This is a genomic window from Paraburkholderia sp. CNPSo 3272 (assembly GCF_024206495.1).
Taxonomy (GTDB): domain Bacteria; phylum Pseudomonadota; class Gammaproteobacteria; order Burkholderiales; family Burkholderiaceae; genus Paraburkholderia.
Genome location: NZ_JAMBPQ010000001.1, coordinates 449,935 through 502,739, shown reverse-complemented (window position 1 = coordinate 502,739; position 52,805 = coordinate 449,935). Strand labels below are relative to the sequence as shown.

Genomic DNA, 52,805 nt, shown 5'->3' with positions numbered 1-52,805 from the left:
CGCCCCCCTCATCGCCCGACGCCGCTTCCCCAACCGCTACCGTCCGGGCAGTGACGCCGCAACGCGAGGGGGTCGATCTCGCGGCTCAGTCTCCGCGCGACTCGATCCTGAATTGTGCGCCGGCGTCCTGGCCGAGCGTTTTCACGAGCCACGGCAGCGCCTCTTTCATCGCCGCTTCGAGCGTGTAGGGCGGGTTCAGGATGAACATGCCGCTGCCGTAGAGGCCGAAGCCGTCTTCGGGTGGATTGCTCACCGAGAGCGTGAGGTGCAGCCAGTTCTTGTTCTGCAGGCGCTTGAGTTGCTCCGGGAAGCGCTGCGATTCGGGTCGCGTGACCTGGGGATACCAGACCGCATAGGTGCCGTTCGAGAAGCGCTTGAGGCCTTCCTCGACGCAGGTCAGCGTGCGCGCGTAGTCGCGCTTGTCCTCGAAAGACGGGTCGATCAGCACGAGCGCCCGGCGCGGCGGCGGGGGCAGGAGCGGCTTGATGCCGTCGAAGCCGTCGCCTGCGTAGATCATCACGCGGCGGCCCGCGTCGTGGAAGCGGTGGCGCAGCACGTCGATTTCCGTGCTGTGCAATTCGAACAGCCGCATGCGGTCCTGCTCGCGCATGAGACGCCACGCGAGATAGGGCGAACCGGGGTAGAAGCGCAGTTCGCCGTCGGGGTTCAACGCCGCCACTTCGTCGACGTAGTCCGCCAGCGCCGCAGGCAGGTCGTTGCGGCCCCACAGCTTGCCGATGCCCGTGTCGAACTCGGCGTTCTTCGTCGCGTAGCCTTCGCGCAATGCATAGGCGCCGGCGCCTGCGTGGGTGTCGATATACCAGTACGCCTTATCCTTCTTGCCGAGGTAATGCAGCAGTTGCACGACGACGGCGTGTTTCAGGACATCGGCATGATTGCCGGCGTGGAAGGCGTGACGGTAGCTCAGCATGATGGACGGGACACGAGGTCCGGTGAAAACGGGGAAGATGGCAGCGGCGGCGCGATGACTGCGCCGCCCGCGAGGCCGCGTATTGTACGCCACCGCAATACGTGACCCGCGGTACGCCGTCGGTCCGGCTGCTCCCGTGCGTGAGCCCGCCTCACGGTTTCGGGTGCGCCGCGCCTTGCGGACACGCGCCCTACGTCAGTCGTAAGCGTCGCCGACGATCGCCTCGATCTGCGCCTTGACGTCCGGCGTGATCTTTTCCGCCACGTCGCGCGCCTTCACGTTTTCGCCGATCTGCTCGATGCGCGAGGCCCCGGTGATGACCGTGCTCACGCGCGGATTCTTCAGGATCCAGGCGAGCGCCAGTTGCCCCACCGAACAGTCGAGTTGTTTCGCGAACTCGGCGAGCTTGCCGACGATCTCGTTCTTGTCAGGGTCGGTGACGTTCTTGCGCAGCCAGTCGTAGCCCTGCAGTTCCGCGCGGCTGCCCGACGGCACGCCGCCGCGATACTTGCCGGTGAGCAGACCCGAGGCGAGCGGGCTCCAGGTGGTGAGGCCGAGGCCTATGTCTTCGTAGAGCCGGCGGTATTCGTCTTCCACGCGCGTGCGGTGAAACAGGTTGTATTGCGGCTGCTCCATGACCGGCTTGTGCAGGTGATGGCGCTCCGCGATTTCCCACGCGGTGCGGATTTCGTCGGCGCTCCACTCCGAGGTGCCCCAGTAGAGCGCCTTGCCGCGCGTGATCATGTCGCTCATCGCCCAGACGGTTTCTTCGACCGGCGTGTTCGGGTCGGGACGGTGGCAGAACACGAGATCGACGTAATCGAGCTGCAGCCGCTTGAGCGAGCCGTCGATGGCGTTCATGAGGTATTTGCGGTTGAGCGTGTGGTACTGGTTGGGCGCTTCGTTCAAGCCCCAGTAGAACTTGGTCGAGACCACATAGCTCACGCGTGGCCATGCGAGTTCCTTGAGCGCCTGGCCCATGAGCTCTTCGGACTTGCCGCCGGCGTAGGCCTCGGCGTTGTCGAAGAAGTTGATGCCGGCGTCGCGCGCCGCTGCAAGCGATTCGCGCGCGAGCCTGGCGTCGACCTGGTTGCCGTAGGTGACCCACGAGCCGATGGACAGTTCGCTTACCTGCAGGCCTGAGCGGCCCAGTCGCCGATAGTTCATGAACGCCTCCTTGTGAGCCGATAAAGCTAGCACGACTTGGCCATTGCTGCTGAACGGGCTTGCGCCGCGCGCCGCGCCTTGCAGTGCGGCGAAAATCTCTTTCGCCTGTCGTGCTCGATGCTTCGACGAGGCGCCTTCATGCACAATAGCCTCGTTGGCCGCGACGCAACATCCGGCCGGATGGCATAAGCCATTCGTCAGGTTTGACGGCGCGCGCTCCGCGGTTTCATCCTGTCCTGTCCCGTTCACTCACCTGGAGGTGCCCGATGTCGTCTCTCTCCCTGAACACGAAACTCGATGGCAAGGTGGCAGTCGTCACCGGCGCGGCCAGCGGCATCGGCAAGCAGATCGCCCTCACGCTAGCGCAGGCGGGCGCCGCTGTCGCCATCGCCGATCTGAACCAGAGCGGCGCGGATGCCGTGGCCGAAGAGATCAAGGGCGCAGGCGGCAAGGCGATCGGCGTCGCCATGGACGTCACGAGTGAGGAGGCCGTGAATCAGGGCATCGACCGCGTCGCGGCCGAACTCGGCCCGGTCGACATCCTCATCTCGAACGCCGGCATCCAGATCGTGAACCCCATCGAGAACTACGCGTTCTCCGACTGGAAGAAGATGCAGGCCATCCACGTGGACGGCGCCTTCCTCACCACCAAGGCGGTGCTCAAGCACATGTACAAGGACGACCGCGGCGGCGTCGTCATCTACATGGGTTCGGTGCACTCGCATGAAGCGTCGCCGCTGAAGTCGGCGTATGTCGCGGCCAAGCATGCGCTGCTCGGTCTCGCGCGCGTGCTCGCCAAGGAAGGCGGCAAGCACAACGTGCGCTCGCATGTGGTGTGTCCGGGCTTCGTGCGCACGCCGCTCGTGGAAAAGCAGATCCCCGAACAGGCGAAGGAACTCGGCATCTCCGAGGAAGAAGTGGTCAAGCGCGTGATGCTCGGCGGCACGGTGGACGGCATCTTCACGACCGTCGAGGACGTCGCGCAAACCGTGCTGTTCCTTTCGGCGTTCCCGAGCGCAGCGTTTACGGGCCAGTCTTTCGTGGTGAGCCACGGCTGGTTCATGCAATAACGCAGGCATTGGGCCGGGGAGGCGCGGCAATGGCGCAACGCAAGAAGGGGCAGGTCCAGTCGAGCGCAGTCGACGACGAGGTCGGCGCGCATACCGGCGCACGTATCGGGAAGGCACCGCAGAGGAACGCACCGCAGCCGCATGTTTCGCAGTGTGGCGCGCAAGCGAAAGAATGGGAAACCATCGCGCTCACGCTGCAGGGGGGCGGTGCGCTCGGCGCGTATCAGGCGGGCGTGTACGAAGGGCTAGTCGAGGCCGGCATCGCGCCGAACTGGATTGCGGGTATCTCGATCGGCGCGCTCAATACCGCCATCATCGCGGGCAATGCGCCCGAACATCGCGTGGCGCGGCTGCGCGAGTTCTGGGAGACGATCTGCCAGCCCGCCTTCAGCTTCCCGTTGCCGCCCTTCGTCGAGCATGCGCTTTTCAATGCGAACGCCGCCGTGCGCAAGACCTTCACGGCCATGCAGGCGGTAGGCGCGATCGTGGAAGGCCAGAAGGGCTTCTTCGTGCCGCGCTTTCCGCCGCCGCTGCCCAATGGATCGGGTTTGCCCGAAACGGCCAGCTACTACGACACGAAGCCGCTCAAGGCCACGCTGGAACGCCTGTGCGACTTCGAGCGCATCAACTCGGGCGAAACGCGCGTGTCGGTGGGCGCGGTCAACGTGGGCAGCGGCAACTTCGTCTACTTCGACAACAAGACCACGACCTTGCGTCCCGAGCATTTCATCGCCTCGGGCGCGCTGCCGCCGGGCTTCGCGGCGGTGGAGATCGACGGCGAGTACTACTGGGACGGCGGACTGATGTCGAACACGCCGCTCTATGAAGTGATCCAGACCACGCCGCGGCGCGACACGCTCGCGTTTCAGGTCGATCTCTGGAGCGCGCGCGGGCCGGTGCCCGACAACCTCATCGACGTGCAGGGCCGCGTGAAGGACATTCAGTATTCGAGCCGCACGCGTCTCGTGACCGATATCCTGCAACGCTCGCAGCGTTACCGGCACGTGCTGCGCGAGGTTCTCGACCGCGTCGCGCCCGAGCATCGCAACGACCCGTGGGTCGCGCTGGCGGACGAGCTTTCGTGCTCGAAGAAGTACAACGTGATCCACCTCATCTACCGGCAGAAGGAATACGAGGGGCACTTCAAGGACTACCAGTTCGGCCTCTCGACCATGCACGAGCACTGGGCTAGCGGCTTGCAGGATATCCGCGCCTCGCTCGCGCAGCCGGACTGGCTCGACAAGCCGGACAACGACTCGGGCTTCGTCACGCACGATATCCATCGCGATTCGCGAGGCCACGGCGGCTGACGCTTGCCGGCGGCTTCTCCAAAGCGTTCGTCAAAGAAAAAGGCGTCCGTTCGCAGGAACGGACGCCTTTTTTATCGCGCCAGCAAGCCGCTTCGCAGCGGCCTGTCTTGCTGACGAACGCGCTTATTTCAGCACTTGTGCGACTGCGCTCGCCACGACGTCGAGGTTGCGCGTGTTCAGCGCGGCCACGCAGATGCGGCCCGTGCTCACGGCATAGATGCCGAACTCTTCGCGCAGGCGGTCGACTTGTGCAGCGGTCAGGCCCGAGTACGAGAACATGCCGCGCTGCACGTTGATGAAGTTGAAGTCGCGGTCCACGCCGGCGGCCATGAGGCGCTCGACGAGGCCCGTGCGCATCGCGCGGATGCGGTTGCGCATTTCGCCGAGTTCCGCTTCCCACATGGCGCGCAGGTCGGCCGAGCCGAGCACGGCTGCGACCACGGAGCCGCCGTGCGTCGGCGGGTTCGAGTAGTTCGTGCGGATCACGCGCTTGAGTTGCGAGAGCACGCGCGCCGACTCTTCCTTGCTGGCGGTGAGGATCGACAGCGCGCCCACGCGCTCGCCGTACAGCGAGAACGACTTCGAGAACGACGACGAGACGAACACGTTGAGTTCCGAAGCGGCAAAGAGGCGAACGACTTCGCCGTCTTCCGCGATGCCGTCGCCGAAGCCCTGGTACGCGATGTCGAGGAACGGCACGAGGCCCCGCGACTTCACGACCTCGATGACCTGCTTCCACTGGTCGATTGTGAGGTCCACGCCGGTCGGGTTGTGGCAGCACGCGTGCAGCACGACGACGGTGCCGGCGGCGTAGCCGTTCAGCGCGCTCAGCATGCCTTCGAAGTTCACGCCGTTGGTTTGCGCGTCGTAGTACGGATACGCGATGACTTCAAAACCCGCGCTCTCGAACAGCGCGCGGTGGTTTTCCCAGCTCGGGTCGCTGATCGCGACCTTGGCGCTCGGGTTCACGCGCTTGAGGAAGTCGGCGCCGATCTTGAGCGCGCCCGTGCCGCCCAGCGCCTGCGCCGTGACGACGCGGCCCGCGGCGATCAGCGGCGAGTCGTCGCCGAGCAGCAGCTTTTGCACGGCGGCGTCGTAGGCGCCGAGACCTTCGATCGGCAGATAGCCGCGCGGCAGACCGGCTTCCACGCGGGCCTTTTCTGCTTCGCGCACCGCGCGCAGCAGCGGAATCTTGCCTTCCTCGTTGGTGTACACGCCCACGCCGAGGTTCACCTTGGTCGCGCGCGCATCGGCGTTATAGGCTTCGTTCAGACCCAGGATCGGGTCGCGGGGGGCGAGTTCGACAGCGGAAAAGAGGGACATGATCGTTCGGCAAAAGTGAAGGAAGATCGGTTGGGCCACATGCTGCGCGGGCCACGGAACTCGGTATTGTAGCGAATCCTCAAGCGGGATTTCCGCGGATTTGCCATTCGCCGCGCCGTTTTTAGGGCTGTTTCCGGCACGATTGGCCGATTTCCGGCGCGCCGTTGCGCAGCGTTCAACGGCCGCCGCCCGTCGCCTGCGCGCGCGGCCCTTGCAGCATCGCCCGCCGCACCCCATCTAGCATCCAGGCCCCCCCAAGGTTCACCCAGACCCACCCAGGCTCGCCCCTCGGCAAGATGCGGCGAGACGCTAGAATAGTTGTTTGCTCCGCGCACAGGATGCCCCCATGCCCGACCACACCGTCGCCGACGCGCCCGCGCTCGACGAGTCGAAATTCGTCCAGTACGAAGGTTCGCCGTTCCAGCTCTACCAGCCGTACCTGCCGGCCGGCGACCAGCCTACGGCTATCGAAACGCTCGTGGAAGGCGTGGAAGACGGCCTCTCGTTCCAGACGCTGCTCGGCGTGACGGGCTCGGGCAAGACCTATACGATGGCGAACACCATCGCGCGCCTCGGCCGCCCGACCATCGTGTTCGCGCCGAACAAGACGCTCGCCGCACAGCTCTACGCCGAATTCCGCGAGTTTTTTCCGCGCAACGCTGTCGAGTACTTCGTCTCGTACTACGACTACTACCAGCCGGAAGCCTATGTGCCGCAGCGCGATCTCTTCATCGAGAAGGACTCGTCGATCAACGAGCACATCGAGCAGATGCGTCTTTCGGCCACCAAGAGCCTGATGGAGCGCCGCGACGTGGTGATCGTCGCGACGGTTTCGGCGATCTACGGTATCGGCAATCCGTCCGAATACCACCAGATGATTCTCACGCTGCGCCACGGCGACAAGCTCGGCCAGCGCGACGTCATCGCGCGCCTGATCGCCATGCAATACACGCGCAACGAGCAGGATTTCCAGCGCGGCACCTTCCGCGTGCGCGGCGACACCATCGACATCTTCCCGGCCGAGCACGCCGAAATGGCCGTGCGCGTGGAACTGTTCGACGACGAGGTGGAGACGCTGCAGCTCTTCGATCCGCTCACGGGCCGCGTGCGCCAGAAGATTCCGCGCTTTACGGTGTACCCGTCGTCGCACTACGTGACGCCGCGGGAGACCGTGCTGCGCGCCGTCGAAACCATCAAGTCGGAATTGCGTGAGCGCCTCGAGTTCTTCCATGCGCAAGGCAAGCTCGTGGAGGCGCAGCGCCTCCAGCAGCGCACGCGCTTCGATCTGGAAATGCTTCAGGAGCTGGGCTTCTGCAAGGGCATCGAGAACTACTCGCGGCACTTTTCGGGCGCGCTGCCCGGCGAGCCGCCGCCCACGCTGGTCGACTACCTGCCGACCGACGCCATGATGTTCCTCGACGAATCGCACGTGCTGATCGGCCAGTTCAACGGCATGTACAACGGCGACCGCGCGCGCAAGGAAAATCTCGTCGATTACGGCTTCCGGCTGCCTTCGGCGCTCGATAACCGGCCGCTCAAATTCAACGAGTTCGAGCGCAAGATGCGCCAGGTGGTGTTCGTCTCCGCCACGCCCGCCGATTACGAGAAGAAGGTCACAGGCCAGATCGCCGAGCAGGTCGTGCGGCCAACGGGCCTCGTCGACCCGGTGATCGAAGTGCGGCCCGCATCGACCCAGGTCGACGACGTGCTCGGCGAGATCAACGAGCGCGTGGCCGTGGGCGAGCGCGTGCTCGTCACCACGCTCACCAAGCGCATGGCCGAGCAGCTCACGGAGTTCCTGGCCGACCACGGCGTGAAGGTGCGCTATCTGCACAGCGACATCGACACGGTCGAGCGCGTGGAGATCATCCGCGACCTGCGTCTGGGCACGTTCGACGTGCTGGTGGGCATCAACCTGCTGCGCGAGGGCCTCGACATTCCCGAGGTCTCGCTCGTGGCGATTCTCGACGCCGACAAGGAAGGCTTTCTGCGCGCCGAGCGCTCGCTCATCCAGACGATCGGCCGCGCCGCGCGTAACGTGAACGGCAAGGCGATCCTCTACGGCGACCGCATCACCGACTCGATGCGCCGTGCCATCGACGAAACCGAGCGCCGCCGCGCCAAGCAGATGCACTTCAACGAAGAGCACGGCATCGTGCCGCGCGGCGTCGTGAAGCGCATCAAGGACATCATCGACGGGGTCTACAACGTCGATGAAGCCCGCGCCGAGCTGCGCGAGGAGCAGGAGCGCGCGAAGTTCGAGGATATGTCCGAGAAGCAGATCGCGAAGGAAATCAAGAAGCTCGAGAAGCAGATGATGGACTACGCGAAGAACCTCGAATTCGAGAAGGCCGCGCAGACGCGCGACCAGCTCGCCGTGCTGCGCCGGCGCGTGTTCGGGGCGAACGTCGGCGATCATCCGATCTGACAGGCTTCGAGCAGCCTGTGCGTTCGGGCGGGCAGGGCGGCATGGACGCCGCACTGCGCCAGCCTCGATCGCAGCCTTCCCCTCCATTGGCTTTCGTGTTCTCGCGGCCGCAGCCGTGCTGTAAGGCGCCCTAAGCCTCTGTTAACTAAACGCTGCTAAAACCCTGTTCCACTGAGGCTTTTCCTGGCGCCGAATTTGTCCCTCATCTGCATCGGTGTTAAACTTCGCTATTATTGAGAATTGTTCGCATTAACTTTCTTATGTGCATGCGGCAGGCTCAGTGGGAAGTCACCCCTCATATAAAAACCAGGAGTTTCGATGCGGATTCACACTCTCGTGCGCGGCACTGCCGTCATCGCGGCCGCCACGGCGGCATTTGCCGCCAACGCAGCTGAATACCCGATCGGCAAGCAGGCCATCCAGGGCGGCATGGAAATCGGCGCGGTCTATCTGCAGCCGATCACGATGGAGCCCGAAGGCATGATGCGCAAGGCATCGGATTCCGATATTCACCTCGAATCGGATATCCACGCGGTCAAGAACAACCCGACCGGTTTCGCCGAAGGCGACTGGATGCCGTATCTGCAGGTTCACTACGAACTGACGAAGCCGGGTTCGAGCTACGTGCAAAAGGGCGACCTGATGCCGATGGTCGCGAACGACGGCCCGCACTATGGCGATAACGTGAAGCTGGCCGGTCCCGGCAAGTACCACCTCAAGCTGATCGTGGATGCGCCGATGCAGACGGGCCACATGGCGTTCGGCCGTCACGTCGACAAGGAAACGGGCGTGGGCCCGTGGTTCAAGCCCATCACGCTGGAATACGATTTCCCGTTCGCGGGCATCGGCAAGAAGGGCGGCTACTAAGCCGTCGCGAAGCAGCTCGGGCGGCGGCGCGCATCTCGTGCAGCGCCGCCGCATGAATGGCAGCAAGGAGCAGGTAAAACCAATGACTGGAATGCGGAAGTTTGCGGCGCTCGTACTCAGCGCGTCGTTTGCGGTGTCGCTGGCGGGCGTGGCCACGACGGCGCACGCCGAAGATCTGCCCACGTTCAAGCTCGAAATGGCCGACGGCAAGCTCAACCCCGCGCGCATCGAAGTGCCGGCGGGCAAGCGCATCAAGATCGAGGTGCGCAATACGGGCAAGGGCGCGGCCGAGTTCGAGAGCGTTCAGCTGCGCAAGGAGAAGGTGCTGGCACCGGGCGCGGACTCGTTCGTCGTGATCGCGCCGCTCGATCCGGGCGAGTACAAGTTTTTCGACGATTTCCATCAGCAGGCGCAGGGCGTGATCATCGCCAAATGAGCGTCGCCAAATGGGCATTGAGAAGTAAGGCCGCTGGCGCGTATCGCCGGTAGCGGGAGGTGTTGAATGGGTCAGGTGATGTTCATCGTATGGCGGGAGAGCGTCGAGGCGCTGCTCGTCGTCGGGATTCTTTATGCGTGGCTGAAAAACGGCGACGCGGATGCGCGGCGCGGCGTGCCGTATCTGTGGGGCGGCGTGGCGCTCGGCATTGTTGCCGCCATCGCCCTCGGCGCGGCGCTGGTCGGCTTTACCGAAGTGCTGTCGGGCGACGCACAGGACTACTTCCAGACCGGCATGGTGCTGGTGGCGTGCGTGCTGATCGTGCAGATGGTGTTGTGGATGAAGCAGCACGGCCGCACGCTCAAGCGCGAGATGGAAGAGTCGCTGGAAAAGAGCACGCGCGACGCGAACTGGTGGGGCGTGACGATACTCGTCGCGCTTGCCATCGCGCGTGAGGGCAGCGAGACGGTGATCTTTCTCTACGGCCTCGGCTTCGGCCAGTCGGGCCATGTGGACGCGAGTCAGTACCTCGCGGTGCTGATTGGCCTCGCGCTAGCGTTCCTCACGTTCTATCTGCTGCAACTGGGCGGCAAGGTCTTCTCGTGGCGGCACTTCTTCCGCATCACCGAGATCATGCTGCTGTTCCTCGGCGCGGGCCTGTTCCAGACCGGCGTCGACAAGTTGATCGACAAGGAGATCCTGCCGACCATCGTCGACCAGGTGTGGAACTCCTCGGCGATCCTCGACGACTCGAGCACCTTCGGCTCGCTCGTCGCGACGCTCACGGGCTACCGCGCGCATCCGGCGCTCATGAACCTGATCGCCTATGCCGTGTACTGGCTCGTGGTGTGGTTCCTCGTGCGACGGGCCACCGGCCGGGCGGGCGCGGTTGCGAAGAGGAAGGCAGCATGAGTTGTGCATCCGTTCGCCCGACGCAGGCAACGGGTCGTCCTGGCAAGCTCGCCCAGGCGGGCCAGTGGATGCAACGTAACGGCGCGGCGATCCGCGCCGTGCAGTGGATCGTGGTCGTGGTCTACGCGTGCCTGATTCTCGTACCGGCCGCGATGCCGCTGCCCGGCGACACGGCGCACCTGTGGAACAACCTCACGCTCGCCGCGCAGTTCGTGTTCTGGGGCATCTGGTGGCCGTTCGTGCTGCTCTCGATGGTGATGCTCGGCCGCGTGTGGTGCGGCGTGCTGTGCCCCGAAGGCGCGCTCACCGAGTTCGCGAGCAAGTTCGGCCGCGGCCGCGCGATTCCGCACTGGATGCGCTGGGGCGGCTGGCCTTTCGTGGCCTTCGGCCTCACCACGATCTACGGACAGATGGTGAGCGTCTACCAGTACCCCAAGGCGGTGCTGCTGGTGTTGGGCGGATCGACGCTCGGCGCGATGGTCATCGGCTTTCTATACGGACGCGAGAAGCGCGTCTGGTGCAAGTATCTCTGCCCCGTGAACGGGGTCTTCGCGCTTTTGGCGCGTCTCGCGCCGTTTCGCTACAAGGTCGACGAAGACGCCTGGCGCAACTCCTACACGCACGGCGAACACGGCGGGCATCGCGTGATTCCCGTGAACTGCGCGCCGCTCGTGCCGCTGCGCAACATGAAGGGCGCGGCGCAGTGCCACATGTGCGGTCGCTGCAGCGGCCACCGCGACGCCATCGCGCTCTCGTGGCGCTCGCCTGCGGAAGAAGTGGTCGAACTCGGCGATAGCCAGGCCAGCGCGTGGGATACGGCGCTGATTCTCTACGGTCTGCTCGGCGTGGCGATCGGCGCGTTCCACTGGACCGGCTCGCCGTGGTTCATCGGCATCAAGCAGTGGCTCGCGGGCTGGCTCATCGACCGCGACATCACCTGGCCGCTCGACACCAACGCGCCGTGGTTCCTGCTCACGCATTACCCGGCGCAGAACGACGTGTTCTCGTGGCTCGACGGTGCGATGATCGTCGGCTATATCGTCGCGACGGGGCTCGTCTATGGCACGGTGCTGCTCGCGATCCTCGCGGGCTCGACCGCCGTGCTCGGGCGTTTCGAGATGCGGCGTCTGCATCACTTCGCGCAGTCGCTGATCCCGCTGGCAGGGGCGGGCGTGTTCCTCGGCCTGTCGGCCACGACGCTCTCGCTGCTGCGAGCGGAGCACGTGCCGCTCGACTGGGCGGCCGAGGTGCGCATTGCGATTCTGGTCATCACGAACCTCTGGAGCGGCTGGCTCGCGTGGCGCGTGACAGGGCGCTACAGCTCGCGGTTCTGGCAGCGCGCGCTCGCGCTCGCGGGCTTCGCGCTCGCGCTCGCCGTGGTCGACAGCGCGTGGTGGCTCATGTTCTGGGGCTGGGTGCGCTGAGCACGCTTCGGCGTTTCTTCATCTGCCGCTGATATAGGCGACATACGAGGGATCCGCGCGTCGCGGCACAAGTCTGGGTGTTACTCTCAAAACCGGGTTGGCGATCTCGCCCAGCCCGGTTTTTGACTTTTCGGAGAGACGCATGCGAACGCGAGCAGTACTGACCGACGAAGACGTGATCCGGGTAGCCGACGCAGCCGTCGCGCACGCCCGCTCGAATGAATGGAACGTGACGATCGCTATCGTCGATGATGGCGGCCATCTGCTGTATTTGCGCCGCCTCGACGGCGCGGCGCCCGTCAGCGCGGAGATCGCCGTGGCCAAGGCCCGCACCGCGTCGCTGGGCCGCCGCGAGAGCAAGGTGTACGAGGACGTGATCAAGCAGGGCCGCACGGCGTTCCTCAGTGCGCCGCTCACCGGCATGCTGGAAGGCGGCGTACCCGTGAGCGTGAACGGCGACGTGATTGGCGCGGTGGGGGTCTCGGGCGTGAAGTCCGACCAGGATGCGGCGATCGCGCGTGCCGGCATCACGGCGCTCGGGTTGGAGTAAGCCAATCGACCGCGGCGCCTGGCGACGCCGGAAAAAAACAAAAGCCGCGGACGGATGCCGCGGCGCTTGTTCGGTCGGCTCACGCTTCGCGCGCCGCCCCGTGCTTTGCATGGGACCGGAGCAAGCGCTAAAGCGCTAACTCCGGATCGAGCTTTGCATGGGACCGGAGTAAGCGCTAAAGCGCTAACTCCGGATCGAGCTTTGCATGGGACCGGAGTAAGCGCTAAAGCGCTAACTCCGGATCGACACAGAGGTATGAGAACAAAAAAATGGCGTGGCTTGCTTCGACGGCCGGCCTGAAGCTTGAAGGATGTCTGCACGAAGGGGTCTAGATCTCGCGTGCAAGCCGTCGTTGCTGGCTAATGCCCCAACGCCTCCCGGTGGAGGCGGTCCCCACAATACCCGGTTGAAAACTGCGTTAAACCTATTTCGTCAGGATCAGCTTGCCGAGCCGGGTGGCCCGCAACTGATACGTTTCGCCGTTGTGCATGATGCTCACATGGCTGCGGCCTTGCAGCAGCGCCGCGCTTTCCAGCTTCCTCTCGTCGCTTGCCGCGGCGGCCGCCGGCTCGGCGCTAATGCGCGGCTTGGGCTGGGCGATGGCGGCCTTGGGCCGCGCGCTGGTCAATGTCGAGCTGCCGTTGCGGCGCAAGCTAAGCGTGGAGGTGCGGTTCAGTTCGGTCATGAACGTGACGTCTTTGTCTCGATTCGATGCGTGAATTCTAAATGATAATAGTTCGTATTTGCAACTACGACATATTCATCGAAATCGGACACCGATAGCCTGAGCCGAAGCGGGCACAGCAGCGTGAATCGCACGAATCGGCGCTTGCCGCGCCGCGCAGGGCGGTAGGGCAAGCGCCGGGAGCTTCAATGCAGCGCGTTCGGCGCGCTGCCGTCGCCCTGCACGAACTGCCGGATGAGACGCACGGTGTCGATGTCCGACTCGCGATAGGCCGACTTCACGATCTCGGAAGTCTGCCGGTCGTCCTCGGTATCGGCGGTCGGCAGCGTGGTGCGGTACTCGAAGCGCAGGAAGAGCTGCAACGGATCGGGCTGCTCGATCGTCATCGTGAGCGAGCCGCCCACGTAATCGGCGGTCGCCATGATGTCGTAGCGCACGCTGTCATTGGGCGTGAGCGTGACGCGATCGCGTACCGTGGCGTGGCCATAGTGCAACTCGCGCTCCATCGTGCTCTCGGTGCGCGAGAGGATCGTGCAGCTGTCGAGCCCGATCACGAAGAGCTGCGGCTGCTCGGCGCGCAGCACGAGCCCTTCCCAGAGCTGCTCGCGCGTCATGGCCTCGACGAGCGGGTTTAGCGGATCGTTGATCTGGATGAGGTGTTCGAAATTCAAAGGGGCGCCTTCCTGTGTCTGTGTCCGCGCGCCACTGCTCAAGCGACGGCGAGACCCGTGCGGATCGTGATCGTGTTCGTGAGGACCTTGTGGACCGGGCAGGCGTTGGCGATCTGCAGCAGGCGCTCGCGCTGCTCGTCGGTGAGCGCGCCTTCGAGCACGATCTGGCGGTCGATCTTCGTGCCTTCGCTGCCGGTTTCCATCGTGAGCTTCACGCGTACGCCTTCGAGCGGCCACTCCTTGCGCTGCGCATACATCTTCAGCGTAATAGAGGTGCAGGCGCCAAGGCTCGAGAGCAGGAGCGAGAAGGGCGACGGTCCGCGGTCGCCGCCGCCGAGCGAGGCGGGTTCGTCGGCGATCCAGGTGTGGGTGCCGTCGTCGAACTGGACCTGATAGTTCGTCGAGCCAATGTGTGCGGTGACTGCGGGTTCGGCCATGCGCTCCTCGCGGGCGGGACGGTTAAAGAGGGACGGGCGCGCAACCTGCGCTGCGCGCCCCAGAAACCTTATTGTGACGGAAAGCGGGCAGGCCCGTAGCGATGCTTCGGAAACCCGCCTCCCCGGCGCCGCCCGGTTTCAGTGAGCGATGCGCCCCATGCGCCCGGCCTGATAGTCCAGCACGGCCTGGCGGATCTCCTGCTCCGTATTCATCACGAACGGGCCGTAGCGCACGACCGGCTCGTTCAGCGGCACGCCGCCTATTAGCAGGACGCTGAGCGGCGCGCTCGCGTCGGCCGGGGTAGCGAGCGTGACGGTGTCGCCGTCGCTCGCGAAGGTCACCATCTGCTGGGCATCGATCGCTTGCGCGTCGGGCCCGTACAGACCCGTGCCCGAGAGACCGTACGCAAACACGCGATAGTCGCTCGGCACCGGTTGCTCCACGCGCGCGCCGGGCGCGAGGGTGAAGTGCTGGTAGAGGATGGGCGTGCGCGTTTCGATCGCGGCCTTCACGCCCAGCGCTTCGCCGGCGATCACCTTCACCGAGACTTTGCCGTCCTTGGAGCGGCCCACCGGAATCTGCGCCGTGGGCAGTTCCTGGTAGCGCGGCGCCATCATCTTGTCGCGCGCGGGCAGATTCACCCACAACTGCAGGCCATGCATGCGGCCGCCCGTGCGCGTGAATTCGGGGTCGGGCATCTCGCTGTGGATCACGCCCGCGCCGGCCGTCATCCATTGCACGTCGCCGGGGCGCAGCGTGCCCGAATGGCCCGCCGAGTCCTTGTGGCCGAAGCGGCCTTCCACCATATACGTGACGGTTTCGAAGCCGCGGTGCGGGTGGTCGGGCGCGCCCTTCGCCTCGCCGGGCGCGTAGTCGACGGGGCCCATCTCGTCGAGCAGCAGGAACGGATCGAAGTCCATCAGCTGGCGGGTCGGAAACGGCCGATGGACGATGAATCCGCCACCCTCGGTGGTGCGAACCGCGGGATACACGCGTTCGATCGTACGGGTCGTGGTCATGGATCTCACCTCGAATTGTGGGAATTGCGTTATATGCGAAACAAACCGCTATTATAGGTAGCCAATTTGGCCTGTTTTACGGCCTCATCGCAATGGATTGTCCCATCGCTGGAACGACGACATGAAAATCGATTCGCATAACCTCAACGACCTGATGTACTTTTCGCAGGTGATCGAGCATGGCGGCTTTTCCGCTGCAGAACGCGTGCTTGGCATCTCGAAGTCGCGTCTGTCGCGGCGGGTGAGCGAACTCGAAGCCTCGCTCGGCGTACGCCTGCTGCAGCGCTCCACGCGCAAGCTCGCGCTGACCGAAGCGGGCGAACTTTTCTACCAGCATTGCCGCTCGATGCTCGCCGAGGCGCAGGCTGCGGTGAACGTCGTTCAGTCGCTGCGCTCGTCGCCGCGCGGCACGGTGCGCGTGAGCGTGCCGGTCACGCTTTCGCAGACCATCTTTTCGCAGATCATTCCGGAATTCATGCATCGCTACCCCGAGGTGCGGGTGGTGATGCGCGTGACTAACCGTGTGATCGACCTGTTCGAAGATTCCGTGGATATCGCGCTGCGCGTGCGCTCTGAGCCGCCGCAGAACGCCAATATCGTCGTGCGTCCGTTGTGGCGCACCGAGCAGATGCTGGTGGGCGCGCCGAGCCTGCTCGCGCAGAACGCGCCGCCGCTCACGCCCGAAGACCTCGCGCGCTTCGAAACGCTCGATACGCCCACGGGCGACGGCCGCCACGTGTTCCAGCTCATCGCACCCGACGGCACGCGCCACTCGCACGAACACGAGCCGCGCCTTATCACCGCGGACCTCACGACGATCCGTGAAGCGGCGCTGGAGGGCCTCGGCATCGCTGCCATGCCGGAGATGATGTACGGCGCCGCGCTGCGCTCGGGCAAGCTTTCACCGGTGATGCCGGGCTGGACGCTGCCGGTGCCGCAGCTCTATGCGGTATTTCTCTCGCGCCAGGGCATGGTTCCGGCCGTGCGCGCCTTCGTCGATTATCTCGTCGAAGTGCTCGATGCCGATAAGGGCTTGCAGCAGGAATGTCCGCTCAGAAGCGACATCGCAGCGCAGGGAACCCGGGCAGAAAGGGAGAATCCAGCCAGCGGCAAGGTTGGGCTGTCGCGCACAAAGAGCGCAAGCAGGATTGAAACGGCATGAAGCTTTGCGAACGTGCACCCGCGTGCGCTTGGATGAAACTTGATTTTTCCCGCAGTGCATTTGTGCGCAACGTCCAGCGCCATTTGTTTTTAGGCATTCAAGCGTGAGCGGCCATCGCTACTTTCAATGGCCTAACTCTTGAACGCGCGAAGCGAGAGGAATATATTGAAGTCCTTCTCGCCAAGCACCGGTCTTGAGCGGGAATTGATGGCCGCTATCATAGTGGGCCTTCAGGGCCGAAAGCGCAGTCCGTGTTGCCCACGGCAGTCGCATGTGCCGGCGTGAACCGATCGATTGTCGGGGAGTCGTCGCCACCGCCCGAATGCGCCGCGTGCGCACGAAAAAAGGCCTTCATCTGACGATGAAGGCCTTTTACTTTGTACCGCTCAATTTTGTGCGCTGCGCGTAGTGACGCGATCAGTGATGCGCAGGGTCGGTGACGAAGCCGAGCTTCGTGAGGCCGCCGCTTTGCGCGGCGGACATCACCTGGGCAACGCGTTCGTACTGCACCTTGCGGTCCGCGTTCAGATGCAGTTCCGGTTGCGGCGTTGTTTGCGCCGCCGCTGCGATCTTCTGGTTCAGCGCCGCGTCGTCGACCTGGGTGCCGTCCCACAGCACGGTGCCGTCCGCTTCGATCGAGATGTCGATCTGCGCGGGCTTCGCGTCTTCCTTCTGGCTGCTCGCATGCGGCAGGTCGATCTTCACGGCGTGACGGATCACGGGAATCGTCACCATGAAAACGATCAGGAGAACCAACATGACGTCGACGAGCGGCGTCATGTTGATTTCGTTCATCAGGCCATCGTCGTCGTCGCTTGCAAAGGGGCTCATCGCCATGATGCTTGCCTCCGCTCTTTAGTGGCTGCGCGCAGCGACACGCAGGTTGCTCGTGTTGCCTTCCTTCGCGCCGCCACGTGCGGTCGAGGTGAGGCGCGCGCCCGTCACGAAGAAGGCATGCAGGCCGTGCGCGAAGCGGTTGAGCTTCGTGACGATCGCCTTGTTGGCACGAGTGAGGGCGTTGTAGCCGAGCACGGCGGGAATCGCGACAAAGAGGCCGAAGGCGGTCATGATGAGCGCTTCGCCAACGGGGCCGGCCACGGCGTCGATCGACGTCTGGCCCGTAGCGCCGATCGTAAGCAGTGCGTGATAGATGCCCCACACTGTGCCGAACAGGCCGACGAACGGCGCCGTGCTGCCGATCGAGGCGAGAATGGCGAGGCCGCTTTGCATCTTCGCGACCGATTCGTCCATCGTGTCCTTCAGGCAGCGCGTGACCCAGTCCGACACGTCCATGCGGTCGTGCAGATGCGGCTGCGTCTCGTGATGGTGATCGGCGGCTTCCTGGCCCGACAGCGCCAGCGCGAGGAACGGGTTGTCTTCGCGGGAGCCGCTGCCGAGCTTCTTCACGCCGTCGGCGAGATCGTCGGAGTGCCAGAACTGCTGCTCGGCGTTCTTCGTGAGGCGTTTGAGGCGCGCGACATTCCAGCCCTTCACGACGATCACGCACCACGACAGCACCGACATGAACAACAGCGCTAGCGCAATGCCGCGTGTCACGAAATCCCCTTGCGCCCAGACGTGGGCGATACCGTAGTTCTGCATTCCTGATCCTCTTTATTCAATTCACGAAAGCGTGTGGCTTCAGCCCGTCAATTATTCAGGCTGAACTCGAATGGCTGCGTGTAGGCCGCGCGGACGGCTTCGCCGTCTTCCAGGTACGGCTTGCACGAGCTTTGGCGCATTGCGTCGAGCGCGGCGTCGTCGAGGCGGGCGGAGCCGCTCGTCTTCTTCAGCTCGATGTTCTCGATCTTGCCCGTGAGGCCCACGACGAAGTGCACGAACGCCGTGCCGGTTTCGCCGCGCCGGCGCGAGAGCGTGGGGTAGTCGGGCTGCACGATGCGGCAGTCGAGGTGCGAGACGTTCTTGGGCGCGGAGAGCGCCATGGTCGGCTTCGCGTCGGTGGCCGCAGCGGCTTGCGGTGCCGGCGCGGGCGGCGTGGGAGCCGGTGGCGCAGGCGCGGCGGGCGCGGCCGACTCGATCGCATGCTGCGAGGGCGCTTCGGCCACGGGCAGCGGTGTTGGCTTGGGCTTGGGCTGAACCTTCGGCTTCTCTCGCGTCACGTGCGGGACCGGCTTGGGCTGCGGCGGCGTGGGCGTGGACTGAATCGCAGCGGGGGCGGCGACCGGCTCGGGCTTGAGCAGTTCGGCCATCATCGTCTGCGACTGGAGTGACACGGGCGTCACGGGTTCGCGCTTCATCAGCACGATGGCGACGAGCGCGGCATGCAGCGCGACCACGATCGCGCTCGCGGTGACGACACGTCGATTGAAGCGAACGGAGGGAGACGGCGGCGTGCCAGCGGTGTTTTGGAAAGCCTGCATGTTTAGCGTGGCTGCCATGCGGACGACGGCGCGCAGGCGAACCTACGCGTCGTATCGGGCAGCTTTATTTGCGAAAGATCAACAGCGAGATGCACAACGTCGTTACGAATCCGAGCAGCAATTCCATCACGACCTCCTTTGAGGTTCACGAACGGTAGCTGGCTGGTCGGGAGACGGGCTTGCTGTCGGCGACGATTTGATGTCCGCGGCGCGTGGCGCCCGAGGCGCCTTTGGCTACACGGGCGGACGGGGCGGGCGCGCATCGGTGGCCGGATGCGCGCCATGGCTTCAGGCAGCCTTGCGCTCGTAAAACGTGAGCGGGACCGCGTGGGGGGCCACGGCGGGGTGCGCCGGTTGCGTGACCCCGCAGCGGCTCGCACAGACACCGCTTTGCGCCATCACGTCACGAACGGATTCTTCGCACTTGCCGCAGCAGGTTGCGACGCCGAGCTCGAACTGCAGCTCGTCGAAAGTATCCATGCCTTCCTGGATGGAGGCGCGGATCGTCCGGTCGGAGACGGATTTGCAAACGCAGACAATCATGATGGACCGCAATAGAAAGAGTTAATGCGAATTATTATCATTATGTTTGCTGGGTTTGGCAAGCGACCGGCGGGATTTTTTGTAACATAACCTGATCCCTAGCAGGGGTTTTGCTTTGCGTCAGGAGAAGGCTAGCCCGGGTGGGACGCGCCAAGGCATTTGGCGACCCGGCTGGCGGTTACCCACTGGATGACTTACGTAGGATTGCACTTGCCGCGGGAGGCCGCCAGGCGGCTTCTCACGCACGCCCGGCTGGGCTACGTGGCGCGGTCCGATACATGGAAACGGGGTTGAAACGCGAAGGCCCGGGCGAAACTCGCATCGCGCGCGGTGTGTCGCGCCGGAGCGTCAGGCGGTGTTCGCTTCCAGCGCCCGCGAGCGGCGCGAGGGGATGACCACGCGCTCGACATGGGCGTCGAGACCCAGCAGCGCGGCCGCCAGGTCGCGCAGGTGCGCGCCGTCGCTCGTCGAGCAGAAGCGAATGTTGTCGCCACCCGCGCCGGCGGCGTCGCCGCTCGCGCGCAAGCCGTGCTGGTCCAGCACGCGTTCGAGTTGCCGGGCGATGGCCACGCTCGTGTCGACGAGCGTCATGCGTTCGCCGACGATCGAGCGGATCGCCGTGTCGAGGAACGGGTAGTGCGTGCAGCCGAGCACGAGCGTGTCTGCGCCCGCGTCGAGCATGGGCTCGACGTATGCGCGCAGCAGCGCGAGCAAGTCGGCCGAACCGATGTCACAGCGCTCCACGGCCTCCACGAGGCCATGGCCCGGCTGGCACAGCACGCGCAGGTCGGCTGCGTGGCGCTCCACGAGCGCCTGAAAGCGCGCGCTGCGCAGCGTGACCTGGGTGGCGAGGACGCCCGCCACGCGCGATTTCGAAACCAGCGCCGCCGGTTTGATCCCGGGCTCCACCCCGATGAGCGGGATGGAGAGCCGCTCACGCACGAGCGCGATCGACTGCGCCGTAGCCGTGTTGCAGGCCACCACCAGCGCCTTCGCGCCCTGCGCGACGAGCCATTCGCCGATCGCGAGCGTGCGGTCGGCGATGAAGTCGTCGTCGCGCTGCCCGTAGGGGGCGTAGCGCGAGTCGGCGGCATACACGAGCCGCTCGGCGGGCAGCAGCGCGCGCACGGCGCGCAGCACCGACAGGCCGCCGAGGCCGGAGTCGAAGATGCCGATGGGCGCAGCACTGAAAGAGGCCGGAAGGTTCACGGGAATGGGCGCAAATGGGTTGGGGCGCACCCCCAAGGCGGACGGATGCGCGCGGGCGCGAGGCGCGCGATCAGGATTCTACCGAACCCATGGCGGACTGCTGGTAATTCTGGATGCCGATCTTGCCGATGAGGTCGATCTGCGTTTCGAGCCAGTCGATGTGCTCTTCGGTGTCTTCGAGAATCGTCACGAAAATCTCGCGCGAAACGAAGTCGCGTACCGATTCACAATAAACAATGGCTTCCTTGCAGGTGGACTGGGAAATTTGTTCGAGCTTCAAATCGCACTCGAGAATTTCCTTGGTTTCTTCGCCAATCAGCAGTTTATGCAGGTCCTGGAGGTTCGGAAGACCGTCGAGCATGAAAATACGCTCGATGAGCATATCGGCATGCTTCATTTCGCCGATCGATTCGTCATATTCATGCTTGCCGAGTTTCTCGAGGCCCCAGTGCTTGTACATGCGGGCATGCAGGAAATACTGATTGATAGCCGTGAGCTCGTTCTTGAGCTGCGCGTTCAGATATTCGATGACCTTCTTGTCGCCTTGCATAGTCTTTCCTTTCTTTGTGGGGCGGTGACTGGTTTCCAACAATAAACGCTCAATACACAAAAGCCAAGGCCGATTCCACATCGAATTGCGGTAAATATCGGCGATTTACTCAGTGCTGAGAATTCATCTCAGTATGCCTCGCGTGACGCAAAAAAAACCGGGGCGCGCGGCCCCGGTTTTTAAACAGGCATCAGGCAGGCATTAAACCGTGGCGACCGGAATCTTGCCGATCTTCGCCTGCCATTCGGCGGGGCCGGTCTTGTGAACCGAGGTGCCCGACGAATCGACGGCGACCGTCACCGGCATGTCCTGCACGTCGAACTCGTAGATGGCTTCCATGCCGAGGTCTTCGAACGCGAGGACCTTCGAGCCGCGGATCGCCTTCGACACGAGGTAAGCCGCGCCGCCCACCGCCATCAGGTAAGCCGCCTTGTGCTTCTTGATCGCCTCGATGGCGACCGGGCCGCGCTCGGCCTTGCCGACCATCGAGATGAGGCCCGTTTGCGAGAGCATCAGCTCCGTGAACTTGTCCATGCGCGTCGCCGTGGTGGGGCCTGCCGGGCCGACCACTTCGTCGCGCACCGGATCGACCGGGCCGACGTAGTAAATCACGCGGTTCTTGAAGTCCACCGGGAGCTTCTCGCCCTTGGCGAGCATGTCGGCAATGCGCTTGTGCGCGGCGTCGCGTCCCGTGAGCATCTTGCCCGAGAGCAGCAGCGTCTGGCCCGGCTTCCACGAAGCGACTTCTGCCGGCGTGAGCGTATTGAGGTCGACGCGCTTGCTCGTTTCCGTGTTCGGTTCCCAGTTGACCTTCGGCCATGCGTCGAGCGACGGCGCTTCGAGCTTTGCCGGACCCGAGCCGTCGAGCACGAAGTGCGCGTGGCGCGTGGCGGCGCAGTTCGGGATCATCGCGACGGGCTTCGAAGCCGCGTGCGTGGCCGTGGCCATGATCTTCACGTCGAGCACGGTGGCGAGGCCGCCCAGACCCTGCGCGCCGATGCCGAGCGCGTTGACCTTCTCGTGCAGTTCGACGCGCAACTCCTCGATCCAGTCCTTCGGACCGCGCTTGATGATGTCCTGGATGTCGATCGACTCCATGAGCGATTCCTTCGCCATCAGCATCGCTTTTTCGGCGGTGCCGCCGATGCCGATGCCGAGCATGCCCGGCGGGCACCAGCCCGCGCCCATCGTCGGCACGGTCTTGAGCACCCAGTCGACGATCGAATCGGACGGGTTGAGCATCACGAACTTCGACTTGTTCTCCGAGCCGCCGCCCTTGGCCGCAACCTGCACGTCGACCTTGTCGCCCGGCACGATCTCGTAGTGGATCACGGCCGGCGTGTTGTCCTTCGTGTTCTTGCGGCCGCCTTCGGGCGGGCTCACGATCGAGGCGCGCAGCACATTGTCCGGGTTCAGGTAACCGCGGCGCACGCCTTCGTTGATCATGTCGGTCACGCCCATCGTGGCGCCGTCCCAACGCACGTCCATGCCGACCTTCACGAAGATCGTGACGATGCCCGTGTCCTGGCAGATCGGGCGGCGGCCCTCGGCGCACATGCGGCTGTTGGTGAGGATCTGCGCGATCGCGTCCTTCGCGGCCGGGCTCTCTTCGAGTTCGTAGGCGCGGCCGAGCGCCTCGATATAGTCCTGCGGATGGTAGTAGCTGATGTATTGCAGCGAATCCGCAATGCTCTGGATGAGGTCTTCCTGTTTGATGACGGTCATGGCTAGCTTCTGTGGGGACGGGTGTTTTGAATAATGTCTGCCGTGTGCGGTTCAGTCCGACCCGGCGTGCTCGGGAACCGCTCGACGCGCAGCGGCGGGCCCGCCCGGCGCCGGATGGCGGGCGGCGAGCTCCTGATAGTGTTCGGGGTGCGTATGCGTGGTGATGCGGTCGATCCACGCCATTACGAGCGCGGAAGCGAGGAACGCCACGTGGATGATCACCTGCCACATCACCGTATGCGCCGAAGCGGCGTCGGGATTGATGAAGGTCTTGAGCAGGTGGATCGACGAAATGCTGATGAGCGCCATCGCGAGCTTCACCTTGAGCACGCCGGCGTTCACGTGGTCGAGCCATTCGGGCTCGTCGGGATGGCCTTCGAGATTCAGGCGCGAGACGAAGGTCTCGTAGCCGCCCACGATCACCATGATGAGCAGGTTCGAGATCATCACCACGTCGATCAGGCCGAGCACGGCCAGCATGATGCTGGTTTCGTCGAGCGTGGTGGCGTGGCTCACGAGGTGCCAGACCTCCTTGAGGAACAGCACGCAGTACACGGCTTGCGCGACGATCAGGCCCAGATAGAGCGGCACCTGCAGCCAGCGGCTCATGAAGATGATGCTGGGCAACGGACGCATGCGGCGACGGGCTTTACCCGGTGCGGCGGCGGAGGGCGGCTGGGGGCGTGCGGCGGACATGGGCAATCACGGTGGCGAATTCGGGCTGGGCTGCCTAAATGGGCTGCCTAAGCGGGTTACCTAAGCGGGTTACCTAAGCGGGGCTACCTTGAGCGGAGCCGTCTGGTTAGGGCCAGAAGGCGCGCGAGGGGCCGGGCGGGCGCTATTGTACAGCGTCGCAGGAAGGGCTCGCCGCGATTCCGGCAGGGCCGCTCGCGCCCCGGTACTTTCAACCTCATTACAGAATGATCACGAAGCCATCGGTGGCACGCGCTTGATCTTGAGACTCGCGAGCCCGATGCCGGCCACCACGCAGGCGAGCGCAATGCCGTGCGCGGGCGTGGGGCGCTCGCCGAGAAACACGATGCCATACACGGCTGCCGCCACCGGCAGCACGGCCGTGAATACGCCGGCGATGCTGCCCGGCACGTGGCGGATGCCCATCATCCAGAGACAGAACGAGAACACGCTCGCCGAAAGCCCGTACCAGAGCGCGAGCCACCAGATGCCTGCGGGCGCGCTCGGGAAATCGAACGACAGTGCGTCGGGCAGCCCCACGGGCAGCATCAGCAGCAAGCCGAACAGGTGTGTGTATGCGCAGATATCGAGCGGCGCGAGCGTTTGGGTGAGACGGCGCGACAGGACCACATAGAGCGATTCGCAGCACACCGCGCCGAGCACCATCAGGTTGCCGATCAACGAGTTGGCGCCGGGGTCGCCACCACCGCCCACGTGCGCGAGATTGATGACCGCGATGCCCGCAATGGCGAGCACGATCGAAGCGAGCACGCGCGCGTCTGGGCGCTCGCGCAGGAAGAGCCAGGAGAAGAGGGCGACCACGGCGGGGATCGTGCTCGTGATGACGCCGGCCGCGACCGCGCTCGTGCGATGCACGCCGCCGAGCATCAGCAGCGTAAACCCGAATGTCCCAAACAGCGCCTGGAGGAACAGATTGATCCATTCACCGCGCTTCACTTGTTGCATTTTGGAGCGACGCAGGAGCGGGCCGAGCACCGCGAGGGCGATCACGAAGCGCAGCAGCGCGAAGAGGGGAACGGGGATGAAGGCGACAATCGACTTGCCGATGCCGACGTTGCTGCCCACCAGCAGCATCGAGGCAATGAGAAAGAGGGAATAGCGATTCAAGCTGGAATCCGGGTGCGCAGTTCAGTTAGCATTCTAAATGTCTGCTTACTTGTGTGCCATGGCGCGCCCCTTGTATCGCCTCTATGTGCGCGCGTAAGTGGACGGTAAGTTGCTACGCTTAATCTTGCCGGCATGGGTGGTTTGCGAAGATCGCGCACGATCGTGCCTGCGATCGTGCCTGTATCGCGCGCCCATGCATGCCGGGATGCCACAATGGTGGCTCCCGGCGCAAGCCAATAGCGCCGTGCCCGCGAGCGGGCGGCGGCGCACGGAGACGGCGCGCATGGGCATTGAAGATGCTCATGCGTGTCCACGAGTTTGACGTTTCATCTTCACCAAGGGGTTGTCGATGTCTGCGATTGAATCGGTTCTTCAGGAACGCCGCGTCTTTGCGCCTTCCGAGCAAACGGTGGCTGGCGCCACGGTGTCCGGCATGGACGCATACAAGGCGCTCGTCGCCGAAGCCGAACGCGATTACGAAGGCTTCTGGGCGCGCCTCGCGCGCGAAACCCTGAACTGGCAAAAGCCCTTCACGAAGGTGCTCGACGAATCGAAGGCGCCGTTCTACACGTGGTTCGAAGACGGCGAACTCAATGCCTCGTACAACAGCCTCGACCGCCACGTCGAAGCGGGCAATGGCGAGCGCGTCGCGATCGTCTTCGAAGCCGACGACGGCACCGTCACGAACGTCACTTACAAGGACCTGCTCGCACGCGTTTCGCGCTTCGCCAATGCGCTCAAGAAGCGCGGCGTGAAGAAGGGTGACCGCGTGGTCATCTACATGCCGATGTCGGTCGAAGGCGTGATCGCGATGCAGGCTTGCGCGCGCATTGGCGCGACGCACTCGGTGGTGTTCGGCGGCTTCTCGTCGAAGTCGCTCAACGAACGCATGGTCGACGTAGGCGCGGTCGCGCTCATCACCGCCGACGAACAGATGCGCGGCGGCAAGGCGCTGCCGCTGAAGAACATCGCCGACGAAGCGCTCGCCATGGGCGGCTGCGAGGCGGTGCACAGCGTGATCGTCTACCAGCGCACGGGCGGCAAGCTCGCGTGGCACGAAGGCCGCGACCATTGGATGCACGAGCTTTCGGCGGCCGAGAGCGACACGTGCGCGCCGGTGCCCGTGGGCGCGGAACACCCGCTCTTCATCCTCTACACGTCGGGCTCGACGGGCAAACCGAAGGGCGTGCAGCACAGCACGGGCGGCTACCTGTTGTGGGCCGCGCAAACCATGAAGTGGACCTTCGATCACAAGCCCTCGGACGTGTTCTGGTGCACGGCCGACATCGGCTGGATCACGGGCCACAGCTATATCGCCTATGGACCGCTCACGATCGGCGCGACCCAGGTCGTGTTCGAAGGCGTGCCCACCTACCCGAACGCCGGCCGCTTCTGGGACATGATTGCCAAACACAAGGTCACGGTGTTCTACACCGCGCCCACGGCGATCCGCTCGCTCATCAAGATGTCCGAAGCCGATTCGAAGGTGCACCCGAAGAGCTATGACCTTTCTTCGCTGCGCATTCTCGGCACGGTCGGCGAGCCGATCAATCCCGAAGCGTGGATGTGGTACTACGAAAACGTGGGCGGCAAGCGCTGCCCGATCGTCGACACGTGGTGGCAGACCGAAACGGGCGGCCACATGATCACGCCGCTGCCGGGCGCGACGCCGCTCGTGCCGGGTTCGTGCACGCTGCCGCTGCCTGGCATCATGGCCGCGATCGTCGACGAGACCGGCCAGGACGTGCCGAACGGGCAGGGTGGCATTCTCGTCGTGAAGCGTCCGTGGCCCGCCATGATCCGCAACGTCTGGGGCAACCCCGAGCGCTACAAGTCGGGCTATTTCCCCGAAGAACTGGGCGGCAAGCTGTATCTGGCCGGCGACGGCAGCGTGCGCGACAAGGACACGGGCTACTTCACGATCATGGGCCGGATCGACGACGTGCTGAACGTCTCGGGCCACCGCCTCGGCACGATGGAGATCGAGTCGGCGCTGGTGGCGAACCCGCTCGTGGCCGAAGCCGCCGTGGTGGGCCGCCCCGACGACACCACCGGCGAAGCCGTGGTGGCGTTCGTGGTGCTCAAGGCCACGCGTCCGCAGGGCGACGAGGCCGTGAAGCTCGCCAACGATCTGCGCGCCTGGGTAGGCAAGGAGATCGGGCCGATCGCCAAGCCCCGCGACATCCGCTTCGGCGAGAACCTGCCGAAGACGCGCTCGGGCAAGATCATGCGCCGTCTGCTGCGCTCGCTCGCGAAGGGCGACGCGATCACGCAGGACGTTTCCACGCTGGAAAACCCGGCGATTCTGGACCAGCTCGGCGAATCGCTCTAAACGCCGAGGTTCGCGCGGCGCCTTGCCTGGCGCCGCGCGCCGCATCGATCCCCGCATTGCCCCGGATTGCCGGCCCTACGCGTTTTTGCTACACAGGCGCATGGCCGCGCCACACACTACTCCGCAGAACAACCTCAATCCATTGCCTGAGCCACCTCCGGTGAGCGAGGCGATGGCGCGTGCGCATCGGCGCTACTGGCGCTTCAATCTCGCACTGATCGCCGTGCTCATGACGATTGGCTTCCTCGTCTCGTTCGTCGCGCCGCTCTTTGCGCGGCAGTTCGCCGACCTGCGCTTCGCAGGCTTCAGCCTGCCGTTCTATCTCGGCGCACAGGGCGCGATCCTGCTCTACGTGCTGCTCGTGGCGATCTATATCGTGCTGATGCAGCGCGCCGACCGCGTGCTGCAAGCCGCGCTCGAAGCCGACATCGCCATTCGCGAAGCCAGCAAGGCACAGCAACGATGAGGCTTGCGCACCGGCTCATACGCTCCTACGCGTTGTACACGCTCGGCTTTCTCGCCTTCGTCTACGTGATGTGGCGCATCGAGCTTTCCACGGGCCCCGGCATGTGGATCGGCTATGTGTTCCTGTTCGTGCCGATCGCGGTATATGCGGTGATCGGGCTGCTTTCGCGGACCTCGGACCTCGTCGAATACTATGTGGCGGGGCGGCGTGTGCCTTCGTTCTTCAACGGCATGGCGACTGCCGCCGACTGGCTTTCCGCCGCGTCGTTCATCGGCCTTGCGGGTTCGCTCTATGCGAGCGGCTACGACGGCCTCGCATACCTGATGGGCTGGACGGCCGGCTACTGCCTCGTCGCCTTCCTGCTCGCGCCGTATGTGCGCAAGCTCGCGCGCTACACGATTCCCGACTTCCTCGGCACGCGCTTCTCGAGCAACCTCGTGCGTGCGCTTGCCGTGCTCGCGACCATCCTCTGCTCGTTCGTCTATCTCGTCGCGCAGATCCAGGGCGTGGGGCTGATCGCCACGCGCTTCATCGGCGTGGATTTCGCCATCGGCATTTTCTGCGGGCTGGCGGGCATCCTCGTGTGTTCGTTCCTCGGCGGCATGCGCGCCGTGACGTGGACGCAGGTGGCGCAATACATCATTCTCATCGCGGCCATTCTGATTCCGGTTTCGCTGATCGCGCATCGCGACGGCCTCGGCTGGCTGCCGCAAGTCGATTACGGCAACGTGATGCAGCGCGTGGAAGCGCTCGAGCACGACGTGCGCGGCGCGAGTGCCGACGCCAGCGTGCGCGACGCCTACCGCCAGCGCGCGGCGCAATGGCAGACGCGGCTCGACACGCTGCCGCAGTCGTACGTAGCGGAAAAGACGCACCTCGTCGAATCGCTCGCGAACCTGCGCCGTCACAACGGCCCGCTGCGCGATATCGATTCCCTCGAGCGTGAATTGAACGCCTTTCCGCGCGACGTGGACGCTGCACGCATGGTGTGGACGCGCCAGCGCGACGACCTGCTCGAGCGCGCCGCGCCGCCCGTGCCGATGAACGAACCGTTTCCCGCCGACGGCGACGCTGAGAGGCGCGTTCATCAACGCAACTTCCTTTCGCTGCTCCTGTGCCTGTCGCTTGGCACGGCGAGCCTGCCGCACATTCTGACGCGCTACAACACGACGACCTCGGTGGCCTCGGCGCGGCGCTCGGTGGGCTGGACGCTCTTTTTCGTCGCGCTGTTCTATCTGACCGTGCCGGTGCTCGCGGTGCTGATCAAGTTCGAGATCCTCACGCATCTGGTGGGGCAGCGCTTCGACGATCTGCCGCATTGGGTCATGCAGTGGCGGCGCGTCGAGCCGTATCTCATCAGCATTGCGGATGTGAACAACGACGGCGTGGTGCGTTGGAGCGACATCCAGATGCAGCCCGACATGGTCGTGCTCGCCGCACCGGAAATCGCGGGACTGCCGTACGTGATGTCGGGGCTCATCGCATCGGGTGCGCTCGCGGCCGCGCTTTCGACTGCGGATGGGCTGCTGCTCACGATCTCGAACGTGCTCTCGCACGACGTGTACTACCACATGGTCGATCCGAGCGCGTCGAGCCAGCGGCGCGTGACGATGTCGAAGATCCTGTTGCTCGGCGTGGCGCTGTTCGCCTCGTATGTGGCGTCGCTCAACGCAGGCAACATTCTTTTTCTTGTGGGGGCGGCGTTTTCGCTCGCGGCGTCGAGTCTTTTTCCGGTGCTCGTGCTCGGGGTGTTCTGGAAGCGCACGACGCGCCTGGGCGCCGTGGCCGGCATGATTGCGGGCCTGGCCGTGTGCGTCTATTACATCGTCTCGACGTACCCGTTCTTCACGCAGCTCACCGGCTTCGCGGGCCCCCGATGGTTTGGGATCGAGCCCATCAGCTCGGGCGTGTTCGGTGTGCCCGCAGGCTTTCTCGCGGCGATTGGCGTGAGTCTCCTCGACCGCAAGCCGGACGCGTATACGCTCGCGCTGGTGGACTATATTCGCCACCCGTGAGGGCGGGGACCTGATTGCCGGTGTGCGCTCAAGCACTTAAAAGACGGGCGGGCGAGGGGATACTGAAGTCCTCTCGTTCCCGCGCCGGTCCTCGAAGCAGTACGCGGGAATTTCGGCGTCGGGCTGCGGCCCGACGTCCTTTTCTGTTGCCCGATCCGGCTGATTCGGGCCTCCCTCCGACGTTGAGCGTTCAACGACCGGCGGCGCTGCTGTTCTCATTGCGCCCATCAAGTCATCCGTTTTTTGTCCGATAACTAGCGGGAGCACGCGATGCAGCGCGTCCGGCGCAGCCACCGGGTCGCATTGGCGGCTACGGTACAATTTCGCGCGCCGCCGGCCTGGGACTCGCGGTGAATGGAGCCGGAAGAAGGGCGTTTTCTCGGGGAAGTCATTGAAGCGCATTGCACTCAGCCTGATCATTTTCGGCGCCTGCGCGGCGCCCGCCGCGTTTGCCAAATGCTGGGGCAACGATGCCTTCCAGAATTGCGTCGACGAATCGGGCAATTCGTACACGGTGCAGCGCTTCGGCAACACGTCTACGGTCAACGGGTATGAGCAGAAACTGCCGGGCGAGGCCTGGGAGCAGACCGGCGCGTCGATTGGCGACACGACGTTCATCACCGGGCAGGCTGCGGATGGGTCGACGTGGACCGAGACGATCACGAACTACGGCAACGGCACGCGAACGATCTCGGGGATGGACGGGAAAGGGCTCGTGTACAACAAGTATTGCACTGTGAGTGGGTGTAATTAAGGGTGTTTGGACGTGCCTCGCGCACGTTGTCCCCTGCTGGCGGGCTATTTGATGGGTCGAAAAACAAAAACCCCATAAGTCATTGAGCTTACGGGGTTTCGGCGTTCTGTTCTGGCGGAGAGAGGGGGATTCGAACCCCCGATAGGCTATTAACCTATACACGCTTTCCAGGCGTGCGACTTAAACCGCTCATCCATCTCTCCGGCGGGAGGCGAATTATAGCAGACTCCGCGTGCCGGAGGAAAGCGCTCACGCCGCGCCTGGCACGATCTGCGCTTTGCAAAGTCCCTCGCGCACCCTAAGCAACGCAGAAATCGTTCGTTCCCCGCTTGCCTGGCGTTCCGTAACGTTGCCGCACCGGCCTTGCAGCCGCCTCGCAAGGACCGCGTAGCGACAACCACCACACGCAACGGAACGCCCCGCATGAACAACAACAACGCCTCTCTCACACGCCGCCCGCTAAGCGCCGCTCTCGCGCTCGCCTTCGCCGCATCGGGCGCCACAATCGCGACGAGCGCACACGCACAAAGCAGCGTCACGCTATACGGCATCGTCGACGCCGGCCTCGCCTACGTGCACAACGCCCAAGGCGCCAACGGCCTGAACCAGTCCACGCTAGCCAAGCTGAGCAGCGGCAATCTCTCGGGCAGCCGCTGGGGCCTGCGCGGCACCGAAGACCTCGGCAACGGCCTCGCCGCCATCTTCCAGCTGGAAAACGGCTTCAACGTCGGCACCGGCGCGCTCGGGCAGGGCAGCCGCGAATTCGGACGCAAGGCGATCGTCGGTCTTGCCAGCACGACGTGGGGCACGCTCACGCTCGGCCGTCAGTACGATCCGCTCGTCGATCTCGTGCAGCCGCTCACCGCCGACGGTCCGTTCGGCGGCGTATTCGGCACGCCCGGCGACCTCGACAACTACGACAACAGCCTGCGCGTGAGCAACTCGGTCAAGTACGCGAGCCCGCTCGTCGCGGGCCTCCAGTTCGAGGCGCTGTACGGCTTCGGCGGGGTGGCTGGCGCGACCGGCAGCGGTCAGACCTATAGCTTCGGCGCCGCATACACGAACGGGCCGCTCTCGCTCGCGGCCGGCTATTTCTTCGCCAACGGCGGCAGCACGCTCACTTCAGGCGTGCGCACCTGGACGAGCAGCTCGGATAGTCTCTTCAACACGGTCATCAATCAGGGTTTCGCGAGCGCAAGCTCCATCCAGATCGTGCGCGCAGGCGGCAGCTATGCGGTGGGTGCATTGAGCTTCGGGCTGGCCTACTCGAACACGCAATACGCAAACGATGCGTACTCAACCTTCCACCAGACCGCAAAATTCAACAGCGGCTCGGCGTTCCTTAACTATCAGATCACACCGGCGCTGCGCGCGGGCGCGGGCTACAACTACACGTCGCTCACTGGTCCCTCGTCCGCGCACTACAACCAGGTGAACCTCGGCAGTGGTTACTCGCTTTCCAAACGCACCGATCTCTACGCGCTCGCCGGCTACCAGAAGGCGAGCGGCCGCACGCTCGACGCAAAGGGTTCGAGTGTCGTTGCGCAGGCATCGATCGGCGACTTCGGCGTGAGTTCGGGCGCCGACAATCAGGCGCTCGTCGTGGTGGGGATCCGTCACAAGTTCTGACGCCAATGCGGACCCATGCGGCGAGCGTCAGCAGCCGCGCGGGGATCGCCGATAATGCTTCGTCGATCCCCCGAGGAGAACCTGCTTGAAGGTCAGCGAAGCCGTCACCAGCCGCAAGTCCGTGCGTCAGTTTTTGCCCGATCCGGTGGACCCCGCCGTCATTCGCCGCGTGCTCGATACCGCTGCGCGCGCGCCCTCGGGCGGCAATCTGCAGCCGTGGCATGTTCATGTCGTGGGCGGCGAATCGCTCGCGAAGCTCAAGGCGATCATGGCCCATCGCATCGCGCAGGCGCCCGCGGGCGAGCCGATGGAGTACGACGTGTATCCGCTTGCGTTGGGTTCGCCGTATCGCGAGCGTCGTTACCAGGTGGGCGAGGATCTTTACCGCAGCATCGACGTCGCGCGCGAGGACCGGCCGGGCAGGCTACGGCAATTCGCGCGCAACTACGCTTTTTTCGATGCGCCGCTCGCACTCTTTTGCAGCGTGGATCGTCAGATGGGGCCGCCGCAATGGGCCGATCTCGGCATGTTCCTGCAGACGGTGATGCTGCTCCTGCGTGAAGCCGGCTTGCATAGCTGCGCGCAGGAATGCTGGGCGCGCTACGCGCAAAGCGTTGGAGAGTTTCTCGCCTTGCCGCGTGAACGCATGGTGTTCTGCGGCATGGCGATCGGTCACGAAGACCCGGACGCGCCCATCAACCAGTGGCGCTCGGCGCGCATCCCGCTCGACGAATTCGTTCAATTCGACGGCATTTGAAACTTGAGCGCAGCCCGCGCCGGCATTTACATATTGCTTACAGCGCGGCGCGAATGCGCGCGGCCAGCACCTCGAGTTGCGCCATGTCGGCCATTTCACGCGCATGCGGGCGCAGCTCTTCGCCCGCGCGGCGCGGGATCAGGTGAAAGTGCACGTGCGGTACGGTCTGCCCGGCGGCGGCGCCGTTGAACTGTGCGATCAACAGGCCTTCGGGCGCAAGTACCTTGCGCATCGCAGCCGCCATCTTCTGCACCGTCGCCATCGCGGCGGCGCCGGCTTCCAGCGAAAGGTCATAGATCAACTCGGCGCCTTCCTTCGGCAGCACGAGCAGGTGGCCTTCGGATTGCGGCATGACGTCCATGATCGCGAGCGTCGCGTGGTCCTCGTACACCTTGATGCAGGGTAGTTCGCCGCGCAGGATGCGCGCGAAGATGTTTTTGTCGTCGTAGGCCATGGTTAATCTCTCCAGTTCGGGCGCGCCGTTTGCTCGCGCCGGGGCGTTGAGCTTCGTCGAGTTTGCGATTATGGCCCGCCCCGCATGGCCTGTGCGTGTTCCTGCACGTTTTTTGAAGTAGGTGCATCATAGAGTTTCTCGCAGCGCGCGCGACGACGAATGTCTTGAAAGCAACCTCTTGAATGGCATCGGAGCAAGGTACCAAGGACCCGCTCCAGCCGCACGGAGCACGTATGGCAACGACTGATCTCGAAGCAGCTCAACCCGTTCGTGAGGCCACCGTTACGGGGGCCTGGCGATTTACAGCCCAGCTGTTGGCGCGCGCCGACGTGAAGTTCAACGGCACCCGGCCATGGGACATGCGCATCCACGATCCGCAGGTGCCCGAGCGCGTATTGGCGCTAGGCAATCTGGGCCTCGGCGAGGCCTACATGGACGGCCAGTGGGACTGCGAACAGCTCGACGAATTCTTCGCACATGCGTTGCGCGCGCATCTAGATGACCAGATCGATCCCTCCCGTCTCGTTTTCTACGCGCTCAAGGCGCGCCTCATGAACCGCCAGACCGTGCGACGGTCATGGAAGGTGGGTCAGCAGCACTACGACATCGGCAACGAGTTCTACGAGGCGATGCTCGACAAGAACATGGCCTATACATGCGGCTACTGGTCGGCCGGAGCGAAGACGCTCGACGAGGCGCAGGACGCCAAGCTCGATCTCATCTGCCGCAAGCTGGGCCTGAAGCCCGGCATGCGTTTGCTCGACATCGGCTGCGGATGGGGCAGCCTCATGAAGTTTGCGGCGGAACACTACGGCGTGTCGTGCGTGGGCGTGACGATCTCGAAGGAGCAGGCCGCGCTCGGCGCCGAGCGCTGCAAGGATCTGCCCGTCGAATTCCGCCTGCAGGACTACCGGTTGCTCGACGAGAAGTTCGACCGCATTGCGAGTGTGGGCATGTTCGAGCACGTGGGCCCGAAGAACTATCGCACCTATATGGAAGTGGCGCATCGCTGCCTTGCCGACGATGGTCTGTTCGTACTGCATACTATCGGCAAGAACCGCCGCGATACCACGCCCGATCCGTGGATCGACAAATACATCTTCCCGAACGGCGAACTGCCGACCATCGGCCAGATCGCCGACGCTTCGGGCGGGCTCTTCGTGGCCGAAGACCTGCATAACTTCGGCGCGGACTACGACCGCACGCTGATGGCGTGGCACGCGAATTTCGAGGCCGCGTGGCCGCGTTTCAAGGCGCAGATGGGCGAGCGGTTCTACCGCATGTGGCGTTACTACCTGCTTTCGTGCGCGGGGGCGTTCCGTGCGCGCGACATCCAGCTGTGGCAGTGGGTGTTTTCGAAGAACGGCTTGCTGGGCGGCTATCGGCGTCCTGCCTGACCTTCGCGTCGCCTGATCAATGCGGCCGCGTTTCGCGAATGGCGAACGCGGCCGTTTGTTTTGCCGATCAGCGAATTAGCGCCGAGACAGTTGCGATGCCAAGGATCGTCATGACGACCGAGGCGCAGACGTGAATCGCGATTTCGCCGGCGGCCCAGCCGAAACGTCCATGCTGCAGATGCGAAACGACTTCTGCTGAGAAGGTCGAAAACGTGGAGAGGCCGCCCATGAGGCCGGTAATCACGAAGAGGCGCCACTCGGCGGAGAGCTGGGGCATGCGCCCGAAATACGCTACCGCGACGCCGATCACATAGCCCGCGATGATATTCGACGCAAGCGTGCCAAGCGGCAGTTCAGGGTACAGGGCATTCAGGCGTATCCCGAGAACCCAGCGCAGCAGCGAACCGAGCGCGCCGCCAATGCCGACGGCGAAGATGGACAAATACATGGTCTGCAGTGGTTGAGGGCGCAAGATGAGCCAGTGCGCCATGCGCTGCCGGCCGGTCTTTCTACCGTTTTCGAGCACGGAGTGTAGCACCGGCCGGGACCGGTGGTTTCACGCCACGCCGGCTTGCCCTCAGACCACGTTCTGCCCGGGTTCCGCCGGGAAGCGACACCGGGCGGCGTGTCAGACGATGCCGCCGTTTGCACGCAGCACCTGGCCGTTGACCCAGCCGCCGTCCGGGCCCGCGAGGAACGACACGACACTCGCGATATCGTCGGGTTGCCCGAGACGCTGCAGCGGCGGCATGTTCGCGAAATGCTGGACCTGCTCTTCGGTTTTGCCGCTGAGGAACAATTCTGTCGCCACCGGCCCTGGCGCAACCGCGTTCACGCAGATGGAGCGGCCGCGCAGCTCGCGTGCGAACACGCGCGTAATCGTCTCCACGGCCGCCTTGCTGGCCGTATAGAGCGAGTAACCGGGCAGATTCATCGCGAGCACGGAGGTCGAAAAGTTGATTATGCGGCCGCCATCCGCGAGCTTCGTCGCCGCCTCGCGCAGCGTGTTGAGCGTGCCGCGCACGTTGATGTCGAAGATTTCGTCGTAGATCGCGTCGGTGGAATCGGCGACCGTGACCGTCTTCATGATGCCCGCATTGTTCACGAGCAGCGTGGGCTGGCCCAGCGTTTCGGCGGTGGTTTCGAAGAGGCGGCGCACGTCGTCGGCCTTCGCGATGTTCGCTTGCACGGCGATGGCATGCCCGCCGCCCGCCGCGATCTTCGCGACGAGCGCCTCGGCTTCTGCGCTGCGCGAAGCGTAGTTGATGACGACGGCGTAGCCGTCGCGCGCGAGGCGTTCGGCAATGGCGGCGCCGATGCCGCGCGAGGCGCCCGTGACGATGGCGACGCCGCGCGAATTCGTGGATGCGTTCATGATCGGAGTCCTTCTCTGAGTGGTGAGAACGGGCTCGATCATGGACGAATCCGCGGTGACGATCATTGCGCGCCGGCGGGTTTCATCATTCCATTTCGATTAACAATGCTGCACGGCGGCGCTCAGTAGGCGATGCAGACGGATTTCGTCTGCGTGTATGCATCGATGATCGCCCGGCCGCCGGCAGCGCTGGGCGGCGAAAGCGGCTATCTCGGCGACTTCAGTTACAGCAACCCGAATGCATCGTAGTGCGAACTACGAAAGTGCACGGCGTGTGAGCATTTTTGGCGCGGACGGTTCGTACGCGTTCGACAAGGTCAGCGTAGCGCTATACCCCATACGCTTGTCTCGCAGAGTCAGTATTTCGCGGATGCGGCACGGCCGCAGGGCGCGGACCTCTCGTTCGATATCGCCGAGTTGTATGCGTGCTGGCAACACTCGCCCGCGCTGCAGTTTGGCTTCGCCTATATCTTCACCGACGCGCATCCGAACGGCGGCTCGTCCACACGGCCTCACCAGATGGACCTGGGCGCGGCTTACAGCCTCCCCAGGCGCACGGCGGTTTATGCGGTGGCGAAAGCGAAAGGCCGCGGCGCAGCATGATGCGTCGCGGCATCCCGCGGCGCGTACACGCTTGGCGCGACGCCCGCGCCGTTCGGCAGTAGAATGTTCGGGTCCGCTTTTCGTGTGAGCCCGCGCATGAAAGTTGCCTTGTTCGTCCCGTGCTTCATCGACGCGTTCTACCCCGAAGTCGCAATCGCCACACTGGAACTTCTGGAGCGCTTCGGCTGCGAGGTCGACTATCCGCTCGAACAAACCTGCTGCGGCCAGCCGATGGCCAACAGCGGCGCCCAGGCCGAGGCAGCCGGTGCGGAGCGCGTGTATGCGCGCGCCTTCGCGGGCTACGACTATATCGTCGGGCCTTCGGCGAGCTGCGTGAATCACGTGCGCGACCACTTCACGGCGATCGAGCAGACCGACGCCGTGCGCAAGGTGCGCGAGAGCACCTATGAGCTTGTCGAGTTCCTGCATGACGTGCTGGGCGCGCGCGAATTCCCCTGGGCCGAATTTCCGTGGCGCGTGGGTTTGCACAATAGCTGCAGCGCGCTGCGCCATTTGAAGGAAGCTTCCGTTTCGGAAATCGCGGGTCCGACCTTCTCGAAGCCGCTCGCACTGCTCGAACATGTGAAGGGCATCGAGTTCGTGAAGCCGGCGCGCCCCGACGAATGCTGCGGCTTCGGCGGTACGTTCGCCGTGACCGAAGAGGCGGTGTCAGTGCGCATGGGTCAGGACAAGGTAGTCGATCACGTGAGCGCGGGGGCGCAATACATCGTGTCTGCCGACATGTCCTGCCTCATGCACCAGCAGGGCTGCGCGGAGCGCATGAGCGCGGACATCCGCTTCATCCACATTGCCCAGGTGCTCAACGGAGCGCGCGAATGAAACGAGTCGAACACGCGAAGCTCGCCGGCACGTTTCTCTCGCGGCCGGAGCACGTCGCCTTCCACGACAAGCGTCTGTGGGACTTGCGCTCGAAGCGCGACGCGCAGGCGCATGCCATCCCCGAATGGGAAATGCTGCGCACGCTCGCCTCGCAAATCAAGGCGCATACGCTCTCGCATCTCGCCGACTACCTCGACCATTTCACGCGCACGGCGCAAGCCAATGGCGTGCAGGTCCATTTCGCGGATACGGCGGAGGAACACAACGAGATCGTTTATCGCATCCTGAGCGAGCGCGGTATGACTGCGCTCGTGAAGAGCAAGTCGATGCTCACCGACGAGTGCGATATGCGTCCGTACCTGGAGTCGCGGGGCGTTTCGGTGATGGAGACCGACCTTGGCGAGCGCATTCAGCAGCTCGACAAGCAGCCGCCCAGCCATATCGTCGTGCCCGCCGTGCACAAGCTGCGCGACGACGTGGCCGAAGTGTTCGGCCGTACCATCGGCACGGACCCGCACAACAACGACATTCACTATCTGGCGGAAAGCCAGCGTATGAATACGCGGCCGTGGTTCGTGCGCGAGAAAACGGCGGGCATGACCGGGTGCAATTTCGCGGTGGCCGAAACGGGCACGGTGGTGGTGTGCACCAACGAGGGCAACGCGGACCTTTCCGCGAACGTGCCGCCGCTGCATATCGTCTCGATGGGCATCGAAAAGCTGATCCCGCGCCTTTCCGATCTCGGCGTATTCGTGCGCATGCTCTCGCGCAGCGCGCTCGGCTCGCCGATCACGCAATACACCTCGCATTTCCGCGCGCCGCGGCCTGGTGCGGAAATGCATTTCGTGCTCGTCGACAACGGCCGGTCCGAGCGGCTCGCCATGCCCGAGTTCTGGTATTCGCTCAAGTGCATTCGCTGCGGCGCGTGCATGAATACCTGTCCCGTGTACCGCCGCAGCGGCGGCCTTTCGTACGGCAGCACCTATGCGGGGCCGATAGGCGCGATCATCAATCCGACCTTCGACCTCAAACGCTTCAGCGCGTTGCCGTTCGCGTCGACGCTCAACGGCAGTTGCACGAATGTGTGCCCCGTGAAGATCAATATTCACGAGCAGATCTACCAGTGGCGGCAGGTCATCGCGGCACAGCACGAAGTGCCGTTCGTGAAGCAGGAGGTGCTGAAGATGGCTGGCCGGTTGCTCGGCAGTCCGACGCTTTATCGCGGCACGGTGAAGTCGCTCGAGGGCGCGTTGCGGCGCTTGCCCAACTTCATGCTCTACAACCCGCTCAATATCTGGGGCAAGCAGCGCGATCTGCCGCACGTGCCGCACACCACGTTTCATGCCTGGTACCGGAAAAACCGCAAGGGAGGCGGCGATGGCGGATCGTGAGGCGTTTCTCGCGCGCGTGCGCGCCGCGCAACCCGCGCACGAGCCGTTGCCCGAGGTGCCGCTGTTCGAAGCGCCTGCCGGCGATCTGCGCGAGCGCTTTGGCGCCGCGCTCAAACTGATGGGCGGCGGGGAGACGCAGGTGCAGAGCGCGGCCGAGGTGCACGCGATGATCTTGCGCCGCTTTGGCAGCGAGGCGCGCATCGCGTCGGCCACGCCAGAGGTGCAGGGCACGCGCGAGATCAGCGCCGCCACGAGACCGGCCTCGCTCGAAGACGTCGACGTGGGCGTGGTGCGCGCGCGCTTCGGCGTGGCGGAAACGGGATCGCTATGGCTGAGCGAGCGCGAGTACGTGGTGAACGCGCTCGGCTATATCGTGCAGCATCTCGTGGTGTTGCTCGATCCCGCACAGCTGGTGGCGGGGCTGCAGGACGCGTACCGGCGCGACGATTTTGGCAGCGCGCGATATGCGGCGCTCGTTACAGGGCCGTCCGCGACGGCCGATATCGAAGGCGTGTTGATCCAGGGGGCTCAAGGGGTAAGGTCGTTGACTGTGGTGTGGCTGCCGGCGCCGTGACGGTTGCACGCCATGGTCATCCACGTCCTTCTCCTGAGCGGTTTTCTGCTGGCGAGCATCGCGCTCGTTCAGGCGGTGAGCCTGCGCTGGTCGATTTCCGAATCGGTCCTGCTCGCCGCGTGGGGTTTCACGCTGGGCGGCATCTATCTCGTGAGCGGCGAGGCCTGGCCCACGCTCGCCGCGAACTTCGTGATGCCCGCGCTTGCGCCTCGGCTGCCGCCCGAGGCTTACCTGTGGATCTTCCTGCCGCCGCTGCTATTTCAGGCGGCGCTCAGCGTGAACGTGCGCGAAATGCTCGGCGACGCGGCGCCTATTCTGCTGCTTGCGGTGGTGGCCGTGTTCGTGGCGACCGGCGTGGTGGGCGGCGCACTCCGACTCACCGGCCTCGGTCCGCTCGCAGACGGCCTCCTCCTCGGCGCGATGATCGCGACGACCGACCCTTCCGCCGTGCTCGCCGTGTTCCGCGAAGTGGGCGCACCCGAGCGGCTCGTGCGCCTCGTGGAAGGCGAGAGCCTGCTCAACGATGCGGCCGCCATTGCCATCGCCGGCGTGCTGATCGCCGCGATCACGGGAGACGCCGCGCACCTCTCGGCAACGGCTGCGCTGCGTGCACTCGGCATCGCGCTCGGCGGCGGGCTGCTGGTCGGGGCGCTGGCCGGGCGCGCGTTCGCGTGGCTCCTGCCGGCGCTGGGCGGCGAAGGCAAAGCCGAGATCTCGCTCAGTTTCGCGCTGCCGTATCCGCTCTATCTCCTTGCCGACCAGATGTTGCATGTTTCGGGCGTCGTGGCCGTGGTCGCGGCCGGGCTCGTCATCAGCGGGCTGGGGAGCACGCGCCTGTCGCCTGTCAACTGGAAGCATCTGCAACTGATCTGGGAACAGATCGCGGCCATGGCGGGCGCGGCGATCTTTCTGCTCGCGGCCATGCAGATTCCGGCCACGCTGCGGAACGCGCAGTGGATCGATCTCGTCGCGCTCGCCGTTGTGGTGGTGGCGGCGTTCGCGGCGCGCGTCGTCGTGGTGTTCGGCATGCTGCCGCTATTGAGCCGCCTGCGGCTCACCGAGCCCGTGAGCGCCGCCTACAAGCTCGTGATTGCATGGGGCGGCCTGCGCGGCGCCGTGACGCTCGTGCTCGCGCTCGGTCTTGCGCAGGACACGGCGCTGCCCGATTCCACGCGCCGCTTCGTCGCGATTCTCGCGACGGGCTTCGTGCTCGTGAGCCTGATCGTGAACGGCACGTCGCTCAAGCTGCTGATCCGGCGGCTGCGCCTCGATCTGCTTTCGCCCCAGGAGCAGGCGCTGCAGCAAAAGGCGGTGCAGCTTTCGTCGATCGGCGTATCCGAGCGCGTGCATATGGCGGCCCGCACGTTTCACATTCCCGATGCGATCGCCGACCAGGCCTGCCATACGTTCCGGCGCAGCGTCGACCTGAGCGCGACGGCATTCGATTTCGAAGCGGCGCTCTCTGACCGCGAGCGTCTCGTCATCGGCCTCGTGACCCTCGCGGCGAAGGAGCGCGACCTCATTCCGCAGTATGGCAGCGGCATCATTACGATCCGCAATCTCGACGCCATGATGCGCAACACCGACGCCATGATCGAAGAGGCGCGCGTGGGTGGGCGGCTCGGTTATCAGCGCGCGGCCGCAAAAATACTGGACGACACGATCGAGATGCGCGTCGCGCGCCTGCTTTATCGCTGGCTGCGCGTGCGGCAGCCGTATGGCGACGCGCTTGCCGATCGCTTCGAACTCCTGATGTGTCGCCGGGTGGTGCTGCATCAGCTGATCGTTTTCAACGACCGCAGCTTGACGCCGCTGCTGGGCGAGCGTCTCGCGGCGCTGCTCAAGACGATACTCAAGGCGCGCATCGCGACGGCCGAGCATGGGCTCGCGGACGTGCGCCATTGTTTCGGCCAGGCTTCGGACGTGCTCGAGCGGCGCATGCTGCTGCTCTACGCACTGCGGGAAGGGCGCGAACGCGTGCAGGCCATGTACGAGGATCGCTCGATTTCGAAGGAGATTTACGATTCTATCCGGCGCGAGCTGGACGCCGCGTGGAAGCTCGCCGTGCCGCGCGCGCATCCGGACCTCGTGCCGGGCGAGGCACAGGCGAAGGAGATTCATACGCGCATCGACGCATTGAGCGTTGACGGCGCCGAAGCGTGGCCAGAGCCGGCAAAGGCGCACACCGACACCGCCGCGCAGGTGGTCAACGCCGCAGCCGGGGAGCGCAGGCCGTCGCCATGACCGAAATCCAGTCGGCGCTGCTCGTGTTCGCTCTGCTGCTCGGCGGCACGGGCCTTGGCGTATTGTTGCGGCCGCTATTGCCCGAGGAGCATCGCAAGCATGAAACTGTGCAGCTCGTGCAACTCGTGATCGGCATGCTGGTGACCTTTGCGGCGCTCGTGCTGAGCCTGCTCACTGCGTCCGCGAAATCGAGCTTCGATACGGCGACCAACGACATGCGCGCCTATGCCGCCAACCTGATCCAGCTCGACCAACGCCTGCGCGAATACGGCCCCGACGCGGCCGCGGCGCGCACCTTGCTGCGCGCTTATACGGCAAGCGCCATCGCGTCGACCTGGGAGCAGGAAAAGCCGCCGCCGGGCAATTACTATCCGCATGATCCCGGCGCCGGTAACGACGAACTCGAAAGCCGGCCGCTCGGCGCGCTGCTCGACTCCGTCGGGCACGAAATCGAAACGCTCGCGCCACGCGACGCCTACCACCAGGCGCTCGTGAGCCCGCTCTCGCAGATGTTCGACCGCGTGACCGATACGCGCTGGCGTCTGATCGAAGAGGCACACGGTACGATCTCGCGGCCGTTCTTCACGATGCTCGCGCTCTGGCTGATCCTGATCTTCCTGAGCTTCGGGCTCGTCGCGCCGCATAACGCCCTGGCGATCGTCCTGATCCTGCTTGGCGCGGTGTCGATTTCGTCGGCGGTCTATGTGATCGCCGACCTCGATACGCCGTTCACGGGGCAACTCGTCGTGCCGAGCGAATCGATGCGCGATGCGCTCGCGCACATGAACGCGCCGGCCACGTAGCGACGCGAGCGAGCCGTTGCGCTAGACTCGCGCGACGTGACGCGTACAGGAAAGGAGGTTCGCAATGTTGCGCAAGACGCTCAGTGCTTCGAGGCTGCAGGAGGAAGTGCACCGGCGCATCCACAAGCTGCAGGAGGTGGTCGAAGACGGCGTGAAGATCGGCGTGCCGCGCCCGCAGCTGCAGGAGCCCGACCGCAGCGGCTGCAACTGGACGATGCAGCACTTTCATAACGCGGCAGGCTTTGAAGCGAGCGTGGCGCGTGTGCTGGAGCAGGTGCGGGCCGAGTACAACCTCCCACAGGCGCAGGATGAAGCCGTGGAGGACGATGCCGGCCAGGCGGCCGACGCGGGCGATCCGTTCGGGGGAGCGAAGCGCGCCGCCGCACAGAATCCGTTTGGCGGATCGAAACCCGAGCAGGCTGCGAATCCGTTTGGAGCGGCGAGGCCGTCGGGCAAGCCGGATCCTTTCGGCGATACCACGCCCGCGAGTGAGGATACGCCGCCGGCTACGGGCAAGCGCCCCGAGAATCCGTTCGGCGATTGACCGATGCGCCGCGCGCCGCCCATTGCGAGCGGCGCGCGTGACGCCGTTTTCAGCTTTCTTCCGCTGCGGCCTTGCTGCGCGCACGGCGCGCCCGCGACGGCGCTTTCTTTGCAGCGGGTTCGGCCGGCACAACGGCCGCGCTCGCCGGTTCGTCCACGGCGCTGGCCGGCGTTTCGGCCGCTTTCTTCGATGTCCTCTTGCGAGCGGGGCTCTTGCGGGCCGCCGTCTTGCGCGCTCGCGCCGGGGCCGCCGCGGCGGGCTCGACATCGGCAGCCGGCTCGGGCGCCACATGCGCCTCGTAGGCCTCTTGCGGTGCGTGGGTCCTCTCGTTCGCGTCGAATGGCTCGACGGAGAAGGGCGGCGCGGCTTCGTACCGATGCGCTGCTTGCGCGAGCGCCTCGACCGGCTCGAACGGAATTTCGCCTTGCGCCTCGACCGCTTGCTCGACTGCGGTTTCGCGCACGTCCGCCGCGCCGCCTCCGCGGCCATTGCGACGGCCCTTGCGTCGGCCGCGCGGCTCCTCGGCACGCGCCGCCGTGTTTTCTGGCGCTGAGACGCTGACGGCGGCAGCCGCGAGCGGAGGCGGGTTCAGCCGCGACACCCAGGTCCCCGACTTGTCGTCGCGGCCCACTTCGAGCAGGCCGCGCGACTGCGCCTCTTCGAGCAGATTGCCGAATGCGCGAAAGCCGTAGCGCGTTTCGTTGAAGTCGGGCCGGCGGCGCTTGATGGCGCTCTTGAGCACCGAAGCCCAGATCTTGCCGCTTTCGCCACGCTCCAGCACGAGCGCGTCGAGCGTTTCGATCGCGAATGCCACGGCCTTCGACTTGCGCTCGTCGCCGTCCTGCCTCGGCTGCCGTTCCTCGCCGCCCTGACGTTTCGCGCCGCCGCCGTCCTTGTTCTTGCCCTTGCCGTGCGGGTGCTGGTCGCGCTCGAGTTCGCGCACCAGGTCGTCGTAGAAGATGAATTCGTCGCAATTGGCGACGAGCAGGTCGGAGGTGGAGTGCTTCACACCCACGCCGATCACCTTCTTGGCGTTCTCGCGCAGCTTCGAGACGAGCGGCGAAAAGTCGGAGTCGCCGCTCACGATCACGAACGTGTCCACGTGCGACTTCGTATAGCAGAGATCGAGCGCGTCGACGACGAGGCGGATATCGGCCGAGTTCTTGCCCGACTGGCGCACGTGGGGAATTTCGATCAACTCGAAGCTCGCTTCGTGCATCGCGGCCTTGAAGCCCTTGTAGCGCTCCCAGTCGCAATAGGCCTTCTTCACGACGATGCTGCCCTTGAGCAAGAGCCGTTCCAGCACGGGCTTGATATCGAAGCGGTCGATCTTCGCGTCGCGCACGCCGAGCGCGACGTTCTCGAAGTCGCAGAACACCGCCATGCTGATGTTTTCCTGTGGGGAAGCCATGTGATTGATTCGTTCCATCTACCGTTTGAAATCACATGATAGCCGGTTGCACCGTGACGGGCCGGGAATCGCGATAGCGGCGCCTCAGCCCGTGCGGAGGTTGGTTGTGTGCGCAAGCATGGTTCTTTTGAACGATTTTCGAAACTGGGTCGTAAAACGCAGTCGTTTTCCATTTATCCAACAGCTCCTTAACAAGCGTGTAACACAACTTACATAAACTTTGCGCGAGTCAAAATCCGTCGGGTGTGTCCGACTTATAACGAGGGACAGTTGTGAAGAAAATACAGTCGCGCAGGGGTGCGCTCGCGATGCTGGCGAGCATCGGCGTATTGGCGGGGTTATCTGGTTGCGGAAGCAACGGTTCCGACGGCGGACCGAAGGTCACCGGTCAGGTGCTCGGCAGCTATATCCAGAATGCGGCGGTCTGCCTGGATCTGAACAACAACGGCAAGTGCGACCAGGGCGAGCCCGTCGCGCGCTCGGATGCCCAGGGCAAGTTCTCGATCTCCGATACGAGCAATGGGTCGTGGAAGTACATCGTTGCCGACCTGAGCAGCGCCACGGAGAACGACGCGTCGGGCAAGAACATGGGCACGGCGTTCAACAGCACGGCTACGTTCCGTTCGCCGCGTGGCGTCAGTTCCGTCAGCGCGATCACGACGCAGCTTTCGCAACTGATGGACAGCGGCCTGTCACAGTCGGATGCTCAAACGCAACTGGCGAACAAGATTGGCACGACGCCGGACACCCTGCTGGGCGACTTCAACACCAACGGCAATGTCACGGTGAAAGCAGCAAGCGACCAGTACATTGCAACCGTCGCTTCGAGCAAGGCGATCAAGCACGTCTGGGTTATCGTGCTCGAAAACAAGGGCGCGGAATCGACGTACGGCACGACCGCCTCGGATTCGAACCAGGACCCGTACCTGAAATCGCTGATGCCGCAGGGCACGTTCCTTTCGAACTACTACGGCACCGGCCACGTTTCGCTGGACAATTACATATCGATGGTGTCGGGTCAGCCGTCGACGCACGACACCGAAACGGACTGCTTCCAGGTGTGGTCTGATATCGTGGATGCCGGCAACGATTCGGCGAACCCCAAAGTTCTCAAAGCAGGTACGGACGTCAACGGACACCAGAGCGGCGGCTGCGTGTTCCCGGCTCGCGTGCAGCATATTGGCAACCAGATGGAACAGGCCAAGCTCACGTGGCGCAGCTACAACGAGGACATGGGCAACGACCTGAACCGTGACGGCACGAGAACCTGTTCGTTCCCGCGCCGTACCGCGCAGCTTGCGGGCTCCGACCCGACGAAGGCTGTGGACGGCACGCAGGCCGCGCAGGCGCCTTCGGCTTCCGGCGACGTGGCGGGCGATGAGTACGCAACGCGTCACAATCCGTTCCCGTATTTCCATTCGACCATCGATGATCTGGCGAACTGCGACGCGCACGTGGTCAACCTGCAAGACGACCTGGCAACGGATCTTCAGTCGATTGCCACTACGCCGAACTTCTCCTTCATCACGCCGAACCTGTGTAACGATGGTCATGATGGTGACGGCACGGGTACTGCGGGCAAAGGCTGCGCAAACGGCCAGCCTGGTGGTTTGACTTCGATCGACGCATTCCTGAAGAAGACGATCCCCCTGATTCAGGCTTCGCCCGCCTACAAGCAGGACGGCCTGATCATCATCACCACGGACGAAGGCGTCGTGACAGGACTCACGCCGACAACGCAAGTCAGCGCTGATGGCACGACGCTTTCCCTGCTGGAGCCGGAGATGGGCAACCAGTGCCCCGGCTGCAACCAGCAAACGGGTCCGAACGTGACGCGTCCGGAACAGGTCACGATGTCCACGCTGCCAGTTGCTCAAGCAAGCCTGCTCGGAATTAACCCGGCGACGCTGCCTGCATCCGTGCAGAAGGTGTCGATTGCGTTGAACTACCTCGGAGTCGGTGGCGATCAGATTGGTACGCTTCTGCTGTCGCCGTTCATCAAAGGCGGTCATGTGGATGGTACGGGCTACAACCACTACGCGCTGCTGCGTTCGCTCGAAGACAACTTCGGCATAGGCTCGTATCTGGGCTACGCAGATGATGCATCGCTCAAGCCGATCTTCACATCGGCAAACATTGATAACCGCTAATCCCTGGCGGTCTCACAAGTACTTTGTTGTCCTGGCCCGGTTCTCGGTTCGAGCCGGGCTATTTTCTTGATCCGTTATGCGCCATTTTTCTTCAAGGGCTGTTCTCGCAACGGCCCTTTGCGTTTGCCTGCTTTCCGCATGCGACCAACATGCACCGGACGCTCAGGCCGCCACGGTCGAAGCACCTGCGCCTGATCTGGCAGCTATCGGCAAGGCAGCGTTCTTCGATCCATCGCTCTCAGCCTCCGGCAAGCAGTCATGCGCCTCCTGTCACAGCCCAGCGAATGCCTATGGGCCGCCAAATGGTCTGGCTGTCCAGTTCGGTGGCCCAAACCTCGATCGAGCCGGACTGCGCTCGGTGCCCTCGCTGCGCTATCTGCGTGCTGTGCCTTACTGGACGTTCACGCAGGCAAATAGCCTGAAAGAGCGTCTCGAGGACGGAGATAATCAGCCCAGCGGCGGATACACCTGGGATGGACGCTACAACACCCCCGCGGATCAGGCTGCATTTCCCCTGCTCAATCCGGATGAAATGGCAAACAGCAGCGCCGATGACGTGGCGCAGAAGCTGAGCAAAAGCGCCTACGCACAGCAGTTCCGGCAAGCATTCGGCCAGGACATTTTCTCGCGACCGGCGCAGGCGCTGGTGGACCTTGGAAAGGTATTGCAGGCATTCCAGTTCAATGATTCGTCGTTCGCGCCGTATTCCAGCAAGTTCGACCGGGTGCTCGACGGCAGGGATCATTTCACACCACAGGAAGCGCACGGATTGGTGCTGTTCAGCGACCCGGACAAGGGCAACTGTGCAAGCTGTCACCTGATCAACAAAGGCGCTCACGGCGCGCATCCGGCATTGACGGATTACAACTTTCAGACGTTGGGTGTGCCACGCAATACGGAAATTCCGGCCAACCGCGATCCGAATTTCTTCGACATGGGGTTATGTGGCCCGCTGCGTCAAGACGAGGCGAAGCAGCAGAAGTGGTTCTGCGGGATGTTCCGCACGCCCACGCTTCGCAACGTCGCCACGCGACGCGTCTTCTTTCACAATGGCATGTACCACACGCTTGAAGTTTCGTTACGCTTCTATGTCGAGCGCGACACGAACCCCGAGAAGTGGTACTCGAAAGACGCGCACGGCCACGTCGTGAAGTTCGACGATCTGCCGAAGAATCTGCGCAGTAATGTGGATACCAAGACTGAGCCGCTGACGAATCACCTGGGCGGCAAACCGGTCTGGTCAGACTCGGATATCCGCGACGTAATGGCGTTCCTGGATACCCTCACCGACGCGGACGCAAAGACGGTGCCTCGCTAACGTCGTTCAGAAAAAGGAAAAACCCGGTCAGTTTTTGAACCGGGGTTTTTCCACGTTGACGAAGCGTTAAGCGCCGCGCGCCGCGTAGCCGAGAAGGGCGCTCACGGCGTCCGCCTCGCGGCGTAAGGCGCGCCCGTTCGGGCCCTCGGGCGTGGCGTCGAAGCCGCCCGTGGCGCCCAGCGCCGTGAGCACGCCGCAGAGCTTGCCGGTGTGATCGAAGAGCGGCGCCGACACGGCGCTGATGCCCTTGAGATTCGTGTCGCGCACGCTCGCGCAGCGCGCCGCCTGCACGTCGCGCCGCAGCGTGCCGATCGGATCGCTCGCGCTCAGTTGCGCGCGCAACGAAGCGTCGGCATGCGCGAGTTCTTCCTGCGCTTGCGCGAGCACGCGCGTGTCGTCGAGCAGGCCGAGAAACACGCGGCCCGTGGACGACCATAGCAGCGACATCACCGAACCCACCCGCACGTTGACGGTCACGGGCAGCCCCGGCTCCTCGAAACGGATGATCGTGGGCCCCTTGTTGCCCATCACCGCGACGAACGACGTCACTTCGAGCGTCTCGCGCAGGCGCACGAGCGCGGGCTCCGCAATGCGCACCGGATCGGCCTGACGCATGGCGGCCACGCCGATCATCATCGCCTCGACGCCGAGCCGATACTGCTGGGTGGCGGTGTCCTGCGCAACGAGACCTTCCTCGATCAGGCTCACGAGATAGCGATGCACCTTCGCGGGACTCTCGCCCACGCAGGCGGCGAGCCCCGAGAGGCTCGCGCGGCCGCCCAGGCGCGCGAGACCCTTGAGCACGGCCATGCCCGTTTGCGCGGATTGCACGCGCTGGCGGCGCTCGCGCGGTGCGGCTACGGCCTTGGTCTCTCTCGCGACTTTGGGGGGCGTCGAGGCTTCGGCGACTTTGGCCGCGGGGCGACGGGGGGTGGTTTTCCTGCTTTCCATGCTGGGCGGGGACGCTGGGGTATCGGTTCGGTTCAGGCGGATTTTAGGGCGCGTAGGGGCGGCGTGGTGCCTGCGGTGCTTGCACGTTAACCCCTATCTCAGAATTACGCAATGCGTACTAGAGTTACGCAAAACGTAATGCACGCAGCATGCAGGAGAGGCCTATGAGCGAGACACCTTCCCCGTCGGCGGGCCGCTGCCCGTTCCCCCACGCAGCGAGTCACGACGCAAACGCCGCGCCGCGCTGCCCGGTCAGCGCCAATGCCGCGGCATTCGACCCGTTCAGCGACGGCTACCAGCAGGACCCGCCCGAATACGTGCGCTGGGCGCGCGAGCAGGAGCCCGTGTTCTATAGCCCGCAGCTTGGTTACTGGGTGGTCACGCGCTACGACGATATCAAGGCGATCTTTCGCGACAACCTCACGTTCTCACCCTCCATCGCGCTCGAAAAGATCACGCCCACCGGTCCCGAGGCGAACGCGGTGCTGGAGTCGTACGGCTACGCCATGAACCGCACGCTGGTGAACGAGGACGAGCCTGCCCATATGCCGCGCCGCCGCGCGCTGATGGAGCCGTTCACACCCGAACATCTCAAGCACCACGAACCGATGGTGCGGCGCCTCACGCGCGAGTACGTGGACCGTTTCATCGACGCAGGCCGCGCCGACCTCGTGGACCAGATGCTCTGGGAAGTGCCGCTCACGGTGGCGTTGCATTTTCTGGGCGTGCCCGAAGAGGACATGGACCTGCTGCGCAAGTACTCGATTGCGCACACGGTCAATACATGGGGCCGGCCGCGCCCCGAAGAGCAGGTCGAAGTCGCACACGCGGTGGGCAACTTCTGGCAGTTCGCGGGCAAGGTGCTCGACAAGATGCGCCAGAACCCGGATGGCCCGGGCTGGATGCAATATGGCATCCGCAAGCAGAAGGCGCATCCCGAAGTCGTCACGGACTCCTATCTGCATTCGATGATGATGGCCGGCATCGTGGCCGCGCACGAGACCACGGCCAATGCCACGGCGAACGCGATGAAGCTGCTGCTGCAGCGCCCGCATGCGTGGCGGGAGATCTGCGAGGACCCGAGCCTGATTCCAAACGCAGTGGAGGAGTGCCTGCGCCACAACGGCTCGGTCGCGGCCTGGCGGCGCCTCGCGACGAAGGACGTGCAAATCGGCGGCATCGACATTCCGGCGGGTTCAAAGCTGCTCATCGTGACGTCCTCGGCGAATCACGACGAGCGCCATTTTGCCGATGCCGACCTGTTCGACATTCGCCGCGACAACGCAAGCGACCATGTCACGTTCGGCTATGGCTCGCACCAGTGCATGGGCAAGAACCTCGCGCGCATGGAGATGCAGATCTTCCTCGAAGAATTCACGCGCCGCTTGCCGCACATGCGTCTGGCCGAGCAGGCCTTCACGTATGTTCCCAACACGTCGTTCCGGGGTCCTGAGCATGTGTTCGTGGAATGGGACCCGGCGCAAAATCCGGAGCGCGCGAATCCGGCGCTGCTCGGCGCGCAGGTGGCGGTGCGCATCGGCGAGCCATCGGCGCACGCGCTTTCGCGGCCTGTGGTGGTCGAGCGTGTGGACGCCGTGGCCGAAGACATCGTCCGTTTGCGTCTCGTCGCGCCGGACGGCGGCGCGCTGCCGCGCTGGGCGCCGGGCGCGCATATCGACGTGGAATGCGGCGACACCGGCATCTCGCGCCAGTACTCGCTGTGCTCGGACCCCGCCGACACGGGTGCGTTCGAGATCGCCGTGCTGCGCGAAACGCAAAGCCGCGGCGGTTCGGCATGGATGCACGACATGTTGCGCGCAGGCATGCGCCTGAAGATTCGCGGCCCGCGCAATCACTTCCGGCTCGATGAAGAAGGGCGCCGCGCGATCTTCATTGCGGGCGGCATCGGCATCACGCCGGTAAGCGCCATGGCGCGCCGCGCGCGCGAACTGGGCATCGACTACGAATTGCACTATAGCGGGCGCTCGCGCAGGACGATGGCGCTCGTCGACGAACTCGCGCAACTGCACGGCGAGCGTCTGCTTCTGCACGTTTCGGACGAAGGCACGCGCAACGATTTTGCCGCGCTGCACGTCGACGAACATACGCGCGTCTACGCGTGCGGCCCGGCGCGTATGCTCGAAGCACTCGAAGCGTGCAGCGAGGTGTGGCCCGAGGACGCGCTGCGCGTGGAGCATTTCGCGGCGACGGGCGGCAAGCTGGACCCCTCGCAGGAGCAGGCGTTCGAAGTCGAGCTGAAAGACTCGGGGCTCGTACTCAACGTGGGCGCGGACCAGACCGTGCTCGACGCGCTGCGCCGCGCGAACATCGACGTGCAAAGCGATTGCGAAGAAGGCTTGTGCGGCTCGTGCGAGGTGCGCGTGCTGGCGGGCGAGATCGACCACCGCGACGTGGTGCTCACGCGCGCCGAGCGCGAAACGCAAAGCCGCATGATGACCTGCTGCTCGCGAGCGAAGAGCGGGCGACTAACCCTCGAACTTTAATCGCCGCAGAGCGATCGAGACGACCAAATAATATTGGAGACATTGCATGTACAAGGCGGTGGAGGTTACCGGCATCATCGACGAAAGCCGGTTCGGGCCGTATCAGCTACTCGTGGTCGCGCTGTGTGCGCTGTGCCTCGTGATGGACGGCTTCGATGTGCAGGCGATGGGCTACGTGGCGCCGGTCGTGATTCGCGAATGGGGCATTGCGAAGGAAACGCTCTCGCCGGTGTTCGGCGCGGGCCTCTTCGGCATGCTGGTGGGCTCGCTCACGTTCAGTACGCTCGCCGACAAGATCGGCCGCCGCCCGGTGCTGATCGGCGCGACGCTGTTCTTTTCCGCGTGCATGGTCGCGACGGGCTTCGCGCATTCGATCGCGGAACTGGTGGCCTGGCGCTTCGTCGCGGGGCTGGGGCTTGGCTGCATCATGCCGAACGCGATGGCGCTCGCGGGCGAGTACAGCCCGCGCCGCATGCGCGTCACGCTCATGATGATCGTCTCGTGCGGCTTTACGCTGGGCGGCGTGGTGGGCGGTCTGATCACCGCGGCGCTGATTCCCGCGTTCGGGTGGCGCGCCGTGTTCTTCGTGGGCGGGGCAATTCCGCTCGTGCTTGGCGTGTTGATGTGGCTTGCGTTGCCCGAGTCGATCCAGTTTCTCCTGTTTCGCGGTCGTGGTGAGCACACGCAGGCGCGCGTGCGTCGCAATCTGTCCCGCGTGGCGCCTGCGCTCGCGTTGCCAACCGGCGTGCAGTTCACGACAGCGGAAACGCGCTCGCGCGGCGTGCCGTTCGTCGAATTGTTCAAGCAAGGGCGCGCGCGGGTGACCGTGCTGCTGTGGATCGTGAACTTCGCCAACCTGCTTGCCATGTATTTCCTCTCGAACTGGCTGCCGACCGTGATCCGCGACGCCGGCTATTCGACCCAGACCGCCGTGTTCGCCGGCACGGCATTGTGGGGCGGCGGTGTGATCGGCACGCTGCTGCTCGGCCGCATCATCGACCTCGCGGGCTTCACGCGCGTGCTCGCCACGACGTTCCTGATCGCCATCGTCTCGACGGCCGCGATCGGCAATCCGGCCGTGATGGTCTCCGTGGCCGCGATGTTCGTGGCGATCTTCGTCACGGGCTTCACGATCATCGGCGGCCAGCCCGCGCTGAACGCGCTCGCCGCGACCTACTATCCGACCTCGCTGCGCTCGACCGGCATCGGCTGGAGTCTCGGCGTGGGCCGTATCGGCTCGGTCGCTGGCCCGGTGCTGGGCGGCGCGCTCCTGCACCTGCAATGGTCGTCCTCGTCGCTCTTCCTCGCGGCGGCTGCGCCGGCCTGTGTGTCGCTCGCGGGCATCGTGGCGATTCATCGGGTGAATAGCGCTTCTAAGGGCACGATGGGAGGCGAGCGTGCGGCGGCGCAGATGGAGTGACTGGCGCCAGCGCCTGCGTAGGGCCGCGCCGGTGCCTCGCACGCGTCACCCGCGAGCGCTGAGTGCCTCGCGAGCACGCGCCCGGTCGAGACGATAACGCCTCGAAGCCCCGGCCATCGGGGTGAATTCCGACTTCTCGGCAGACGAATGCCGGCTTTATCGAAAACGAATTGTTGGCAGGCCGCGCCTGAACCACACTGATACCTGTCGCGATGCGGCGTGCCACGGCGCGCCGTCCGCAGTCAAAGAGC

General features: G+C 64.5%; 46 protein-coding genes, 1 tRNA gene and 1 pseudogene. 26 read left to right on the top strand and 22 right to left on the bottom strand.

Annotation, left to right across the window (positions count from 1 at the left end; genetic code table 11):
• Positions 1 to 85 precede the first annotated feature (85 nt).
• Positions 86 to 931, bottom strand: a complete 846-nt coding sequence (locus M3I53_RS02405; RefSeq protein ID WP_254314364.1) for a 23S rRNA (adenine(2030)-N(6))-methyltransferase RlmJ — start codon at positions 929 to 931, stop codon at positions 86 to 88.
• A gap of 195 nt (positions 932 to 1,126) precedes the next feature.
• Positions 1,127 to 2,098 carry an aldo/keto reductase gene (locus M3I53_RS02400; protein WP_254314363.1) on the bottom strand — a complete coding sequence of 324 codons (972 nt, stop codon included), beginning with the start codon at positions 2,096 to 2,098 and terminating at the stop codon, positions 1,127 to 1,129.
• Positions 2,099 to 2,364: 266 nt separating this feature from the next.
• Here M3I53_RS02400 and M3I53_RS02395 point away from each other — a divergent pair, with 266 nt between their 5' ends.
• Together M3I53_RS02395 and M3I53_RS02390 are read left to right on the top strand one after the other, a co-directional pair.
• Positions 2,365 to 3,168, top strand: a complete 804-nt coding sequence (locus M3I53_RS02395; protein WP_254314362.1) for a 3-hydroxybutyrate dehydrogenase — start codon at positions 2,365 to 2,367, stop codon at positions 3,166 to 3,168.
• 29 nt (positions 3,169 to 3,197) lie between these two features.
• Positions 3,198 to 4,478 (top strand): patatin-like phospholipase family protein, encoded by a 1,281-nt coding sequence (locus M3I53_RS02390; RefSeq protein ID WP_254314361.1) that lies wholly within the window; start codon positions 3,198 to 3,200, stop codon positions 4,476 to 4,478.
• A gap of 123 nt (positions 4,479 to 4,601) precedes the next feature.
• Here the strand turns inward: M3I53_RS02390 and M3I53_RS02385 are convergent, their stop codons facing one another.
• Positions 4,602 to 5,801 (bottom strand): amino acid aminotransferase, encoded by a 1,200-nt coding sequence (locus M3I53_RS02385; RefSeq protein WP_254314360.1) that lies wholly within the window; start codon positions 5,799 to 5,801, stop codon positions 4,602 to 4,604.
• 346 nt (positions 5,802 to 6,147) lie between these two features.
• Between M3I53_RS02385 and uvrB the strand changes: the two genes are divergently transcribed.
• The 6 genes from uvrB (at position 6,148) to M3I53_RS02355 (ending at position 12,418) form a co-directional block, all read left to right on the top strand.
• On the top strand, positions 6,148 to 8,229 hold the full coding sequence (gene uvrB, locus M3I53_RS02380; RefSeq protein WP_254314359.1) for an excinuclease ABC subunit UvrB: 2,082 nt from the start codon (positions 6,148 to 6,150) through the stop codon (positions 8,227 to 8,229).
• A gap of 318 nt (positions 8,230 to 8,547) precedes the next feature.
• Positions 8,548 to 9,096: an iron transporter gene (locus M3I53_RS02375; RefSeq protein ID WP_254314358.1), complete on the top strand. Its 549-nt coding sequence runs from the start codon at positions 8,548 to 8,550 to the stop codon at positions 9,094 to 9,096.
• 82 nt (positions 9,097 to 9,178) lie between these two features.
• Positions 9,179 to 9,532 carry a cupredoxin domain-containing protein gene (locus tag M3I53_RS02370; RefSeq protein ID WP_254314357.1) on the top strand — a complete coding sequence of 118 codons (354 nt, stop codon included), beginning with the start codon at positions 9,179 to 9,181 and terminating at the stop codon, positions 9,530 to 9,532.
• Between the two features lie 66 nt (positions 9,533 to 9,598).
• Positions 9,599 to 10,444, top strand: a complete 846-nt coding sequence (locus M3I53_RS02365; protein WP_254314356.1) for an FTR1 family protein — start codon at positions 9,599 to 9,601, stop codon at positions 10,442 to 10,444.
• On the top strand, positions 10,441 to 11,868 hold the full coding sequence (locus M3I53_RS02360; RefSeq protein WP_254314355.1) for a 4Fe-4S binding protein: 1,428 nt from the start codon (positions 10,441 to 10,443) through the stop codon (positions 11,866 to 11,868). The genes M3I53_RS02365 and M3I53_RS02360 overlap by 4 nt, the downstream gene beginning before the upstream one ends.
• A 142-nt stretch (positions 11,869 to 12,010) precedes the next feature.
• Positions 12,011 to 12,418 carry a heme-binding protein gene (locus M3I53_RS02355; protein ID WP_254314354.1) on the top strand — a complete coding sequence of 136 codons (408 nt, stop codon included), beginning with the start codon at positions 12,011 to 12,013 and terminating at the stop codon, positions 12,416 to 12,418.
• Between the two features lie 424 nt (positions 12,419 to 12,842).
• Here M3I53_RS02355 and hemP read toward each other — a convergent pair whose 3' ends face one another.
• The 4 genes from hemP to M3I53_RS02335 all read right to left on the bottom strand — a co-directional run bounded on the left by hemP (position 12,843) and on the right by M3I53_RS02335 (position 15,231).
• Positions 12,843 to 13,103, bottom strand: coding sequence for a hemin uptake protein HemP (gene hemP, locus M3I53_RS02350; RefSeq protein WP_254314353.1), 261 nt, complete (start codon positions 13,101 to 13,103; stop codon positions 12,843 to 12,845).
• 185 nt (positions 13,104 to 13,288) lie between these two features.
• Positions 13,289 to 13,774 (bottom strand): SRPBCC family protein, encoded by a 486-nt coding sequence (locus M3I53_RS02345; RefSeq protein WP_254314352.1) that lies wholly within the window; start codon positions 13,772 to 13,774, stop codon positions 13,289 to 13,291.
• A gap of 38 nt (positions 13,775 to 13,812) precedes the next feature.
• A complete protein-coding gene (locus M3I53_RS02340; RefSeq protein WP_254314351.1) occupies positions 13,813 to 14,211 on the bottom strand; it encodes an OsmC family protein in 399 nt (132 codons plus the stop codon).
• Between the two features lie 138 nt (positions 14,212 to 14,349).
• A complete protein-coding gene (locus M3I53_RS02335; RefSeq protein ID WP_254314350.1) occupies positions 14,350 to 15,231 on the bottom strand; it encodes a pirin family protein in 882 nt (293 codons plus the stop codon).
• 121 nt (positions 15,232 to 15,352) lie between these two features.
• Between M3I53_RS02335 and M3I53_RS02330 the strand changes: the two genes are divergently transcribed.
• The gene (locus M3I53_RS02330) at positions 15,353 to 16,393 is read left to right on the top strand and encodes a LysR family transcriptional regulator (RefSeq protein ID WP_254314349.1); all 1,041 of its coding nucleotides are present in this window, start codon (positions 15,353 to 15,355) and stop codon (positions 16,391 to 16,393) included.
• A 417-nt stretch (positions 16,394 to 16,810) separates the two neighbouring features.
• On the opposite strand, the gene M3I53_RS02325 is transcribed toward M3I53_RS02330, so the two are convergent.
• The 9 genes from M3I53_RS02325 to M3I53_RS02285 form a co-directional block, all read right to left on the bottom strand.
• Positions 16,811 to 17,230, bottom strand: a complete 420-nt coding sequence (locus M3I53_RS02325) for a biopolymer transporter ExbD (protein WP_254314348.1) — start codon at positions 17,228 to 17,230, stop codon at positions 16,811 to 16,813.
• Between the two features lie 18 nt (positions 17,231 to 17,248).
• A complete protein-coding gene (locus M3I53_RS02320; protein WP_254314347.1) occupies positions 17,249 to 17,995 on the bottom strand; it encodes a MotA/TolQ/ExbB proton channel family protein in 747 nt (248 codons plus the stop codon).
• A gap of 47 nt (positions 17,996 to 18,042) precedes the next feature.
• Entirely contained in the window at positions 18,043 to 18,774 is a 732-nt protein-coding gene (locus tag M3I53_RS02315) for an energy transducer TonB (RefSeq protein ID WP_254314346.1), read from the bottom strand.
• A 288-nt stretch (positions 18,775 to 19,062) separates the two neighbouring features.
• Positions 19,063 to 19,317 (bottom strand): bacterioferritin-associated ferredoxin, encoded by a 255-nt coding sequence (locus M3I53_RS02310; protein ID WP_254314345.1) that lies wholly within the window; start codon positions 19,315 to 19,317, stop codon positions 19,063 to 19,065.
• 348 nt (positions 19,318 to 19,665) lie between these two features.
• Positions 19,666 to 20,526: a glutamate racemase gene (gene murI, locus M3I53_RS02305; RefSeq protein ID WP_254314344.1), complete on the bottom strand. Its 861-nt coding sequence runs from the start codon at positions 20,524 to 20,526 to the stop codon at positions 19,666 to 19,668.
• 70 nt (positions 20,527 to 20,596) lie between these two features.
• Entirely contained in the window at positions 20,597 to 21,076 is a 480-nt protein-coding gene (gene bfr / locus M3I53_RS02300; protein WP_110857464.1) for a bacterioferritin, read from the bottom strand.
• A gap of 201 nt (positions 21,077 to 21,277) precedes the next feature.
• Positions 21,278 to 22,801 (bottom strand): fumarate hydratase, encoded by a 1,524-nt coding sequence (locus tag M3I53_RS02295; RefSeq protein WP_254314343.1) that lies wholly within the window; start codon positions 22,799 to 22,801, stop codon positions 21,278 to 21,280.
• A gap of 51 nt (positions 22,802 to 22,852) precedes the next feature.
• Positions 22,853 to 23,497, bottom strand: coding sequence for a TIGR00645 family protein (locus M3I53_RS02290; RefSeq protein WP_254314342.1), 645 nt, complete (start codon positions 23,495 to 23,497; stop codon positions 22,853 to 22,855).
• Positions 23,498 to 23,725: 228 nt separating this feature from the next.
• On the bottom strand, positions 23,726 to 24,622 hold the full coding sequence (locus tag M3I53_RS02285; RefSeq protein WP_254314341.1) for a DMT family transporter: 897 nt from the start codon (positions 24,620 to 24,622) through the stop codon (positions 23,726 to 23,728).
• Between the two features lie 349 nt (positions 24,623 to 24,971).
• Between M3I53_RS02285 and acs the strand changes: the two genes are divergently transcribed.
• The 4 genes from acs (at position 24,972) to M3I53_RS02265 (ending at position 30,189) form a co-directional block, all read left to right on the top strand.
• Positions 24,972 to 26,954, top strand: coding sequence for an acetate--CoA ligase (acs, locus tag M3I53_RS02280; RefSeq protein ID WP_254314340.1), 1,983 nt, complete (start codon positions 24,972 to 24,974; stop codon positions 26,952 to 26,954).
• A gap of 160 nt (positions 26,955 to 27,114) precedes the next feature.
• Positions 27,115 to 27,420: a DUF4212 domain-containing protein gene (locus tag M3I53_RS02275; RefSeq protein ID WP_375542450.1), complete on the top strand. Its 306-nt coding sequence runs from the start codon at positions 27,115 to 27,117 to the stop codon at positions 27,418 to 27,420.
• Positions 27,417 to 29,435, top strand: coding sequence for a sodium:solute symporter family protein (locus M3I53_RS02270; protein ID WP_254314338.1), 2,019 nt, complete (start codon positions 27,417 to 27,419; stop codon positions 29,433 to 29,435). Before M3I53_RS02275 ends, M3I53_RS02270 begins: the two co-directional genes overlap by 4 nt.
• A gap of 391 nt (positions 29,436 to 29,826) precedes the next feature.
• Positions 29,827 to 30,189, top strand: coding sequence for a hypothetical protein (locus M3I53_RS02265; protein WP_254314337.1), 363 nt, complete (start codon positions 29,827 to 29,829; stop codon positions 30,187 to 30,189).
• Positions 30,190 to 30,301: 112 nt separating this feature from the next.
• On the opposite strand, the gene M3I53_RS02260 is transcribed toward M3I53_RS02265, so the two are convergent.
• A tRNA-Ser gene (locus M3I53_RS02260) sits at positions 30,302 to 30,392 on the bottom strand.
• A gap of 220 nt (positions 30,393 to 30,612) precedes the next feature.
• On the opposite strand from M3I53_RS02260, the gene M3I53_RS02255 reads away from it, so the two are divergent.
• Together M3I53_RS02255 and M3I53_RS02250 are read left to right on the top strand one after the other, a co-directional pair.
• Positions 30,613 to 31,818 carry a porin gene (locus M3I53_RS02255; RefSeq protein ID WP_254314336.1) on the top strand — a complete coding sequence of 402 codons (1,206 nt, stop codon included), beginning with the start codon at positions 30,613 to 30,615 and terminating at the stop codon, positions 31,816 to 31,818.
• An 85-nt stretch (positions 31,819 to 31,903) separates the two neighbouring features.
• Positions 31,904 to 32,575, top strand: a complete 672-nt coding sequence (locus M3I53_RS02250; RefSeq protein ID WP_254314335.1) for a nitroreductase — start codon at positions 31,904 to 31,906, stop codon at positions 32,573 to 32,575.
• Positions 32,576 to 32,612: 37 nt separating this feature from the next.
• Here M3I53_RS02250 and M3I53_RS02245 read toward each other — a convergent pair whose 3' ends face one another.
• Positions 32,613 to 33,029, bottom strand: a complete 417-nt coding sequence (locus tag M3I53_RS02245) for an HIT family protein (RefSeq protein WP_254314334.1) — start codon at positions 33,027 to 33,029, stop codon at positions 32,613 to 32,615.
• 233 nt (positions 33,030 to 33,262) lie between these two features.
• On the opposite strand from M3I53_RS02245, the gene cfa reads away from it, so the two are divergent.
• Complete coding sequence (gene cfa, locus M3I53_RS02240; protein ID WP_254314333.1) at positions 33,263 to 34,426, top strand: cyclopropane fatty acyl phospholipid synthase; 1,164 nt, start codon at positions 33,263 to 33,265, stop codon at positions 34,424 to 34,426.
• 67 nt (positions 34,427 to 34,493) lie between these two features.
• Here the strand turns inward: cfa and crcB are convergent, their stop codons facing one another.
• Both crcB and M3I53_RS02230 read right to left on the bottom strand, forming a co-directional pair.
• Positions 34,494 to 34,874: a fluoride efflux transporter CrcB gene (gene crcB / locus M3I53_RS02235; protein WP_028208288.1), complete on the bottom strand. Its 381-nt coding sequence runs from the start codon at positions 34,872 to 34,874 to the stop codon at positions 34,494 to 34,496.
• 180 nt (positions 34,875 to 35,054) lie between these two features.
• Positions 35,055 to 35,801 (bottom strand): SDR family oxidoreductase, encoded by a 747-nt coding sequence (locus M3I53_RS02230; protein ID WP_254314332.1) that lies wholly within the window; start codon positions 35,799 to 35,801, stop codon positions 35,055 to 35,057.
• A 699-nt stretch (positions 35,802 to 36,500) separates the two neighbouring features.
• On the opposite strand from M3I53_RS02230, the gene M3I53_RS02225 reads away from it, so the two are divergent.
• From M3I53_RS02225 to M3I53_RS02200, 6 genes and pseudogenes are all read left to right on the top strand, one after another.
• Positions 36,501 to 37,244, top strand: coding sequence for a (Fe-S)-binding protein (locus M3I53_RS02225; protein WP_254314331.1), 744 nt, complete (start codon positions 36,501 to 36,503; stop codon positions 37,242 to 37,244).
• Positions 37,241 to 38,635, top strand: coding sequence for a lactate utilization protein B (locus M3I53_RS02220; RefSeq protein ID WP_254314330.1), 1,395 nt, complete (start codon positions 37,241 to 37,243; stop codon positions 38,633 to 38,635). Before M3I53_RS02225 ends, M3I53_RS02220 begins: the two co-directional genes overlap by 4 nt.
• On the top strand, positions 38,622 to 39,209 hold the full coding sequence (locus tag M3I53_RS02215) for an LUD domain-containing protein (protein WP_254314329.1): 588 nt from the start codon (positions 38,622 to 38,624) through the stop codon (positions 39,207 to 39,209). The genes M3I53_RS02220 and M3I53_RS02215 overlap by 14 nt, the downstream gene beginning before the upstream one ends.
• Before the next feature lie 12 nt (positions 39,210 to 39,221).
• The gene (locus tag M3I53_RS02210; RefSeq protein WP_254314328.1) at positions 39,222 to 41,453 is read left to right on the top strand and encodes a sodium:proton antiporter; all 2,232 of its coding nucleotides are present in this window, start codon (positions 39,222 to 39,224) and stop codon (positions 41,451 to 41,453) included.
• Positions 41,450 to 42,256, top strand: coding sequence for a hypothetical protein (locus M3I53_RS02205; protein ID WP_254314327.1), 807 nt, complete (start codon positions 41,450 to 41,452; stop codon positions 42,254 to 42,256). Before M3I53_RS02210 ends, M3I53_RS02205 begins: the two co-directional genes overlap by 4 nt.
• Positions 42,257 to 42,320: 64 nt before the next feature.
• Positions 42,321 to 42,620 (top strand): annotated as a pseudogene (locus M3I53_RS02200) (hypothetical protein); the annotation flags it as partial.
• A gap of 229 nt (positions 42,621 to 42,849) precedes the next feature.
• Here M3I53_RS02200 and M3I53_RS02195 read toward each other — a convergent pair.
• Entirely contained in the window at positions 42,850 to 44,211 is a 1,362-nt protein-coding gene (locus M3I53_RS02195; protein ID WP_254314326.1) for an NYN domain-containing protein, read from the bottom strand.
• A 272-nt stretch (positions 44,212 to 44,483) separates the two neighbouring features.
• Here M3I53_RS02195 and M3I53_RS02190 point away from each other — a divergent pair, with 272 nt between their 5' ends.
• Together M3I53_RS02190 and M3I53_RS02185 are read left to right on the top strand one after the other, a co-directional pair.
• The gene (locus M3I53_RS02190) at positions 44,484 to 46,361 is read left to right on the top strand and encodes an alkaline phosphatase family protein (protein WP_254314325.1); all 1,878 of its coding nucleotides are present in this window, start codon (positions 44,484 to 44,486) and stop codon (positions 46,359 to 46,361) included.
• A gap of 76 nt (positions 46,362 to 46,437) precedes the next feature.
• Positions 46,438 to 47,679, top strand: coding sequence for a cytochrome-c peroxidase (locus tag M3I53_RS02185; RefSeq protein WP_254314324.1), 1,242 nt, complete (start codon positions 46,438 to 46,440; stop codon positions 47,677 to 47,679).
• Positions 47,680 to 47,745: 66 nt separating this feature from the next.
• Here the strand turns inward: M3I53_RS02185 and M3I53_RS02180 are convergent, their stop codons facing one another.
• On the bottom strand, positions 47,746 to 48,630 hold the full coding sequence (locus M3I53_RS02180; RefSeq protein WP_254314323.1) for an IclR family transcriptional regulator: 885 nt from the start codon (positions 48,628 to 48,630) through the stop codon (positions 47,746 to 47,748).
• A 164-nt stretch (positions 48,631 to 48,794) separates the two neighbouring features.
• Between M3I53_RS02180 and M3I53_RS02175 the strand changes: the two genes are divergently transcribed.
• Both M3I53_RS02175 and M3I53_RS02170 read left to right on the top strand, forming a co-directional pair.
• Positions 48,795 to 51,134, top strand: coding sequence for a cytochrome P450/oxidoreductase (locus M3I53_RS02175; protein WP_254314322.1), 2,340 nt, complete (start codon positions 48,795 to 48,797; stop codon positions 51,132 to 51,134).
• Positions 51,135 to 51,180: 46 nt separating this feature from the next.
• On the top strand, positions 51,181 to 52,554 hold the full coding sequence (locus tag M3I53_RS02170) for an MFS transporter (RefSeq protein ID WP_254314321.1): 1,374 nt from the start codon (positions 51,181 to 51,183) through the stop codon (positions 52,552 to 52,554).
• The last annotated feature ends 251 nt before the right edge of the window (positions 52,555 to 52,805 follow it).

Bases quoted from the DNA above. Each gene is read 5' to 3' on its own strand.
- M3I53_RS02405 (WP_254314364.1), bottom strand. From the start codon at position 931: ATGCTGAGCTACCGTCACGCCTTCCACGCCGGCAATCATGCCGATGTC.
- M3I53_RS02400 (WP_254314363.1), bottom strand. From the start codon at position 2,098: ATGAACTATCGGCGACTGGGCCGCTCAGGCCTGCAGGTAAGCGAACTG.
- M3I53_RS02395 (WP_254314362.1), top strand. From the start codon at position 2,365: ATGTCGTCTCTCTCCCTGAACACGAAACTCGATGGCAAGGTGGCAGTC.
- M3I53_RS02390 (WP_254314361.1), top strand. From the start codon at position 3,198: ATGGCGCAACGCAAGAAGGGGCAGGTCCAGTCGAGCGCAGTCGACGAC.
- M3I53_RS02385 (WP_254314360.1), bottom strand. From the start codon at position 5,801: ATGTCCCTCTTTTCCGCTGTCGAACTCGCCCCCCGCGACCCGATCCTG.
- uvrB (WP_254314359.1), top strand. From the start codon at position 6,148: ATGCCCGACCACACCGTCGCCGACGCGCCCGCGCTCGACGAGTCGAAA.
- M3I53_RS02375 (WP_254314358.1), top strand. From the start codon at position 8,548: ATGCGGATTCACACTCTCGTGCGCGGCACTGCCGTCATCGCGGCCGCC.
- M3I53_RS02370 (WP_254314357.1), top strand. From the start codon at position 9,179: ATGACTGGAATGCGGAAGTTTGCGGCGCTCGTACTCAGCGCGTCGTTT.
- M3I53_RS02365 (WP_254314356.1), top strand. From the start codon at position 9,599: ATGGGTCAGGTGATGTTCATCGTATGGCGGGAGAGCGTCGAGGCGCTG.
- M3I53_RS02360 (WP_254314355.1), top strand. From the start codon at position 10,441: ATGAGTTGTGCATCCGTTCGCCCGACGCAGGCAACGGGTCGTCCTGGC.
- M3I53_RS02355 (WP_254314354.1), top strand. From the start codon at position 12,011: ATGCGAACGCGAGCAGTACTGACCGACGAAGACGTGATCCGGGTAGCC.
- hemP (WP_254314353.1), bottom strand. From the start codon at position 13,103: ATGACCGAACTGAACCGCACCTCCACGCTTAGCTTGCGCCGCAACGGC.
- M3I53_RS02340 (WP_254314351.1), bottom strand. From the start codon at position 14,211: ATGGCCGAACCCGCAGTCACCGCACACATTGGCTCGACGAACTATCAG.
- M3I53_RS02335 (WP_254314350.1), bottom strand. From the start codon at position 15,231: ATGACCACGACCCGTACGATCGAACGCGTGTATCCCGCGGTTCGCACC.
- M3I53_RS02330 (WP_254314349.1), top strand. From the start codon at position 15,353: ATGAAAATCGATTCGCATAACCTCAACGACCTGATGTACTTTTCGCAG.
- M3I53_RS02325 (WP_254314348.1), bottom strand. From the start codon at position 17,230: ATGGCGATGAGCCCCTTTGCAAGCGACGACGACGATGGCCTGATGAAC.
- M3I53_RS02320 (WP_254314347.1), bottom strand. From the start codon at position 17,995: ATGCAGAACTACGGTATCGCCCACGTCTGGGCGCAAGGGGATTTCGTG.
- M3I53_RS02315 (WP_254314346.1), bottom strand. From the start codon at position 18,774: ATGCAGGCTTTCCAAAACACCGCTGGCACGCCGCCGTCTCCCTCCGTT.
- M3I53_RS02310 (WP_254314345.1), bottom strand. From the start codon at position 19,317: ATGATTGTCTGCGTTTGCAAATCCGTCTCCGACCGGACGATCCGCGCC.
- bfr (WP_110857464.1), bottom strand. From the start codon at position 21,076: ATGCAAGGCGACAAGAAGGTCATCGAATATCTGAACGCGCAGCTCAAG.
- M3I53_RS02295 (WP_254314343.1), bottom strand. From the start codon at position 22,801: ATGACCGTCATCAAACAGGAAGACCTCATCCAGAGCATTGCGGATTCG.
- M3I53_RS02290 (WP_254314342.1), bottom strand. From the start codon at position 23,497: ATGTCCGCCGCACGCCCCCAGCCGCCCTCCGCCGCCGCACCGGGTAAA.
- acs (WP_254314340.1), top strand. From the start codon at position 24,972: ATGTCTGCGATTGAATCGGTTCTTCAGGAACGCCGCGTCTTTGCGCCT.
- M3I53_RS02270 (WP_254314338.1), top strand. From the start codon at position 27,417: ATGAGGCTTGCGCACCGGCTCATACGCTCCTACGCGTTGTACACGCTC.
- M3I53_RS02255 (WP_254314336.1), top strand. From the start codon at position 30,613: ATGAACAACAACAACGCCTCTCTCACACGCCGCCCGCTAAGCGCCGCT.
- M3I53_RS02245 (WP_254314334.1), bottom strand. From the start codon at position 33,029: ATGGCCTACGACGACAAAAACATCTTCGCGCGCATCCTGCGCGGCGAA.
- cfa (WP_254314333.1), top strand. From the start codon at position 33,263: ATGGCAACGACTGATCTCGAAGCAGCTCAACCCGTTCGTGAGGCCACC.
- crcB (WP_028208288.1), bottom strand. From the start codon at position 34,874: ATGTATTTGTCCATCTTCGCCGTCGGCATTGGCGGCGCGCTCGGTTCG.
- M3I53_RS02230 (WP_254314332.1), bottom strand. From the start codon at position 35,801: ATGAACGCATCCACGAATTCGCGCGGCGTCGCCATCGTCACGGGCGCC.
- M3I53_RS02225 (WP_254314331.1), top strand. From the start codon at position 36,501: ATGAAAGTTGCCTTGTTCGTCCCGTGCTTCATCGACGCGTTCTACCCC.
- M3I53_RS02220 (WP_254314330.1), top strand. From the start codon at position 37,241: ATGAAACGAGTCGAACACGCGAAGCTCGCCGGCACGTTTCTCTCGCGG.
- M3I53_RS02215 (WP_254314329.1), top strand. From the start codon at position 38,622: ATGGCGGATCGTGAGGCGTTTCTCGCGCGCGTGCGCGCCGCGCAACCC.
- M3I53_RS02210 (WP_254314328.1), top strand. From the start codon at position 39,222: ATGGTCATCCACGTCCTTCTCCTGAGCGGTTTTCTGCTGGCGAGCATC.
- M3I53_RS02205 (WP_254314327.1), top strand. From the start codon at position 41,450: ATGACCGAAATCCAGTCGGCGCTGCTCGTGTTCGCTCTGCTGCTCGGC.
- M3I53_RS02195 (WP_254314326.1), bottom strand. From the start codon at position 44,211: ATGGCTTCCCCACAGGAAAACATCAGCATGGCGGTGTTCTGCGACTTC.
- M3I53_RS02185 (WP_254314324.1), top strand. From the start codon at position 46,438: ATGCGCCATTTTTCTTCAAGGGCTGTTCTCGCAACGGCCCTTTGCGTT.
- M3I53_RS02180 (WP_254314323.1), bottom strand. From the start codon at position 48,630: ATGGAAAGCAGGAAAACCACCCCCCGTCGCCCCGCGGCCAAAGTCGCC.
- M3I53_RS02175 (WP_254314322.1), top strand. From the start codon at position 48,795: ATGAGCGAGACACCTTCCCCGTCGGCGGGCCGCTGCCCGTTCCCCCAC.
- M3I53_RS02170 (WP_254314321.1), top strand. From the start codon at position 51,181: ATGTACAAGGCGGTGGAGGTTACCGGCATCATCGACGAAAGCCGGTTC.